The sequence below is a fragment of the Bradyrhizobium sp. Ken51 genome, assembly GCF_055807435.1.
This window is the reverse complement of record NZ_JBVVPB010000044.1, coordinates 1-45707: the sequence shown is the minus strand read 5'-3', so window position 1 is coordinate 45707 and position 45707 is coordinate 1. Positions and strand designations below refer to the sequence as shown.

Genomic DNA, 45707 nt, shown 5'->3' with positions numbered 1-45707 from the left:
CCGTCCAACCATCGCGCAGGGAAGGCCGAGTGATTGGCTACACCTGTATGCTGCTGTGCGGTTTCCTTGCGCTACATTTTCGCGCAGCGGACCGCGGGTGCCAGCCGGCACCCGGCCTTCCCTGTGCCCTCTTGGCTTTGAGGGTGGAGTGACCAGGCAAAGCTCGGGCGAAATGCGCCGCGAGAACGAGAACTCATGTCCACTGTTGGAAAGGTCGCTCTATCATTTGCCACGTGATTCCTTTTGGGAAAGCGGTTCGTTCTGCGGCTCTTGGAGATGGCCGCTTTCGTTCGGCATCCAAGGCTGTCGACCGGGGTCCGAGAATGGAAGCATCGCCATGTGCTTTTGCGATCGCATCCACCAAGCGTTTCCCTCTCCAACTGACCAAGCTGCTGCTGATGGCGCCATACCGCTCGTGGATCGCCCAGCAGCCGGAGACCCCGCCAAAGGCGACGGGGTGGCCAAGCCAGCAAATTTTCAGATCATTAACAATGTTGAATCACAGGCCGGAGCGGTTGCCCTACCGTGAACCTTTCCGCTGGGGCTTTCCATGATCGATACCGCGACCAAGGCGTTGTTGCGCACCGTTCTCGACGAGGTGTGTGAAGGTGTTCCACGCTGTGAGATTGGCGCCCGGACCCGCGTCGCATCGAAGCTTCTGGAGACTGCAAGCAGGGGTGACATCTGTGCGGATCGCCTCAAACAGGCGGCCCGCAATGCCCTCTCTGAAATCCCGACGATGTGACGATGGTCATGTGGGGGCGGGGGTGAATTTCCACGTGACGGTCCTCAAGATCCTGGTGAGCTACCCGGATGGGTTCGCCGCAATGGAGGATCTCAAGCGGGATATGGCCATTCTGGCGACCAGCGGTCGCGACTGGACGGAGCGTACCCGGCGGCTGGGCGCGCGGGTGCCCGGCCTGGACATCTTTTCGCAAGGGCTGATCGACCGGACAAATGGCGGGTGGCGCATCACGGCCAAGGGCCGCGCGGTGCTCGATCTGATGGAAGCTCGTCCGGACCAAGCCCCTATTGCGGCCGAACAACGCCACTCAGAGCCGGAGCTTGCCCCGGCAATCTCGCGGCACATTCCGGCGGAGAGGGTCCGAGGACGACTCGCGGCGCGCCGTCGCCGACGCAATGCCCGCAAGCAGGCTTGGGCTTCCTAGCGAGGAACGAGCGTCGCTCCCGAAGCTTGAGCAAACGCCTTGTGATGGAAGACGCTCATGCAAAGTTCCGACGCCACCTTGTCGACCGCCCGTCTGTCGCGCGCGACGGACGATATCTGGGTCGTGGACGACGCCCCGATCAGCGCCGCCGGTCTGAAACTCCCGGTGCGCATGACCGTCATTCGGCTGTCGAACGGCGATCTCGTGCTGCATTCGCCGGTGAGATATTCGCCGGCCCTCCGCGGTGAGCTGGAGCGGCTTGGGACGATAAGGTACTTGCTCGCGCCGAATATCGCGCACTGGATGTTCCTGTCCGACTGGCAGAAGGAGCTGCCACAGGTGACGATTTTCGCGGCGCGGGGCCTTTCGGCGCGCAGGCAAGTTCGAGCAGCACGCATCCGCATCGACCGCGAGCTCGGAGACACGACGCCTGAGGAATGGAGGGCCGACCTCGAAGCCGTCTCGGTGAACGCTCCGATGTTCTCCGAGATCGAGCTGTTCGACAAGCGCAGCCGGACACTGATCCTGACGGATCTCGTGCAAAATCTCGATCCCAATGATCTCAGCGCGCCAAACGAGGCCGCGGCGAACCTCCTCGGCATTTCCAAGCCGAACGGCACGGCGCCGGTCTATCTGCGGCTGCTGCTGCGCCTCGGCGGCCGTTCCGCGCGATCCGCAGCGGAGCGGCTCGTACGGCTATCTCCGGAGCGGGTGATCTTCGCGCATGGCGACTGGTTCGAAACGCATGGGGTCGAGCGCCTCCGGCGATCCCTGCACTGGCTGCTTCCGGCGAGCGGCTCCGGATCTGAGCCGCGGCAAATGACTGGCACGCGCGTCGTCATAACCGGCGCTTCCAGCGGAATCGGGCGTGCTGCGGCGCTGGCCTTCGCGGGCAAGGGCGCAAGCGTGGTCCTGGCGGCACGCCGTGCTGAAGTCCTGACGAGCCTCGCCGCAGAATGCCAGGCGCTCGGAGGCCGCGCGTTGGCGATCGCGACCGATGTCACCGATGCCGAGGCGGTGCAGCGACTGGCCCGGGAGGCCGACGACGCGTTCGGTGGCATCGACGTCTGGATCAACAACGCCGGCACGGGCGTTTTCGGGGCCTATCAGGATGCGGATATCGCGCTTCATCGCCGAACGATCGAGGTCAATCTCCTCGGCACGATGCATGGCGCTTTCGCGGTGCTTCCGATCTTCCTGCGCCAGAACCGCGGTATTCTGATCAACAACATCTCGCTCGGCGGCTGGGCGCCGACGCCCTTTGCTGCGGCCTATACGGCCAGCAAGTTCGGCCTACGCGGCTTCACCGCGAGCCTGCGTCAGGAGCTCAGGGCTCACCGCAACATTCATGTCTGCGGCGTCTTCCCGGCCATGGTCGACACGCCGGGCTTCGTCCACGGCGCCAATATGTCCGGCCGAACGCTCGATCCCGGTCCGCTGCTGTATCAGTCGGAGGACGTTGCCGAGACGTTCGTGAGCCTCGTTCGCGCACCCCGAGACGAGGTCGCCGTGGGCTGGCCGGCTCGTGCCGGCCAGATTGCCTATGCGATGGCTCCGCAGATCACCGAGAACATCGTGGGAGCTGCCTTCCGCTACCTGCTGTCGCGCGCGCACCCCGCAAAGAGCAGCGAGGGCACCATGATCGAAGCTGGTCCGCAGGGCACGTCGATCGACGGCGGTTGGCTGTCGCGCAAGCAACTCCCACCTGCCGGGGTCATCAGTCAGGGGCTCGCGGCGCTGGGACTAGCTGCGGGCGTGGCTCTCCTGGCTTCAGCAGTTGCGCGTCGCGCCGGCAGACCGGGACAAGGCGTGGGCAAGTACAAGCAAGTCCTGCCGAGGCAGATCACGGCAGCGCGTAGGCCCGCACGTAATCGCCGAGTTTAGTTCCGAACGAGCCGTGGCCGCCGTCGACCGTTACAACGTATTGCTTGCCGCCGGCCTCATAGGTCATCGGCGTCGACTGGCCGCCGGTAGGAAGGCGGTCCTGCCAAAGCTGTCGGCCATCGCGAACGTCAAACGCGCGGATGTAGTCGTCCATCGTTCCCGTGATGAAGATAATGCCGCCCGCGGTGACGATCGGACCGCCCAGCATGGGAACGCCGAGCTTGAATGGCAGCGGCAGCGGGGCCTGATCGCGGATCGTGCCGATGCGATGCTGCCAGACCACCTTGTGCGTTTTGAGATCGATCGCTGCGATATTGCCCCATGGCGGGGCAAGGCAGGGGATGCCGAGCGGCGAGAGAAAAATGCCGAGGTCGACGCCGTAGGGCGCGCCGTACATCGGCTGCACGCCGAGCTCGGTTCCCGGCGGATGCGCCGCATTCGGCGCGGCCGGATTGTCCTTCCCGCGCGGCACCAGGCGCGAGACGAAGGGAATCGATTGAGGGTTTGCGATCGCGATCTGGCGCTGCGGATCGACGGCAATGCCGCCCCATTCGAACATGCCGAAGTCTCCGGGAAACACCAGCGTGCCTTGTTCAGACGGCGGAGTGAACGGCCCCTCATAGCGCAGGCGCTTGAACTTGATCCGGCAGGCGAGCTGGTCGAACATCGTGCTGCCCCACATCTGCGCGTCCGTCAGCATGCCGGAGGGGCGGAAACTCAATTCCGAAAAAGGTTGGGTTGGCGACAGCCGGTCTCCCTTCGCGGCGCCCTGAGGCACCGGCTTCTCCGGTGCGGGCACCAACTGACGTCCGTCGCGGCGGTCGAGCACGAAGATGTCGCCGGTCTTTGCCGGGATGTAGATCGCAGGCGTGACGCCGCCGTTGGAGCGCAAATCGACCAGACTGGGCTGCGACGGCATATCCATGTCCCAGAGATCGTGGTGTACGTTCTGGAACGACCAACGCAGTTTTCCGGTCGAGACATCGAGCGCAATCAATGCCGAATCGTAGCGCTCGTTTTCGCGCGAACGGCCGCCGCCCCAGATATCCGGAGAACTCGAGCCGAGCGGCACGTAGACGAGTCCGAGCTTCTCGTCGACCGCCGAAATGCTCCACGAATTGGGTGAGCCGGCCGTGAAATGATGCGAGGCGGAGGGCATTTCGTTCGGATCGGAATTGCCGGCATCGAACGCCCAGATCAACCGTCCCGAATAGATATCGAAGCCGCGGATCACGCCCGACGGGACGCGATCGGAATAGTTGTCGATCACCGCTCCGCCGACGATCAGCACCTTGTCCGTGACCACGGGCGGCGAAGTGCCCTCGTAGAAGCCGAGTGTCTGGATCTCGCTGCCTTGCTTGAGATCGATCTGTCCCTGGTTGCCAAAACTCTGGCAAGGCACACCGCTCTGGGCATCGAGCGCGAACATCCGCCCGTCGTTGGTTGGGACGAAGATGCGTCCCGCACAATCGTTCAGGGCCGGCGCGCCGTTGGCAGTGACCGCGCCGGGCCTGGTCGCGTGATAGGACACGCCGCGGCAGGTCATGTGCTGGAACGCCTTGTTGTGCTGGACCTGCGGATCGAACTTCCAGCGCAGTTTTCCGGTCGCAGCTTCGAGCGCGAACACGATCTGGTGCGGCGAGCAAGTGTAGAGCAGATCACCCACCTTGAGCGGCGTTGCCTGGTTGGTGATCTCGTCGGGATCATCAGGGCCCTTGTGGTCGCCGGTGCGGAATTCCCAGGCGAGCTTGAGGTCCTTGACGTTGTCCTTGGTGATCTGGCTCAGCGACGAGAAGCGCGTACCGAAGCCGCTGCCGCCGTAGGCTGTCCAGTTCTCGCCGGCGTCAGGCCGGGTCGGCTCGGACCAGGCAACAGCGCCTGTCGTTTCGATCTCCGGTATCGTGCCGGCGATATCATGCCGGTCCCTCGCCAGAGAAACGCCGAGCACGACGACGGCTACGATCAGCACGAGGCCGAGCGCCCAACGTGCGGTCCGCATGCGCGGTGCCAGTCGACGCACAATGAAGGGCAACAGCAGCCAGACGCCGAGTGGTGCCAATACGTCGCCCCGCGGGGCGAGCGACCAGAAATCGAATCCGGCTTCCCAGATCGCCCACGCCATCGTCCCGCCCAGCAGCGCCGCATAAATCCAGAGCGCCTCGGCACGACGGCGCGCGAGCAGCCAGCTCGTGAGCAGAAGCATGATGCCCGCGATTAGATAGTAGATGGAGCCACCGAGGGCCGCGAGCCAGGCGCCGCCGGCGAGGAGGCCCAGTCCCATGATAGCGACGACCACGACGGTGACGGCCAGCAATGGCGCCTCACGGAACCAATTCGTCGAACGGTGTGTCGGTGTCATGATGGTCACTTCAGCGTGTAGAGAAACGCCGCGATGTCCCGCGCGTCCTTCTGCGGGATGCCCATTCGCGGCATGGCATTGCCCGGCAACGCCCGCTGTGGATCCTCGATCCAGTCAGCCATGTTGTCCGGCGAATTGTGGATGTAGCCGGCGATGTAGGTCCGCGTGCCGATCCGATGCAAGGGGGGGCCGACGTTACCGTCTGCACCGGCAATGCCGGGAATATCGTGACAGCCGCCGCACTGGTACTGCTTCACGAGGTCGGCGCCACGACGCGCGTCGCCCACGAAGTTGTCCGGGCCCGCAGCGTTGCAGGCGGCGCCTGTCGTAGCCAGCAGCGCGGTGACTAGCAATCTCGTGATCGGATTCACCATTGCTGCTCCGCTCGGCCGATCAGGGCTTCTGGCCGAAATTGAAAGACTTGGTGGCAGACCAGGGATCGGTCGTGGAGACCTGCTCGCTCGGGACCTGCTCGACCTCGGGCGACGGCAGATTGGCCGAAAAGGTGCGGCCCCATTGGTGGCTCGGCTCGTTGCTGATCTTGCCGATATAGGTGACCAGGTCCCAGATCACGCTGTCGGGCAGCACGCCGCCCCAGGCCGGCATTCCGTTTGGCCGCCCCTGGTAGATCGACAGAAAGATGTTCTCGGGCTGCGAGCCGTAAATAAAGATGTTGTTGCTCAGCGCCGGCCCCATGCCGCCACCGCCATTGGGCGCGTGGCAGCCGACGCAGTTGAAGTTGACATAGTAGGTCATCCCACGCTGCTGCGCGTTGGGATCGCCTTGCACTGGATTCTTGATTTGCGGCGGGTCCGGCTGCGCGCCGGGATGGAGGTGACTGACCGGAATCTGCATGAAGACGCCGGGGCTGCCATTGCCAACATTGCCACCGAAATTCGGGCGCGGGGACAGCGTCGGCATCTGCGCCTCCTGCGACTGCGGCAGGGTCTGCTGGGCGATTGCCGCGCCGTTCGGCACGGTCGCCAGCAGCAACGACAGGGCGCTCGCGCGCAGCACTGGAGCAGACATCATTCGTGTCCTCCCGATACCGGAGTCGGTTCGTCCACCAGCGGAACGCCGTAACTGCGCAGCAGTGACGCGATCTCAGTCCCGTGCTCGTCGATGAATGCATTGAGTCGGTCGCGCAAAACGTCGTCGCCTTTGCGCACCCCCATCGCGATGGCGAACCGGAATTGCTGAGATGGAAAGCGTTCGTAATCCCGGATCGGCGTGACCGTCAGGGGGACGGGAGAGCGCTGGGCGAAATATCCGCCGAGCGGCCCCCATGCTGCGGCGACATCGATCTTGCCGCTTTCGACCGCTTCGATCAGGCGTGCCGGCGGATCGGGTTGGCGATAATCACCGTAGATGGAGTAGCCGCGGAGGTTGTCGACGATGCCTTGGTCGCCGAGCGCCTGCGCGGGCGGCGGATTGTTGCCGTCATCGCCGATCAGATGCACGCCGATCACGAGGTGATGCAAGCGCGGGTCGAGCAGGGACGAAAGCTCGAGGTGCTGGTCCTGCCGTGTGACGAACACGTAGCTCGAGCGATAATAGGGCCTGGTCGTCTCGACGAGTTCATAGCCGGACGGCACGCCCATGACGACGTCGCATCTGCCGGCTTTCAGTGTGTTGCGGATGAAGCCGCGGCGCTGCGCCCACCAGGTGTAGGAGACCTGCTGGCCGAAATGCTCAGCCACCATGGCCGCGAGCCTGTTTTCGAATCCTGCTTCGGCACTGTTCGAGAACGGCAGATTGTTGGGATCGGCACAGACGCGAAGCTCACCCTCCGACGCTGCCGCTGCCGTTGTCGCGAGCGCGAAGAGAATGCCAAACGATATGCGGGGACGCCTATTTAGAGGGCGCATGGCTGGTGTCCTCACCATTTGCGCCGCCGAGTTTGAAGACCAGCAGCTCGCTCCCACCGGCGGTGTAGAACGGCAAATCCTGCGTCGCGCCGGTAAAGCCAAGGGCGCCGTTGCGCACCCGCGGATCGACCTCGGCATTGGCGACCACCCCCGGCCAGCCGCCGACGCCCGACAGGATCGCGATGTATTGCTGTCCGTCGGAGCCGCGATAGGAGATCGGCTGGCCGATGAACCCGGATCCAGCGCGGAATTGCCAGAGCACGCGTCCATCCTTGGCATCCACCACTTTGAAGAGCCTATCCATGGTGCCGTAGAACGCGACGTCGCCAGCCGTCACCAGCGCGCCGCTCCAGACCGGCAGCTTCTCGTGAATCTCCCAGACCTTCTTGCGCGCGATCGGATCCCACGCCATGAACTCGCCGCGATAGCCGCCGGGGCCGGCATACATGTCGACGTCTGCGCCGACATAGGGCGTCCCGGCGATGTAGCCGACTTGAGAAGCCTTGAAGCTCATGCAGAGATGCTGATGCGGAACGTAGAGAAGTTTTGTGCGCGGTGACCACGCGCTCGGCTGCCAATCCTTGGCGCCGGGCGCGCTCGGGCAGATGTTCTCGACTGTCTTGCCGACAAGCGGAGTCTTCTCCTCGTTCGGGATGATCTTGCCTGTCTTCAGATCGACGCCCTTGTAGCTGTTAACGAAATCATACGCGTCCGCCGAAATCACTTCACCGGTGGCGCGATCCATCACGTACATGTAGCCGTTGCGGCCGGGGTGGATCAGCACCTTGCGCGGCTGTCCATTCAGTTCGAGGTCGACGAGCACGTTCTCATTGATCTCGTCGTGATCGAACAGATCGTGCGGGTTGACCTGGTAGGCCCATTTCGCCTGGCCTGTGTCTGGATTTCGCGCGAAGATCGACGCGCTCCAGAGATTATCACCGCTGCGCTGGTTCGCGTTCCAGGGACTTGGATTGGCCGTGCCGTAATAGATCAGGTTCAGATCGGGATCGTAAGAGATCCAGCCCCAAACCGTGCCGCCACCGACCTGCCAGCGGTCGGCGGGCCAGCTCTTCACGCCGAGATCCTGGCCTTTGAGATTGTCGTAGAACGGCTTGAAATCGTCGCCGATCAGCACGTCCTTATCGGGCCCTGTTGAATAAGCGCGCCAGGCGATGGCGCCGGTGGTCTCGTCGAGTGCGGTGACCCAGCCGCGCACGCCCAGTTCGCCGCCGCTGTTGCCGACGAGAATTTTGCCTTTCACCACGATGGGAGCCATCGTGATGGTTTCGCCCTTGTTGATCTCGCCGAGCTTCGTGTGCCAAAGCTCTTTGCCGGACTTGGCGTCGATCGCGACGGTGTGGTTATCGAGCGTGTTGAGGAAAACCTTGCCATTGTCGAAGGCCAGTCCGCGATTGACGACGTCGCAGCAGGCAACGCCCGCGGCCGCGGGCTCCGGCTTCGGCGCGTAGGACCATTTCAATTCGCCTGTCGTGGCATCAAGCGCAAATACACGATTGGGGTAGGGTCCTGCATAGGGGCCGACCACATACATGGTGCCGTCCACCACGAGCGGCGCCGCCTCCTGGCCTCGATCGGCGCCCACCGAGAACGTCCATGCAAGCTGGAGGCGCGAAGCGTTGGACGTGTTGATCTGATCAAGGTCGCTATATCTGGTGTTGGCGTAGTCGCGCGCCGCCATCGGCCATTGGCCTGGATCCTTCATGCGGCTGGCCAGATCGGTCTGTGCCGAGGCGGATGACAGCAACGCGCAGGACGCGCACACCACGCTCACCAACTGCGTGAAGCTACGCACTAACATATGTAAAGATCTCCACGGCAGTGACGAGGCCGTGCGCCGTTGCAGGCCGGTTTACGGACGTACAAACGTTCCGCCTTTCCTTGGTTCCAAAATGCGGCGAGCGACGAAGCACTATCTCACGACATTGCCCGAAACGCCGGCGCCGAGATCTACCGCGATCTGATCCTCTTTGCCGTTGCACTTGGGATGACCGAATCCCGACGGGCTTTTGCCGTCAGGTCCGATGTCATAGATGATCGCGTCCTTCATGTTCGGGCTTACTCCGGCGGGCACCCGGTCGAGCCCGAGCTGGTGGCGCACGCGCCAGGCGACGTTGTGATCGGCGCAGGAACTGTCACCGCTCACACCCAGCGCACCGGCCACGCCGTTGCCGTCATAGAGCGCCAGCCCGCCTCCGAACACGATGGTGCCGCCGATCGGCTTGCCCACCATCGGATCCTGGGCCGTGCCGAAGCTGTCCGGAGATCCGGCGTACAAGGCTTCCGGGGACGGCGGGTTGCCGAGCGCCGCGCCGAACAGGAATCCGCCGGGCTGCGCACCGGCATAGAGATTGGCCGTCGCCATGGCCTTGTCCTTCAGGCTGAATGCATTCGCCGTATTGGCCTTCTCGGCTGCGATGGCCCGGCTGCCAAGCCACTGATCATCGGCCTCACTGCCGCTATAGGCGACGGCGCAGACGACACCCTGTCGATTGACGACGGCAGCCCATTCGTTGTTGTCGAGACCTCCGTTGCTCGGGCCGCCGCCCGGCTTGACACTCTTCTTGAGGATATCGGCGAGCTTGTCATGGTCGACCGGGCACGACATCCCTGGCCGGGGTGGGTCCTGCGCGTTCAAGGTTGCAGGCATCAAGAATGCCGCGGTGAAGATAGCCGTTGCCGCCATGACGGATCGTTTTTCCATGTGGCCTCCGTGGAGTGTCGCAGTCGACAGGCGAACGTCCGAACAGAAGTTGCGGTTCCTATGCGGCATCGCTCAGCCCGGATGTTGAAGAGAGCGGCAGGTGGGAATGGCCGCCGTTCGCAGTCAGCCACCGATGAGCGAAAAACAACGCCGCGCCGGTATAGAGTATTCCCATGGGCACCCACATCAGGATGCCGGCGAGCTGCTGATCCTCCAGTGCCGAGAGGCCGAATTCGCCAGCGAGGGCGCCCTGGCCCGGGATCCACAGCCGCGGCGACACCGTCAGCAGAGCCCCGAGCACACCCGAATGTAAAATCGTGATGAAGAGACACGCGACAGCGATGCCGTCACGAATTCGGGTGCTACGGCCCTGACCGCGGCCATGAAGCAGCACCCACCAGAACAACAGCGCGGTCGCGAAAAAGCTGATGTGCTGGAGACGATGGATCGCCGTATTCTCTAGCGCCCATGCATATAGCGGCGGTGCATGCCAGATCCAGAGCGCCGCACCGTGCAGGATGGTCGCGCTCATGGGGTGGCTTACAAAACGCCACGGCCACGCCAATATCGGCAGATTGAGCATGCGACCCGCCGCCGGGCGAAGCCGGGCCGGCAGGCTCCACAGCATCGGCCCATTGATCCGGGCGAACGCCATCAGCGGTGCCGCGACCACCATGAGCAGTTCGTGCTCGACCATGTGCGCGGTGAACAGACGCTCGCCGAGCCAGTGCAGTGGCGAGGTCACCGCGAGCGCGGCCACCAGCCATCCGGTCCAGAATGCCGCCACCTGGCGGAAGCTGACGCCACGGCCGCCGCCCGCATGGTGCCAGAGCCGCTGCGTTCCGACATAGAAGGCGATAGCGACGGCATACAGCGGGGCCATGAGCCAGGGATCGTAGCTCCACAGCGAGCCGGGATCGACCTCCGATAGTCCGTGCGCGGCGGCCGGTGCCGCGAGCAGCGCGAGCAGCAGTGCTGCGAAGCTCAGCGCAGGCATGGGCTGATCATGAGCGAGGCGGCGAACTGGTTCGCAATCACCAACGCAAACAGCACGCCGGAGCCGACGCCGAGCCAGGCCATGAACGTTCGTGGCCCGCCGCCTTGCGCATCCGTCCATTCAGCCCCAGCGCCGCGTTGAACGGCGCGGGCTGAAATGACAGTGCCTGCGAGAGCGACGATAGCTAGAACCGCACTCATGATCGCGCCACTGATCCTGGTCTGTTCGCAGGAGAAGTGCGCGAGCACGTAGACGCCCTGCAAATTGATACCCCAAGCGATGGGTCCGAGCGCAACGCCGGCCCAGTAAAGCAGTCTGGAATGTCGATCGGCTGCGGTCATAGGCGTGGCACCCAATCGAGCAAGACGTAGAGCGGCAGCCAGGCGAGCACGACGAAGTTCCAGTAGAACACGTTGTCGGTCACATCGCTGAACCGGCGCGGTTTCGCATGGCGCGTGAACATCAACACCGCCAGCACGACGGTGTCGCCGAGATCGGTGGCAAGGTGAGTCGTGTGCAGCCCCAGAATGAGCCATACGATCGAGCCGTAGGCTGAATTGTCCCATCGGGTGTTGAGATGCGCGAATTCGAAGCCGCGCAGCACCAGCAGAGCGATGCCGATCAGGGCCATCACGATCAGGCCGATCCGCACCTTCGCGAGATCCTGCCGGTGTGCGGCGCGGTTCGTGAACTCGTTGGGAATGATGCTCAACACATAGATCACCGTCTCGACCGTCCCCGGCCAGAGATCCGGCGGGGAGGCTCCGATCGGCCAGCTCGGGTTGACTGCGTAGAGATAAAGGTAGGCGCCGATGGCAACGGCAAAGCCCATGCCTTCGAGGGCCATGAAACCCATGGCGCCCCACCAGGGGCCACTGCGCGGGCCGTAGCCGTAAGTCGGCAGGTCCGAGACGTCGCGGACGATAGCCTGTCTCACTCCTCGTCCTCCTTGCTGCCGGTCGGCCAGAACCAGCCGATCAAAGTCACGGCCATCGGCGGCGTGCCCCAGAGCACCGCCCAGGGCGTGAAGATCGAGCCGATGAAGAAGATCGTCGTCGCGATCGCCGCGAGCAGTGGCCAGATGCTCGGCTCGGGCGATGCCTCGCGGATCTGCGGCTCCGCTTCCGCCAGCGAGGTCAGCAGGACTTCGCGCCGCTCTGCACTCAGGCCCGCGACCACGGGCAGGCTCTCGCTATCGGCCCACAGCGGATCGCGGTGCTTGACGACCGGAATGCGGTCGAAGTTCTGCGGCGGAGGTGGCGACGAGGTCGCCCATTCCAGCGTCGAGGCATCCCAGGGATTGTCGCCTGCGAGCTCGCCCTTGCGCAGGCTGTAGATCACATTGACCAGAAGCAACGCGAAGCTGAGCGCGAAAATCAGCGCACCGCCGCTGGACAAGAGGTTCAGGTGCGCCCAATCCATGTCGGCCGTGTAGGTGTAGACCCGGCGCGGCATCCCAATCAGCCCGAGGATGTGCATGGGAAAGAACGCGACGTTGAAGCCGATGAAGGCGAGCCAGAAGTTCCAGCGCCCAAGTCTTTCGCTCAGCATGCGGCCCGCGATCTTGGGAAACCAGTAGTAGACCGCGCCGATCAGCGGGAAAACAGCGCCGCCGATAAGGACATAATGGAAGTGGGCCACGACGAAATAAGTGTCGTGCACCTGGGTATCGATCGGGACCGAGGCGACCATGACGCCGGACAATCCGCCGAGCACAAAGATCACGATGAAGCCGATCACGAACAACAGCGGCGTCCGGTAGACCGGACGTCCGTCCCAGAGCGTTGCCAGCCAGCAGAAGATCTGCAGTCCACTCGGCACCGCGATCAGCATGCTGGAGGCGGTGAACAGGGCCGCGCCGAGTTGGGGCAGGCCCGTGACGAACATGTGGTGGACCCAGAGGCCGAACGACAGGAAGCCGGTCGCGATCAGGGAGAGGATCACGACGGGATAGCCGATCACCGGCCGCCGCGCGAACGTCGCGAGGATCGCCGAGACCATCCCCGTGCCCGGGATGAAAATGATGTAGACCTCGGGATGGCCGAAGAACCAGAACAGGTGCTGCCAGAGCAGGGGATGTCCACCCGATGAGGAATCGTAGAAGCGGGTATTGACGAGCCGATCCAGGATCAGTGACGTCGATGCAACCATGATCGATGGCATGGCGAACATCACCAGGAAGGCCGTCACCAGCATGGCCCAGACGAACAGGGGAATGCGGTCGAGCGTCATGCCGGGCGCGCGGAGCTTGAACACGGTGACGACGATCTCGACGGCGACTGCGAGCGCCGCGACCTCGGTAAAGGTGATCATCTGCGCCCAGACGTCGGCGCGCTTCGTCGGTGTGAACTGCAGGCTGGAGAGGGGAACGTAGGAAAACCAGCCGACATCGGGGCCGACATTGAACAGGAAGGAGATCCACAGGAAGCAGCCGCCGAACAGAAACATCCAATAGCTGAAGGCGTTCAGCCGCGGAAAGGCGATGTTCCGCGTGCCGACCATCAAGGGCACCAGATAGACGGCGAACGCCTCCATGACGGGCACAGCGAACAGGAACATCATCGTCGAGCCGTGCATCGTGAAGACCTGATTGTACTTGTCGGCGGAGAGAAACGTCTTCTCCGGCCCGGCAAGCTGAACGCGCATCAGGACCGCAAGGATGCCGCCGAGGAGCAGGAATACGAACGCCGTGACGATGTAACGGCGGCCGACCACCTTGTGGTCGACTGCCATCAGCGCGCCCATCCACCCGGACGGCGTGCGCCACACCCGCTCGAGCTGCGTCGAAAGCTGCAGGCCGTTCAGGACGTCATCCCGCAAATCATTTGGTTCAGCGGCGATGCTCACTTGAGCTGCTCCAGATAATGAATGATCGCGATCAGCTCATCCGATTGCAGCGGCATCTTCGGCATGAGATTGCCGGGCTTGATGTGCTGGGGATCGGCGATCCAGGCGCCGAGCGTCGCGGGAGTATTCGGCAGCGTCCCCGCCGCGATGGTCGTGCGGCTGCCGATATGCGTGAGATCCGGGCCGAGCTGCCCGCCGGCCAGCGTGCCGCTGATGTTGTGGCACAAGGCGCATCCGCGTCCCCGGAACAGAGCCTCGCCCTGTTTGCCGAGCTGATCCGCGGGGCTGTTCGCGCTCTGGTTTTCATGGTCACGCCAGCGGCCGAACTCGTCGGGAGACATCGCGATCACCGCGAACGCCATGTGGGCGTGCTGGATCCCGCAGAACTCGGCGCATTGTCCGCGATAGACGCCGGCATTCTTCGCCGTGAATTGCAGCTCGTTCTTCTGCCCGGGGATCAAGTCCATCTTGCCGGTCAGGCTGGGCACCCAGAAGCTGTGGATCACATCGGCGGATTCAAGCTCGACCTTCACGGGCTGGCCGGTAGGGATCCGGATCTCGTTGGCGGTCACGAAACTCTGGTGCGGACTGTCGGCCTCGTAGCGGACCTCCCACCACCATTGGTGGCCGATGATCTTGAGCGTGTGGGCTTTCTCGTCCTTGACGAAGACGGTGCGCTGACCGGCATAGCTGACAAGGGAGAGGCCGAGCACGATGACGGTGGTTGCAATCCCGAGCGCGAGGATGACGCGCCCGGAGCGTTCCTCAAACGCCTGGTGAAGATCGAGCGGCCGATCGGCCGAACGCTTCCGCCGCAACATTCCGATGCCCAGGACGATCACGACAGCGGTCCAGACCATCGCTGCCACGGCGAGAAAGATGAACAGCGTGTGCAAGATCTGACCGGATTGCGGCCCTTGAGGGTCAAGCGCCGACTGCCGGCCCGCGCACGCAGCAAGCGGCCAGGTCATGCACAACACCAGAACCCTTCGCACCCAGACCCGCATTGACGTTTTGTCGCACTCCGCTTCACAGGCGGAACCGGTCAGGCCTACAAAGGTTCCTATGCGCCAATCGGGGCGATCGGCCCAACAGGGATATGTCCGACATCGATCATCGGGCTAGAATGGCCAGCCCTTCACGGCGATCACGATCGCCGCGTCACCAGCGGCCATCAGCAACAGGACGGCAAGGCTGGCGATGATCGCGCCCGGCTGGGCAAGCACGCGCAACTCTCTGAGCATGTGTCGGCTCCAAAAACGCAGCAATGCCGCGATGACCCTGAGGGTTCCTGCGGACATGCCCGGAGTTGACGTGCGAGCGCCGGAACGAAGGCTTGAGATCGCGCGTTCCTGCGACGAATTTGAGGGTTCACGTGCCGCGCTATCATTTCGATCTGATCGACTCCAAGACCGTTGCAGACGAGGGGGGTGCTGAATTGCCTGACGACATCATGGCGCTGGATGTTGCCGAGGAGATCGCGAGGAGACTTCTTGCGGAGCGTCCCGAACTCAGGAACCGTCACTTTTCGATCCTGGTCACGAACCATGAGGGTGAGGAGATCGGGAAGGTACCCCTTGATGTCCTGCACTGAAGCCCTGGTCTGACATGGCATTGAGGATCGGAGTGATCTCCGACACGCACGGCCTTCTCAGGCCGGAGGCCGAACGCTGTCTTGCGGGAGTGTCGCATATCATCCACGCCGGTGATATCGGCGCGCCGGAGGTTCTGGAGAGGCTTTGCCGAATAGCGCCGGTCACCGCCATCAGGGGAAACGTCGACGTCGGCAGTTGGGCGATGCGCTATCCCGAAACCGAAACGGTGCACCTCGGCGCTCGTTGCTTCTACCTCCTGCACGATCTCAAGACGCTCGCCATCGACCCCGCAGCGCACGGTGTGAACGTGGTGATATCAGGACATTCGCATCGGGTGCAGGTCAACACGAGAAACAGAGTGCTTTTCCTGAATCCCGGGAGCGCCGGTCCAAGGCGCTTCAAGCTGCCGATCACGCTGGCGACGCTCGAACCGGATGAGGGCGGCGACCTGCGCCCCACCATCCATGAGCTCGACGGGTGAACGAAGTACGTGCGTGCCAGCTAGTGGGTATTCGATTTTTGCCACCGCTCCAGATCAATCGGGGGACGCTTTGGGTCGATCTGCTCCTTCTCGGGATTCCCCTGCCAAGGCTGGTCCGTCTGCCGGTGGGTCGGCAAATCGGTCTGCTGTCGCGGATCGTCGACCGGTGTTTCTCTCGGGTCGTTTTCAGGCGCTTTCGCTCTCGGCATAAGTTATCCTCTTTATGGTTCTGTCGATGCGGCGGCACGCGATCAGCGTACGCCAGCGATGATTGCCGCGACGCGGCGCGAATGCTGATCGACAATGACGAGATCCTTCCCAGCGATCAGGTATTGATCGCCCCAGAACCCGTTCAGCACTTGGGTGACTTCGGGCGGCAAGTCGGCCACCTCGGTCTGGCGCGGCACCGAAGTACCGATCATCATCTCGAAATTTGGACGATCCATCGTGGGGCCGTGCGCCGACGAGACGATGGCGCGGAGCTGTTCGCGCTGCTGATCGTTGAGGCCAGCCGGCTGGGCGGTCTGTTTGACGTCCCGCGCACGGGCGCCGGTCGTATCTTCATTGCCAGCCGGGTTTTCCTTCGCCGCTTTGCTGACCGCTTCGCGTTGCGTGGGAACTCCCGTGCCGACGGTTGTGGCAGGGGCACCTTTGTCGGCGCCTGTAGAGGGGCGGCCCAGATAGTCTGTTGTCCCGAACATCTGGGGCACGGCGAACCAGACGATGAAACCTACAAACAGGACGGCTGCCACCGCCGATCCCACCATCATCAGCTTCCGGGTGCCGTCCTTCTCCGCTTCACGCGATAGATCCTTGACCATGAACAAAAAGCCTTCGGTATGAACTGCGGGTCAACCCGCGCGGGAATCGTTCGTTCCTACGGGCATATGCATCAGCATCGATCAGGAACGACCGACGCCGCATCTCATTGCCAGCGCATGAGGTCGCGAGACTGAAACAAGGAGCATGCAATGACCAAAATGCCCCCCGTACCGCCAGAGCAGCGCAGCGACAAGGGACCCGGATCTGATCCAAAGATCGAGACGGACGAAAAGGTGCCCGGCCGCGAGAACTTCGACACGCAGGGACGTCACGGCAACATCAAGCAGAACACGACAAACCAAGGCTACCAGCAGGACCGATGAATGCCACACAAGAACTCAGACACTGAACGCTTCGGTGGTCCGGGCTCCTCGCGGCAGGACCGCAAGCACCCCGAAAAGGGTGGTCGCGAGCATGAGCGCCCTGCGCCGGGAACGCCCACCAACGACCGCAAATCACACGTCTCGGGAGGCGGTGGTGAGCGCGATCAACATCACACGCACAATGATCGTGAGAGGAGCTGAGCAATGCGTAGGACAAGTTCGAGCTTGATACTGATCGCCTTCCTGGCGAGCGCGTCGATAGGGGCCGCCTCGGCGCAGAGTGGCGGCGGCGGCGGTGGCGGTGGTGGTTCGGGCGGAGCAAGCGCGAGCGGCACGAGCGGCGGCGTCGGCGGTGCCTCAAGCCCTGGGTCGGCCGGCGGTGCCTCGAGCCTTGGGTCGGCAAGCCCTGGATCGGCAAGCCCCGGATCGGCAAGCCCTGGGTCGGCAGGCCTTGGCTCTGCAGGAGCTACAAACCAGACGGGGGATGTATCACCCAACCTGGGTAATCCAGCCGACGCGGCCGCGGCTTCGCGCGGCACGACGGCTACCGGCACGAACACCGCTGGAACGGCCCAATCAACCGGTGGCGGTCCGCGAGGATCGACAACCGTCGGGCGGGCCGGCAATCCCGCAGGAGGCACCAGCAGCGGGCGGATTGACGGAACTGCGACACCCGGTCCGTCGATGCCGGGCGACGCCGAAATACGCTCGGAGAACTCTCAGGACTCCCACGTCGATCGAAAGATCAAGAGCATCTGCAAAGGCTGTTAGATCGATGATCAGGACGCCGGGTTTCCCGGCGTCCAATCGAGGTCGTCTTCGCTTCGAGCTTCGGGGTCGGGCGAGCAGGGCTTGATCTGCAGGTCGTCCTCGAGCCTCGGCTGACCTCCGCCGCTTTCGACCAGACCGGCGTCGTCGGCCTTTTTCAGCGTTTCCTCTTTGGTTGAAAACGTCCGGCTGAGTTTTTCGTCGTCCTTGAACAGGGCATACGCCATATCGGCTCCTCGCGGTTTGAATCATCGACGACTTTGACGGCGGCCGTCACGCACGGCCCCGCCGCTCCTTTGTCGCTGGGGTAAAGCTCTAGCCGACTTCCCTGAGATTGCTCAGGATCGCCAAGTGACGCTGAATGATCGGCAGCGACATCTGTGCGACCTGCTGTTCGCCGGGGTTGCCGCCGGATCGCAAATACGACGCGTTGAGCGCGAGCAATTCACGGTGCCCGCGGATCTGCCCCTGCACATACATCCGGTCGAAGGGACCCGATGGTGTGGCCTGAAGGCGCTGAAAGAGGGCGGCATGATTCGGCCGCAGCGGTGCCGATCCCGGCGCTGCTCCGAGCGCGCTCGCGACCTGGACCTGTTCGGCGATCTCTGCATTCGCGAAGTTGACGATGTCGGGATTGCCGGTGCGCGTCAGGGCGAGCTGACTCGTCTGCATCGCAAACGCCCCACCCATCAGGTCGGCCGTTCGAAAATCCCGCTGTGGGGCTGGTTTGGATTGCGCAGCGTAGGTCGACAGTCCGAGTCCGCCCAAAGCAAGCAAGAACGATCTTCTCAGCATGATGAAGTCTCCAATGTTGAATTCACAAGACGCTGGGACCGTTTCGAACGTTCCTATCGTTGGCAGAGCAGCCGAGCGATGCTCCGCAAAGCGTCTTCGACGTCATGAGACGATCATGCAGGTTAACGCAGGTTATTGGCACCGGCAGTGCGTCATGATCATAGGAACGGCAGCGCTGAGGATGGTTTGTCCATCATCCAGATGCCGATCGGCGCACGAGTCAATTCATGCAAGACAACAATTCATCCAGCTTCCCGATTTCCGCGGGTGTCCTTCTCGGGCTTGGTCTGGGCGGATTTTTCGATGGCATCGTGTTTCATCAGCTGCTGCAATGGCATCATATGTTAAGCGGCTGGTACCCGCTCAACTCCATCGACAACATCAAGCTCAATACGACCTGGGACGGTATCTTCCACAGTGCGACCTATCTGCTTGTGCTGCTCGGCCTGTATGTCCTGTGGCAAAGGGCGCGCAGGTCCGACATTCATTTGTCGGGCAGCCGGTGTCTCGGAGCGGTCTTGCTCGGATGGGGCATCTTCAATCTGGTTGAAGGTGTGGTGGACCATGGGATCTTCAAGCTGCATCGGGTGAATGAGACAGTCCCCGACGAACAGCGCATCTTCTGGGATCTCGGCTTCCTGCTATGGGGTGCGGCCATGCTGGTTGTCGGCATCGCCATGACGCGTGCCGGCAAGCAAGGGAGGGTACATGCGGAAAGCAGTCTACAAGCTCGCTAGAGAGACTCCGCCGGCTCTGGTCTATGCCATTTTCATAGTGCTGCTGGCGCTCGCGACAGCACCAGCCTTTCGCATCGTGCTGTTTGGTGTGTCGCTGGATGATCTTCTGCAACTCCGTTGCTTCAATCTCGGCTGATGCGCGGTTCAGCTGCGCAAGTGGAGTTGAACGCCGCGGCCTTTGTCAACGCCTCATGTCCGCCCGGAGGTAACATGGTCGAGTTCAGGCTTCCGAAACACTCCCGCGTGGAAAAGGGAAGGATCTGGCCCAAGCCGGACAGCAAATCGTTGCGCGAATTCCAGGTCTATCGCTGGAATCCCGACGACGGTCGCAATCCCCGGCTCGACACCTACTTCGTCGATATGAGCGATTGCGGGCCCATGGTGCTGGATGGTCTGATCTGGATCAAGAACAACATCGATTCCACGCTGACGTTCAGGCGGTCCTGCCGCGAAGGCGTGTGCGGCTCCTGCTCAATGAATATCGCCGGCCAGAACACGCTCGCCTGCACCAAGTCTATGATCGAGGACGTCCCGCAAGGCGAGCCGCTGCGCGTCCTGCCTTTGCCGCACCAGCCCGTGGTGAAGGACCTCGTTCCGGACCTGACGAATTTCTACGCCCAGCTCGCATTGATCGAGCCTTGGCTGCAAACCGTGTCGCCCACGCCACAGAAGGAATGGCGGCAGAGCCATGAGGATCGGGCCAAGCTCGATGGACTGTACGAGTGCATTCTCTGCGCCTGCTGCTCGACATCTTGTCCAAGCTACTGGTGGAATTCGGAGCGTTTCCTCGGCCCAGCTGCCCTGATCCAGGCGGCCCGCTGGGTCAATGACAGCCGCGACGAAGCGACGGGCGAGCGCCTCGACAAGCTCGAAGACCCCTTCAGGATCTATCGCTGTCACACCATTCTCAACTGCGCGAAGGCGTGTCCCAAAGGCTTGAATCCGGGCGAAGCCATTTCCGGATTGCGCCTCAAGATGGTCGAACGGAAGTTCTGATCGGGGACGGACGCTACTGCGCAGAAGGAACGATGGCTGCGGCGTTGGCTTATCGACCAAACTGGAGGCGCCTGATGGGCAAGAAACAATTCGCCGCGTTGCCGTTCACGCTGAACAATTCCGAATTGCGCGTGATGCTGATTACGACCAGGCGCAAGGGCAGATGGAGTGTCCCGAAGGGATCGCCGATGCGCAAGACGGAGCCGCATCATACGGCTGCGCTCGAGGCGTACGAGGAGGCCGGTCTCGTCGGCGTCACCGCAAAGCGCGCGCTGGGCTCCTTCAAGCATCGTAAACGGAAGGGCGATCGCAAGCGGACCATGAACGTCGCCGTCTTTCCCATGAGAGTCCACGGGCAGGAGCGCTGGTGGCCGGAAAAGGGTGAGCGCGAAGCAATCTGGGTCTCGCCGAAAACGGCGGGCCGTCTGGTGCACAAGGCGCAACTTCGGCGTCTGATCGCCCGGTTCGCGGCGCAGACGGAGAAGACCGCTTCCCTACCGCTGGGCGATGGCCCAGGAACCCGCGTCTTGTCCAGCTATTCAAGGTAGATGAACCAGCAACCGACCGGACTAGCATTCGAGGAGCGACCGCCTCACGAGGTCCTGGCCGCTGCGATCAAGCGGCGCTGCGCCATCCTGTTCGTCGGCGCCGGCGTCTCGATGGCTGTCGGCCTGCCGTCCTGGCAATCTCTGATCGACCATCTGCTGGATGACCTTGGACTTGAGCGCGACGTGATCGATGGAATGCACGGCGGCTACCAGATGCTGGCGGAGTACTACCGGCTGAAGCGCGGCGGAATTGGCCCGCTCCGCAGCTGGCTCGATCGCAACTGGCGCGTCGACCCGGACAGGATCGCGGCCTCGCGCCTCCACAAGCTGATCGTGGAGCTCGATTTTCCGACCATTTACACCACGAACTACGACCGTAACCTCGAGACAGCCTTCGAGGTCCTGAAAAAGCCCTACGCCAAGATCAGCAACGCAAAGGACATTGCAGGCGCCCGTTCCGGCGTCACGCACATCATCAAATTCCATGGCGACTTCGACGACGATGCCTCGCTCGTCCTGACCGAGACCGACTTCCTCAACCGGCTCGCGTTCGATTCGCCGCTCGACATCCGGTTTCGGGCCGATGCTTTGGGAAGCACGTTGCTTTTCATCGGATACAGCATGTCAGATCCCAACATTCGGCTCCTGCTGCACCGTATTTGGCAGAGTTGGGACGAGTCGGGACACCGCCAGGACCGACCGAGGTCCTTCGTTTTCGTCACCCAGCGCAATCCAGTGCAGGAGGCGGTATTGGCGAACTGGGGCATCATCACTGTCGCGCCGCCTGACGGCGTCAGCCCGGATGATGGTGTTACCCGCTTTTTGCTGGACATCCGCGAACGTATCGACCGTAAGAAGTGAGGGCCTCGAACGCGCCGCCATGATACGCGCCAAGACCGAGACCGCCGGCGAACACGACGGCCGTGAGCGTTTGCTCTGATGCCATGGGGCGCTCGGCTCAGCGGCGGGATCGGTCAGAACGGGGGTCGATTGCCAGTCCGCAAGCGGGACTGGTCACCGATATCCTCTATAGCGCCGGGCATAGGCATAGCGCGGATTGACGCCGCAATAGGCGTTCGTTCCCGATGCAGTCGCCATGCACTGAGCGTAACTGGCGAACTGGCAGTTGCCCGGATAACCCCAGACGCGGCCCTGAAGGCAGTAGCGGTCTTGTGCGATGGCGGCCGTCGAGGAGCCGAAGCCCGTCACGAGCGCGAGAGACGCGGCAGCCAGGAGCAATCGATGCTTCATGGAAAATCTCCAATTTCAACATTGAACGTCTCTCGTGAAGCGGGGTTCCAAAGGGCAACGCTCACGGCTCCTTTTCTCCAGTTCGACGCGATCGTTAACCTGTGTGAAGCCGTTCGACGTCGATCGCGATTAAGGTGACCGATGTCCTCGATCGGAAGCGATATGCTTGACCAGTCTCCCAACTTGAGAAACTTCACCATCAACTTCGGTCCCCAGCATCCCGCCGCCCATGGCGTGCTGAGGCTCGTGCTCGAACTGGACGCCGAAATCGTCGCACGCGTCGATCCGCACGTTGGTCTTTTGCATCGGGGCACCGAAAAGCTGATCGAGGCCAAGACCTATCTTCAGGCGATCCCCTATTTCGACCGGCTCGACTATGTCGCTGTCGAGGCTCCGAAGGGCGAGTTCGGTGTGTTCCTCATCGCGGACGGCACGAACCGTCCCTACAAGTGCAAGATCAGGTCGCCGGGGTTCGCCCATTAGCAAGCGATGGACTTTCTCTGCAGGGGGCATTTGCTCGCGGACGTCTCCGCGATTCTTGGGTCGCTCGACATTGTCTTCGGCGACGTTGATCGCTGACTGGAAAACCGCACTGGAGGATCAGCATGGATATCAAAGAAAGCTCCGCCATGACCGAAGCGTCCGGTCTAGTGGACGATCAGTTCACTGCGCAGAGCGGCTCGCACGCGCCGCACGGTAATACAACGACAGGACTCGATGCGCCTTCCCAGGCGCCCTCGGCGCGATTGGCCGACCAACTGCGGAGGATGACCAGAGCAGCGCCACTGCAAGCGGTCTTTGCGGCGTTTCTGTTGGGCGTTCTGGTGGCTCGGCGTCGCCAGACGTCGGCCGGGGCCGTTCCTTTCGTCGGACGACCCCGGCCGTTACACGAGAATCAGGCCAACGCGTTCGTCACCGGCGGCTCGTTCATCTGCTCGACCTGTGCGCCGCTATCCGGCCGCGCCGGTCCGAGCACAGGCTCCTCGCCCAAAGGCTCGAACCCGGCGCGGAAGCTGAATGACCCCTGGCCGTCGAGCGAAGGGCCCTCGCAGTAGCGCCCCGGCTGCAGCGGTGCCGCATTGCGTTCGGTGCCCATGAACATGTAGCTGAATTCGGTCGCCTCCTTGCTGCGGTCGAAGCTGTTCGGAATGGGCAGGGCGGCATCCGCGCCCATTTCCTCGATCACCGCGAGCCATTGCTGTTGATGCATGGTGTCGCGCGCAATCAGGTAGCTCAGCATGTCCTGCATGCCGGGATCGCTGGTGGAATTGAAGAGACGCACGGCGAGGGTCCGGCCGGTGGATTCAGCCGCGACGTTGCAATACATGTCGGCGGCCAGATTGCCGCTGGCATAGACATGCGAACAATCGAACGGGACGCCGTCGCAATTGGCAGGGAAGGCGGCCATGCCGGTCGAGAGCAGATGCCGGTGCAGCATGCCCTCGATCACATGCCGCGGCCGCTCGCCGCCGTTCATCACCGCGCCGACGACCGGGTTGGCCTGCAGGCTGGTCTCCTGCATCGTTGCCGGCGCATTCTCCAGGTTCAACGCGACCGCGGTCGCGAGCATCTCGATGTGGCTGATCTCTTCGGTCGCGGTATTGAGCAGGACATCGCGATATTTGGCCGGCCCCCGCGCGCCCCAAGCCTGGAAGAAATACTGAAGGCAGACGCGGATCTCGCCTTCGACGCCGCCGATGGCTTGTTGCAGTTGGCGAGCGAAGATCGGATCGGGCTTCTCGACCCTGACCGGATATTGCAGTCGTTTGTCGAAATAGTACATGCGCAGCTCCTTTTGTGTTCACGCTATTGCGCAATGAGTGCTGCCGGGTTGCATTCCTATGGAGTTTCTAGCGACTATTTTGAAAGCCTTTAAGTTGAGACGTGAACGCGATGCGGCCCCGGCGAGGAGAGGGATCTCGCCGGGGCCGCTCTCATGCGCGCAACAGCAAGGAGCGTGCTTTAGAAAATTGCGAACCGTGAACCGCTAGCGGCGCGGCATGGTGCCGTTGGACGGAGGGGTCGTCTCGTTGCGCATGCCGGAAGGACTGGAGGCACCTTGTCCGCCCCGCTCGACATGCGTGATGCCGCCGCCACCCGATCCGCCGGCTCCGCCCGAGCCGGCTCCTGCACCGCCAGCTCCAGCACCGCCGGCACCTGCGCCGCCGGCACCAGCGCCCGCGCCGCCTCCGGCGCCACCCGCGCCAGCACCGGCGCCGCCGCCTGCGCCACCACCAGCGCCGCCGCCAGCACCTTGCGCGTATGCTGCGCCCACTGAAGCGCCTGCAAGCATCGCGGCCGTGAAGATCGTCAGGATTGTCTTACGCATGTTATTTCTCCTTGAGGTTTCGATGTCGGACAATCACGTGAAGCATCGACCGTTCCTAGCCGTGCCGTGTGATTAAGCTCCACGTCGATATTGCGAAGGCACGGCAACTTCGTCGAACCGTTGGGCGAGAGCATCGAGAGCCGCGCGCATCTGCGGCCCCTGCATGGCCGCGCCGTGCCCGGTGACGACGATCTCCGGGGCGAGCGCGGCAAGTGCGCGCACCGATCTCTTCGCGCTTTCCCAATCGGGCGTGAAATACATCGGGGGCCCGTGCATCTCCGGCGTTTGGGTCACTGCGGCGTAAGCGGATTCCTGCCGCGTCGTGATGAAGGCGTCGCCGGCGATCAGCACGCGATCGCCTTTGCGCCAGAGCGAGATATGTCCTGGGGTATGGCCGGGCGTATGGATCCACTGCCATTCCGGCATGAAGGGTACGCTGTGATCACAGGGAAGATCATAGAGGCGCGATGCGACGTTGACCGGCTTGGTCGGGAATAGCGGAGAGAGCCGAGCGAGCAGCCCGCCACCGACGCTGGGATCGGCCGACGGGTAGGATTGGCTTCCGTCAAGATAGGGATGCTCGGCCGCATGGGCATAAACCGGCACCTCCCACTCACTCGCCAGCGTTTCGAGCACGCCGACGTGATCGAAATGCCCATGCGTCATGATGATGCAGGCGGGCCGGCCGTTTCCTCCAAATCTGGCTTTCGCGGCGGAGCGGATGGCGCCAGCCGATCCGGGAATGCCGGCGTCCACAAGCACCCAATTGCCGTCGCCGGCGTTCTCGAAACCCACGAAAATGACGTTGACGATCGCAAGCTGACGATAGGCGACGTCAGCGACGATCTGCCGCGTGTTGTCGTTGCGGTCGAGGTCGGATTGCGGATGCTCCGCGTCGGCGGAAGAGGGAAGCGAGATCTGCGTCATGTCCATTCGGGTCCGATTTGGTCAGCTCACTAGCGCTCGATCGTGCCGATGCGCCGGATCTTCTTCTGAAGCAGCATCACGCCGTACAGCAGCGCCTCCGCGGTCGGCGGGCAGCCGGGCACGTAGATGTCGACCGGCACGACGCGGTCGCAGCCGCGCACGACCGAATAGGAATAGTGATAATAGCCGCCGCCGTTGGCGCACGACCCCATCGAGATCACGTAGCGCGGCTCAGGCATCTGATCGTAGATTTTGCGGAACGCCGGCGCCATCTTGTTGGTCAGCGTGCCCGCGACGATGATCACGTCGGATTGGCGTGGCGATGCGCGCGGAGCGAATCCGAACCGTTCGGCGTCGTAGCGCGGCATCGACATCTGCATCATCTCGACCGCGCAGCAGGCGAGCCCGAACGTCATCCACATCAGCGATCCGGTCCGCGCCCAGGTGATCAGCTCCTCCGCGGTCGCCGTGAAGAAGCCCTTGTCCGCAAGATCGTCGCGGATACTCATGAAGAACGGATCGGAAGTGTTGTCCGGTCGTCCCTCACCCGGCCGGCCAAGTCCAGGCCTGCCAAGCGAAGGGCCTGAGTTGCTGGCATGCGGAAAGCTGCCTGTCATTCTGGTCCCTGAACGCTGCGGTCGTTTGGAGATGCGACCACATGCTTCGGGAAACAGTCATTTGCATGCCGCGTTCCTGCGGCGGTAGGTGGATTTGTGTTCTGTTATCGCAGGTTAGCTTCGGGTCCGGCGGCCGGAACCCAGCGTTCGCGTCACGGATCACCCTAGGAACGATCCACCAAAACTGCGGTTGGCGGCAACAAGGCCCGTGAAATGGAGAACATGAGATGACGAACGCAGCCCGCGATACATTCGTGGTTGGACTACGCAATGCGCATGCGATGGAAGTGCAGGCGCGAGAGTTGATGGAACGTCAGTCGGAACGACTGGACGGATATCCTGAGGTCAAGGCCAAGGTCGCCGCCCACCTTCAGGAGACCAACGAGCAGCTGAAGCGATTGGAGAGATGCCTGGAAGCCTGCGGCGAGAGTACCTCCAGCCTCAAGGATACGACGCAATCCATGATGGCGAACATGCAAGCCATGGCACACTCGGTGGCCGGCGACGAGATTCTCAAGAATACGTTCGCCAACAATGCCTTCGAGAATTTCGAGATCGCTGCCTACAAGTCTCTGCTCGCCCTCTGCGGCGCCGCTGGGCTTGCGGAGGCCAAGGAGCCGCTCGAGACGTCCCTGAAGGAGGAGCAGCGCATGGCCGCCTGGATCGACTCGAACGTCGAGAAGGTGACGATGGAATATCTGGCGCATCAGCGCCAGGCGGCCTGATCGCACTCCATCCCCACCACGGCGAGATCGCCGGTCCCGCCGGTGCGAGACCGGCGGGTTCGGCCGCTGAGCCTGCCTGCGCTCTCATATGGGCCCGCAGGACCGAAACCCTCTCATCCGCGTTTTGCTGTCATGGCGCACATCATCTTCAGCGACTACCGCAGTCCTGCTGCCGAACAGGCCTATGAGATCGCATGGGACTTTCTGGCCCGCAGCGGGGCGATCCACGATGAGTTCGATGCGTGCGTATTTCTGGCTCAACGCATCACCATGATGGTCGAGGAAGGCCAGGCAAACCGGATCCGGATGGCCAACCGGGCGATCTCCGAATACCAGTACCATCTCGAAAACCTCTGCAAGCCGGCCCGTGGCGCGGCCGCTTCGCGGGCTTGAGGGCTCGCCCGGATTCCGCGGGCTCGTGGGCTCTTTCTGCCGTTTACTGCCGGTCGGCGATCGTCAGCTGGCCGCGTGCCCCGGTACGTCCGTTCCTGCGCGGTGCAATGGCCGGAACGAGTGCCGGCGCTTCCCCGGCCATGCGCATGGCAAAATAGGCGATGGTCGCGCGAAGACCGTCCTTGAGCGCCACGCGCGGGCGCCACCCCAACGCCTTCACGGCCGTGTCAATGACGGGCTTGCGGCGCTTCGGATCGTCTTTCGGCAGTTCCTCGAACCGGAGCGGGGAGGCCGATTCCGTATACGCCAGCACGTCGCGCGCGATCGCCTCGATGGTAACCTCGTGCGGATTACCCAGATTGCAGGGTCCGGTGACCGACGATGGACTCTCCATGAGCAGCTGAAGGCCGCGCACGAGATCGTCGACGAAGCAGAAGCTCCTGGTCTGCGTACCACCTCCATAGATCGTGATCGGCTCGCCGCGAAGCGCCTGCACGATGAAGTTGGAGACCACGCGCCCGTCGTTCTCCAGCATCCGGGGTCCGTAGGTGTTGAAGATGCGCGCGACCTTGATTTCGACCCCGTACATGCGATGATAATCGAACATCAGCGTTTCCGCGGCCCGCTTGCCCTCGTCGTAACAGGCCCGGGGCCCGATCGGATTGACGTTGCCGAGATAGGATTCCGGCTGGGGATGGACCTCCGGATCGCCGTAGACCTCGCTGGTCGATGCCTGCAGCACCCGGGCGCCTTTCCGTTGCGCGAGCTCCAGCATGTTGATGGTGCCGAGCACGCAGGTCTTCATCGTGCCGACCGGATCCTTCTGATAATGACGCGGCGACGCCGGGCAGGCGAGGCTGTAGATCCGGTCGATGTCGCCCTCGATCTCGACGGGATCGCGCACGTCGTGTTCGATGAAGCGAAAATTCGGATGATTGAGCAGCGGCCTGATGTTGTCGGTCGTTCCCGTAAACAGGTTGTCGAGGCAGATCACGGTGTGGCCGCGTTGCAAAAGCGCGTCGCAGAGGTGCGATCCGATGAAGCCGGCGCCGCCGGCCACCAGAACGGTGGGAGAGCGGCGGGACGCGTTGATGCGGGTCTGAACTGTCATGGTGCTGCCTTTCAGATTTGAGCGACCTGCATGGGACGCGAGGCGGGAAGTTGCGGGGCTTTCCGGCGGCGACGGACCGATGCCTCGGCGTAGTAGGTCTCCACTTGCCGAGCGCGATGGTCGGAGGTGTGGTCGGCCAGAACGCGGCGCCGTGCGTTTTCCGCGATCGTGCGCCTTCGCTCCTCGGGCATGTCGCGCAGGATCTCCACGACGTCGCGGGGGCTCGATGCGAGCAGGATCTCCCGGGAAGGTTCGAAGACGGTCTCGATTCCAGGCCACCGGTCCGAGATGACGGGCGTGCCGCACGCGGCCGCTTCGAACAGCCGAACGCTGGGCGAGAAGCCGAGCGCGCGCATGTCGGCACGGGTGGCGTTCAGCGTAAAGCGTTGCTCTGCGTAAAATCCCGGATGATGTTTGGGCGTAAGGTGCTCGATCCGGGCGACATTGGCCGGCCAGACCACCTCATCGGGATATTGCGCGCCGGCGACGACGAATTGCTCGCGCGACAGAGTGCGAGCGGGGGCGAGCAGCAACTGCTCCAGAACCGGCTGCCGGTCCTCGCTGTAGGTTCCGAGATAGCCCAGTGCCCACTTCTTCTCCGCGCGTTGCGGCGCATAGGTGTCGGTGTCGGCACTGCAATACAGCACCCGAGCCAGCGGACTGCCATAGTTCTCCTCGATCATGCCGGGCACCGGGCCACCGGCGAAGGACAAATAAAGGTCGAAGCGCGGGATCATCGCCGCGGAAAGATAGTCCAGGCCCTGCTCGAGCTTCGCAAGCGTGACCGGCGTGTCAATGTCGTAGAAGGCGGTAATCCCCCGGGCGTGGGTCGTGATCCATTCGGAGATCGCGATGCCGTCGGGCACGTAGGAGCCGATGACCACCAGATCGGCATCGCGGATCATCTTTCCAAAACGCTGCGGGATGTCCTTCAAGGATTGATAAAGCTCGACGGTCCAAGCGGAAGGCTTGGCAAGATCACGATGCTCGCGATACCAGGGAACGTCGCGTTCCAGAAACGTGACGTGGTGACCTCGTCGTGCCAGGGCTTCGATCAGGGCGCGATAGGTCGTGGCATGACCGTTGCCCCAGGACGAAGTGACCGAAAGACCGACGACGACGATGGTGAGGTTCATTCTGCTGCCTCGATTCGCGAACTGCTTGCGGCAAAGAGATCGTTGAACTGGCGCGCGCGCTGCCGGTAGGTGTGATGGCTCAGAACGCGCGCACGAGCGCGCGCTGCGATCGCCTGAGCCCGGTCGGGGCGCAGTGCAGCAAGATGCTCTGCGACCTCCGCTCCGGTCGCGGCCACCAGCACCTCGCGATCTGGCTCGAGAAAATGATCGATGCCGTCCCACTGGTCGGTGATCAGGCAGGCTCCGGCACCAATGGCTTCGAACACGCGTGTTGGCGGCGAGAAGCCGTAGCGCGCCATGCTGTCGCGATTGACATTCAGCGTAGCCAGACCGGAGCCGAAGAACGCGTTGTGGTCGCCGGTCCCGACATGCCCGACCTTGTGCAGATTGGCTGGCGTGTCTTTGGAGTCCCACCCCGATCCGCCGAGCACGAACGTCTTGTCCGGCAATTGGCGTGCGACGTCGAGAAAGAACCGCTCGACGCGCTGCTCGCGATCGGGGAGGCGGTTTGCCAGCAGGCTCAGGTCGCACGTGAAGTGCGCATTGGGCGGCGCAGGAAAGTGCGTGGCGGGGGCGAGCGCATTGTAGATCGGCACGCAGTCGCGCGCGCCGATGCCGCGATAGGCGGATACGACGGCATCGCCGCCGCCATAGGTCAAAACCATGTCGTAGGACCGGATCGCATGGCGTAGATGATGGTCTGGATTGTCCGCCACCGATTCCAGCGTCGCGGGGGCATCGACGTCCCAGTAGATGCGCATCGCATTCGACGGAATTTCGGCGACTGCGTTCTCCAGCTCCTGATCGAAGACGCCGACGCCGCTGGCCTTGACCAGCATGTCGGCCGAGCGGGCGGCTTCCTCAAGCGAGCTTCGCCACCCCTCGGGCGTCGCGGCGTAGACCACCACCTTCGCCCAGTCGGGATCGTCGATGTCGCGATGGGCCTGGCGCTCGAAAGCATCGGGCTCGAAGAATGTGACGTCGTGGCCGAGGGCCGCAATCTCCTTCAGCATGCCGCGGTAATAGGTGGCGGCACCGTTCCAGTAGGATGAGACGAGGCTGGACCCGAAGAAGCAGATCTTCATGCGGAGGCTCCGATGTATCGCTTGGGCTGTGTGGAGTGGCCTGTGGCCCGGAGGTCCTGCGCGATGCCGACAAGCTGCTCCGCCCGATGACGGCAGGTGTGACGCTCCTTGATCGTGCGGAGCCCGGTCTCCACCGTGGCGGACCACAACTCTCGGTCATCGAGCAGCGCACGAAGCGCCCGCTTCATTTCGGTGCCGTCGGAAGCGCTGAGATAGGCACCTTTCGGGAACAGGCCTTCCGCATCTGACCAGGGGGCCGAGACCAGTGGAATGCCGCACGCCATCGCTTCGAAGACCCGAATGGTCGGAATGCCCGGGAGCAAGCGGACATAGGGGCCGCGGGGAACGTGAACAGTCGCGCGTGCGCCGGCGAAAGCAATGGGAGCCCAGTGTGCGGGCAGCCAGCCGCCATACCGAATGCCTGCCGCCTGAATGGTCGCGAGCGCCGCATCTGAATAGCGGACGCCATAGACCCCCGCGCTCAGCTTCAGCTCGGCCACGGGTTCGACCAGAAATTCGTTGAGCTCGGCGCTGCGTTCGCCGTCGCCCCAATTGCCGATCCAGACGACATCGTCGGTGCGCTCGATATCTGGCAGCTGATGGTACAGGGCGATGTCGGCTGCCTCGTGCCAGGTGAAGGCCCGGTCGGCCCAGCCGAGCTTCAGATAGATTTGACGAAGGACCTCGCCGAAGGCGAGTACACCGTCGAAGCCGTCGAGGTCGAACTGCGCAAGCTCGTCCGGCGCGCTGACGGCGCGATGATGGGTGTCGTGGAACAGCAGCGTGAACGGACCGCCGTGAGCCCGTCTCGATCCGATGTCTGCGATCAGATCAGGCGAATTCCATTCGTGGACGACGACGAGATCGGCGCCGTGCAAGGCTTCATCGAGATCAAGGAAGGCGTCGTAGCGGCGGATGCCGATGCCGGGAAACAGCGTTGGAATATCCTCCATTGTCTGACTGCCACCCTCGCGGATCGCATTCAATCGGCTCCAGCCGTCGATCGGCTCGAACACCACGACCTCATGACCGAGCGCGTGAAGTTCGCGGGCGTAGCCGCGTAGGAAATGGGCATTGCCGTTGTTCCAGCAGGAGGTGAACGCATGGTAGAACAGAACGCATTTCATGCGCGTACCTCCATGGGGGCGGGCGCGCGATGGACGGCAAGCAGCTCCTCGTAGAGGCTGAGATAGGCGCTCGTGGTTCGGGTCAGCGAGTAGGTCAGGGAATGCTCAAAGGCGGCTCGTTGCAGCCGCACCCGCTCGCGATCGTCGGTGCACAGACCTCCGAGTGCCCGATGCAGCGCCTTGCTGTCGGTAGCGTCGACGAACACCGCAGCCCCGCTCCATAATTCCCAGAAGGTCGAAATGTCGGACAGGACGAGGGCGCATCCTGCCGCCGCGGCTTCCAGAACGGAGAGGCCGAACGGCTCATAGAGCGCGGGGCTGGCGAAGATGGCCGCGTGCTGCAAGTGCGCGCGCATGGCTTCGTGAGGCAAATGCCCAAGCCAGGTGACGGAAGCCGAAGGGCACTCATCCGCCGGCCCGGCGACCTGAACGGGCCAGTCCAGCCCAGGCGCCGCGGCCGCCAAGACCTCGATGTTCTTGGCGCGGTCCCAGAGCCGGCCCGCCGCAAAGATCATGTCTTGCTTCCGGCCCGCAAAGCCCTGAGGGCCAATTCCATTCCAGATCACGATGCCGCGCGAGCGAGGCCGATAGATTTCCGCAATGTCATCGTGGAAGGACTGGCTGGGACAAACCCAGGCCTGTGCCGTGTCGAGTGCGGCCGTCACCCGTTGGGTGTAGCCGCGCCATTTTGGTTCGCCGAGCCAGCTCGTATCGCGGCAGGCGAGCCCCCAGGAGTTGACGCAGGAATGCGCGACGACGACCACTGGAGCGCGCCAGGCGAAGGTCGCCTCGCGAAAACTATTGAGGTGAACGACGTCCGGCCTGATTCCGGCTTCGAGCTTCGCAAGGACGCGCCTGGCCTGGGACAGATCTTGTCCTTCCGGATCCTGCCACTCGAGTGCAAGGTCCGTTTCGATCAGGTGCACCCGCGAGCCACGCAGCCTCTCAAGCTGGCCGGCCCGCGCGCGGGGGCCCATCGTCACCAGGGTGACGTCGGCCCCCTGTGCAGCAAGGGACGAAGCAAGTGAGGACGAGTAGGTCCAGACGCCTCCGACGGTATCGGTCGTCATCAGGATCCTGAGCTGCGAGCTGCGGCTCATGATGCCACCTGCAGTTCGAGAGCCTCGAGCGGCACCGGACGATCGTTCTGCACGTCGCTGAACTGATCGAACATCGCGAGATAGTGCCGGTGTGCGCGCTCCCAGGCGTAATCGTCGGGCTCGCCCCACAGCTTCCGATAATCCGGCGAGCCCGGATAGGGATATAGCGGGACCGGATCGTTGGCCCAGATGCCGGCATCCTGCATGGTGCGGCGCCAGCGCTGCACGATGGGGTCATCGTCCTCTGGGACTTCGATCAAATTGGCCTGCACGAAAGGAACGTGACGGCGCGCCTCGACCAGCCGTTCGGCAAGCTGGTCGGTCGTCATCTTGCAGTTCTTGGCGAGCGCGGCGCGGCCCTCGACCGTGAGGCTCTCGATGCCGGCTTCAATCGAGACGCAGCCGGCGCGGCCAAGCAGATCCAGCATGTCCGGCTTCCAGAGGTCGATGCGGGTCTGCACCCCGAACTTCAGCCCGCGTGTGGTCAGCCCTTCCAGCAGTTCCGCGTTGGGAAGGAAAATCTCGTCGATGAAATAGACATATTCGATGCCCTGATGACGCAGGCCGTCGATCTCTTCGAGAACGATGGAGGCAGGCCGCTTGCGGTAGGCGTTGCGGAAGTTTTCCTTGGCGCAGAACGTGCAATTGTACGGACATCCCCTGGACGATTCGACCTCGGCGCCAGGTGCCTGTGGCTCGGCTTCGAAACGATGGTGGTGATGGTGATGCCGCCGGATCATCTCCTCCGGCCAGTCAAGCGGCGGCTGATCCTTGAATGCGACCGCCTGCGGGCCGCCATTGACGCGGAGCGATGCGCCATCGGCGAAGCACAGACCCGGAAAGTCCCGTTCGCCATTGGCAAGACGCAACAAGGAGGCCTCGCACTCGCCCATCACGATGAAGTCGGTGCCGAGCTTTCGAAGCGCGGCCCTTGGCACAGTCGAGCCATGGGGACCCACCGCGATGAGGATCGGAGCCAAGTCGCGCACCGCCATCGCAAGCTCTTGGGGAACGCGGAGCTCGGGAGGGGCGCAGCGCCAGAACAGATAGGTCGGTGCCGTCGTGATGACGATCTGATCGGGGCCAAACGCGCGCAGCTCGGCTTCGACATCGGCGAGAGAGAGGTCGAACATGTGGGCATCGAGCAGCAGCGTCTTGTGCCCGGCCGCTTTCAGGTAATGCTCGGAGATCCCGAGTTCGAGCGGAAGGTGAGGGGATCGGCAGCCGAAATAGATGCTGCCGCCAAAATCCCAGTTTGGGTTGATGAGGGCAACACGCGTCATGCCAGCGCCTCGCGGTTGCCTTGCGACGATCCGAACCGGCCGTCCAGCCAGCTGTGAAGGGATCGGAGGCCGTCTGCGAACGAAACCTGAGGGGCCCAGCCGAGCGCGCTGGAGAGCGCGCGCGTGTCGGTCACGTACCACGGCTGATCGCCGGGCCTCCAATCGGCAAAGCGATAGGCCACCTTGCGGCCGGTCAGATCGGTGATGCGGTCGATCAATTCCAGCAGACTGATCGCGTTGGCCGGACCGCCGCCGAGGTTGAATACGCGTCCACGGGCGAGCGCGATGCCATCGAGCACGGCGAGCCAGGCCGAGGCCGCGTCGGAGACGTGAAGCGCATCGCGGACCTGATGGCCGTCGCCATAAATCGTCAGCTCTTTGCTGCGGATGGCGCTCAGCAGGAAATGCGCGATCCAGCCCTGATCCTCGGTGCCGAATTGACGGGGCCCATAGATGCAGCTCATTCGCATCACCACGGTCTGGAGGCCGTAGACCCGCGCATAGTCGTGGACGTATTGATCGGCCGTTCCCTTGGAGCATCCATAGGGGCTGTAGAAGTCGAGCGGCGCATTTTCCGAGATGCCGGCGGCGAGCAGGCCGCTTGTCGGCGTGTAGCGGCGGCCGGTGAGCGCGATGTCGCCATCGTCGATCAGGCGTCCGTAGACCTTGTTGGTCGAGGCGAACACGATCGGCGCGGCGTTGTTGTGGAGACGCACCGCTTCGAGCACGTTCAATGTGCCCCGCGCGTTGATCTCGAAATCGGCGGCCGGATCGCTCACGCTGTCGGTGACGGCGACCTGGGCCGCCAAGTGCAGCACGGCGCGGGCTTCGCGGACGGCGTCGATCACCGGGATCGGCTCGCGAATGTCGGCCACGGTGATTGTGACCCGGTCGCCATGCCGGGACTTCAGCCACTGCGCATTCTCCCGCACGCCGGCGCGGGCGAGATTATCCAGGATCAGCACCGGCTCGCCGCGCTCCGCCAGCCGGTCGGCCAGGTTGCACCCGATAAACCCGCAGCCGCCGGTGATCAGGACGGGTCTGTTGTCTCGTTCACTCATCACGCGACCAATCCTCGTTGCTGCAGCTCCTTGGTGGCTCGCTCCGCCTGATCGTCAGCGATCTGGTCGGCGAGATATTCCGCCAGCTCTTCGAGCCCATCCCTGAATGCGACGCGCGGCTCGAAGCCGAGCACGTCGCGGGATTTTCCCATGTCGGCGAAGCAGTGCCGGATATCCCCGGCGCGATATTTCCGCGTCAGCTCGGGCGCAATGTCGCGGCGCCCCATGACTTCGGCCAGATCCTCCGCGACCGACAGAATGGTGCGACTCTGGCCCGAGCCGACGTTGAAGACATCGTGCGCGTGCTCCGCCTCCAGCGCCATCCGGCAGGCGCGGGCGACGTCATGCACATGGACGAAATCGCGGCGCTGCCGTCCGTCCTCGAAGACGAGGGGAGGGCGGCCGTTGAGCAGCCGGGCGGCAAAGATGGCCAGCACGCCGGTATACGGATTGGACAGGGCCTGACGTGGCCCGAACGCATTGAAGAAGCGTAGCGCCACGGTCGGGATGCCATACGCCTTGCCTGTGATCAGGCACATGCGCTCCTGCGCATATTTGTTGAGCGCATAGATCGAGCTCAGCGAAGGCTGCTTTGTCTCCGGCGTGGGAACGGGATCGAGCGGGTTGCCGGCGGCATCGCGCAGCTCCCAATCGCCGCGGCGAAGCTGCTCGACCCCCCGCTCCTCGCAGGCGACCACGCTCTGATCGGCGCTCCGGTAAAGGCCCTCGCCGTAAATACTCATGGACGACGCCACCACGAGCCGCGCGACCGGGCGCTTGGACAGTGTCTGCAACAGCACGGCGGTGCCGAGCTCGTTGGTCCTGACATAGGGTTCGATGTCGTACATGCTCTGGCCGACGCCGACTGCTGATGCGAGATGCAGGACCATGTCGGTGCCGCGCAACGCATGATCGACCGCGAGAGCGTCGGTGACGTCACCGACGACGAGCTCCGCGTCTTTGGCAAGATAGGCGGGACGCTGGCGGTTGCCTCCGTGGACCTGCGGCGAGAGATTGTCGAGCAGGCGGACTTCATAGCCGGCCGCCAGCAGCGCGTCGGCCGCATGCGATCCGATGAATCCCGCACCTCCAGTGATCAATACTCGCGTCATTCACCGCTCCGTGCCGCCGTGAGATCGATCCTGCGGGATCAATCCGTGATGAGAATGAAAGCGCGCTGCTGTTCTGGTCGGGCGACCGGCGCGCCAGTCACATTTGAAATTAGAAGCGATGCAAGGAATGTTCGTTCCTGCGAAACCTACAAACGAATATTTCTCTAACCTGGATCAATAACCCAGGTGAATCTGCCGAGTGCAGCGGAGCTAAAAATACACGCCGTGAACCGGCGCCTGCAGTTCGAGATGGCTCGCGACCGTCGCGCCAATGTCCGCAAATCCGGCGCGCTTGCCGATCGGAGAAGTTGACCGCGCGCTCCACGCCAAGATCGGCACCTGTTCCCGCGTATGATCGGTGCCGCTCCATGTCGGGTCGCAACCGTGATCGGCCGTGACGATCAGGAGATCATCGTCGCGCAGGCGGTTCAGCAGATCCGGAACGCGCGCGTCGAAGTTTTCGAGCGCCGCTGCATAGCCCGCCACGTCGCGCCGGTGGCCATACAGCGTGTCGAAATCGATGAAATTGGCGAACAACATTCCGCCCTCTGCGAGCGTGGCCAACCCATCGAGCGTGGCGTCGAACAGCGCTCGGTTGCCATCGCCGCGCAGGTTCCTCCCGGTCCCGCGATGGGCGAAGATGTCGTCGATCTTGCCGATCGTGACGATGTCACGGCCTGCGCTTTCCGCGAGATCGAGGATCGTCCGCTCCGGCGGCGGAACGGAAAAGTCCTTTCTGTGCGATGTCCGCTTGAAGTCGCCTGCCGACGTGCCGATGAAGGGACGTGCGATGACGCGCCCGATGTTGAGGGGATCGACCAGTCGGCGGGCAATGCGGCAGACCTCATAGAGGCGTTCGAGTCCGAACGTCTCCTCGTGCGCTGCGATCTGGAACACGCTGTCGGCCGATGTATAGCAGATCGGTTCGCCCGTTCTGATGTGACGCTCGCCGCATTCGGCGATGATCTCGGTGCCGGAGGCGTGACAGTTCCCGAGGATGCCTGGCAATCGAGCCTGTTCGCACAGGCTCTCCATCAGATCGCGCGGGAAGCACGGCTTGGCTCTTGGAAAATAGCCCCAGTCGAACGGCACCGGCACGCCGGCGATCTCCCAATGACCGGATGGCGTGTCCTTGCCTTTGGAGATCTCGCTCGCGCAGCCAAAGCGCGCATGCTCAGGCCGGCCATCCAGGCCCGGCGGCACGCGCCCGGTGGCAAGATGGCAAGCCTGGCCAAGTCCGAGCGCAACCAGATTGGGAAGTCGAAGCGGCCCCGCCCGGCGTGGTCCGTCGGCATTACCGGCCATGCACATTTCGGCAATATGGCCGACGGTGTCGGCGCCCTCGTCGCCGTAATTGATGGCATCGGGCGCGGCGCCGATCCCGACGGAGTCCATCACCAGGATCAGGGCACGCATGTCGGCTCCGAGATGGCCGGGCGCGAAGACGCTGCGGACGGCGCGAGCCCGGTTTTCGCGCAATAGCGTTCGACCATCTGTGCGCAGAAATCCGCGAACTCGTTCACGTCGAGCGGCGGGCTGGTGTGATGAGGCTCGATGCCCCGATGTTCCGGGGTGAAGCAGAAGGTCACCGTGACCTGAAACTCGGCCAGCGCGTCCATCTGCCGATCGAACCAGGCGAGCGCATTGGGACGGAAACTGTCGGCCCAGGACAGGCCGGTCCTGAGATGCTGCACGCCGAGCCGGCGCATCCAGCGCACGGCTTCATCGAGGCGGTGGTCCTCGAAATGAAACCACTGGCACAGGCCCATCGCAGCTGCATATTGGCTGAACAGGCCCGCGGCAGCTTTCGGCGTGCCGTCCTCGCGCAGCAGCCCCATGTGGAAGTGCCGGTAGTAGGAGGAGCCTTCAGCTTCCTTGTGCCGCGTGGTCGCCTCCCAACTCGAAGGAAGATCGTAGAGGCTGTACCAGTGAATCCGCGGCGCGCGGCCAGTCAACAGCTCGGCGGTCCGCGTCAGTCCCCAGGCCTGCACCTCCTCGGCACCGAAGGACGAGACTCCCACCTCCGTGACCCAGACCGGCAGCGAGGTGACCGCCTTGATCTCGTCGAGCTTGGCCGGCCATTCCGCGATCTGCCACAAGTTCCAGTCGAGCGGAAAGCCGTGCACGGCCACGGCATCGACATGATCGAGCACGCCGCGCGCCTGCATGTTGCGTATGAAGGACGGATCGATCGGCGATATGCCGCCAAGCACACGCGGGAGTGTGGGATGCGCGCTGCGGATCGCCTTTCCCGCAGCGAGCGCCAGGCTCGCGAACATGGTCCAATCCGGATCGATCAGGATGTCCCAGTGCGACTTGTTGTTGGGCTCGTTCCAGATCTTGGCGGCTTCGATCATCGGCCGGTCTCCCGCGACGGATAGACCGGACCTTCCGCCTGCGGCCTTGCCACCCGCTTGCAGAGATAGACTTCCTCTTCCGGATGCGCCGCGATCGCAAAGCCGGCGCTGCGCAGCATGGCTTCGGCGCAGGCGCGGTTCGGTACCCACCAATTGGTGGGGTCGTCGGCATATTTGTTCTCGATGAAGTGCAGCTTTGGATAGCCCGGCGAATCGAACTGATCGGTGGTCCAGAAGTCGTAGTTCTTGTCGAGGGAATCCACGCGGCTGTCGCCGCGCTGCATCGACTGGAACAGCAGGAGATCGCCGGCGACGTGCTCGTGGATCAGGTCGAGGGCCAGCAAAGGGTGCCGCAGGTGGTAGAGCACGCCCATGAAGATCACGAGATCGAACTTTTCGCGCAGCTGTCCGACATCATAGGCTGACATCTTGCGGAATTCGATCCTGAGACCGTTCACTTCGGCCGCGAAGCGGGCTTGCGCGAGATATTCGTCGTCGGTGTCCAGGCCGAGCACGCGCTCGGCGCCGCGCCGCTTCATCTCCATGGCGTAGAAACCGGCATTGCAGCCGATATCGAGCACGGTCTTGCCTTCGAGGCGGTCCGGAATGATCCCGGAAAAGCGGCGCCATTTCACGTTGGGATAGTCGCCGAGAAAATGTGAAGGCGCTGTCGGTACGCCGTTCAGGTCCAGATTGTGAAACCATGGCCCGAGCGCATCGACGCGCTGGCGGATTTCCTCGCGCGAGAGGGCGCCTCTGCTCATGCGGTCACTCCATTGTTCATTGCGTGGGCCGGGCGGGCTGCCTCCGGCGAACCGCCGGCCAGCAGTCGAGAGCGTCCGTTCCCGACGGAGCTTTCCGCGAGCAACGCCATTGCCGTCCGGTAGCCGTCGATGGTGCCGACGTCGACATAGGATTCGCCGGCCTTGACGCCGAGACCCTGGCCGCCGGCTGCGATGTAGGCATTGACCAGCGTCCCGAAATATTCATCCCGGCGCTCGCGCTTCGTCCACAGTGACTGGAGCTCGCGAAATCCGTTGCCGGACATCTTGAAGGCGCCCCATATCCATTTCGACGCCGCATCCGGCTGCTTGACCTGGATCTCCGTGACGCGGTCACCGTCGAGCACGACGGCATCGAAGAACTCGGGATGTTCGACCGGAAACAGCAGAAACGACAGGTCAGCGGCCGGCAGTGCCTGCAGGGCCGCCTTGGGGAACCAGACGGTATCCGGAAGTCCGACCAGGATGTCTTCGTCATGGCCAACGACCGTGCCCGCCCTGAACACGGCATCGCACAGCCCCGACGCATCGGGCTGCACGACATAGGCGAGCTGGGCGCTGCCATAATGATCGCCGAAATATTCGAGGATGTCCGATTTGCCGGGGGAGATCACGAAGCAGATCTTGTCGGCACCCCCAAGGATCAACCGCTCCAGCAGATATTCGGAGACGGCGCACGGACGGTCGATGCCGTCGTCCCGTTGGCTTCCGACCGGAAGCAACTCCTTGGAGAAGGCGAGCGGCTGGATGCGGCTGCCGCGGCCCGCGGCCGGAACGATGCCCCACATGATCAGGCCTCCTCGGGTTGCTGTCGGCGCGCGCCGAGGGATGCCGTCTGCTCGAGCAGCGAAATCAGTTCGGCCGCGCGCTTGTCGGATGTGTGCTGATCCATGGTCCGTTCATAGGCGCGTCCGGCGATGTGCTGAAGCTCGGCGTCGGCCATCGTCAACGCAGCAAGCGTGTCTTTCGCATCGCGTGCGATCAGGATCTCCTGTCCGGGTGCAAAGAATTGATCGATTCCCGGCCAGTCGTCGCTGAGCAGCGGGGCCTTGCAGGCGGCAGCTTCGAACAGGCGGCCGGAGGGGCACCAGCCCATCTCCGCCATGGCACGGCGCGTGACGTTGAGTGTCAGCCGGGACGACGCAAAGAACGCCGCGTGCTCCGAGGGCGGCAAGTGCTGCACGAAGTAGATGTTTGGCGACCAGGGAAAATCTTCCGGGTACTGTGCACCCCCGATCAGGAAGCGCCGATCCTGCCTGCTACGTGCGGGTTCGACGAACAGAGCCTCGAGCGCGCGCTGGCGATCCTGCGAATATGTGCCGAGATAGGACAGATCCGCACGGTAATGCGGCTGCGACGGCACGGGCCGATGGATGTCCGTATCGACATGGCCGTAGAGCGGACGGACATTGCAGGCGCCGAGCCTGTCGCGAAATTCGTTGCAGATGCGGGGACCGCCGGTGAAGCTCAGCACCAGCGCGAAATCCCGCAGGCCGCGCGGCCCGATATAGGGAACGGCCTCGCCGGCCATCAGCTTCGCCAGCGTGACCGGCGTGTCGAGGTCGTAGAACGCGGGCACCGCGCGACCCTCGGACAGGACAAGCTCCGTCGCGGCGATCGCGTCGGGACAATAAGAGGTCACGATCGCGACATCGGCATCTCGAATGTCGCTGCGCGCCAAAGGAAGCACATCGTCCCAGTTCGAGAACAGTCGCAGTTGGCCGCCGGGCAGTTCGTGCAAATCCCGCGCGCCGGCGTAGTAGGGCACGTCGCGCTCGAAAAAGACGACGCTGTGGCCGGCTTGCGCGAGATGCTTGCAAAGCCCTCGCCACAAGGTGGCGTGACCGTTGCCCCAGGACGAGGAAATTGTCAGGCCGAAAATGACGATCTTCACGCTGGCACCCGCTGATTGATCCCGGTGATCTTGATTCCGCGATTGTCCACGCTGAGGGTGCTGACGCTGCCGGGGTCGATCTCGATCGAGAGGAAGTCGTCGAGCTCTTTCCGGGAATAGTGCAGCAGCGCCGCGCGGATCGGTTCGGCATGGCTGACGGCGACAACGACGGTGCCGCTACCATGATCATTGCGCACCTGTTCCAGATGGGCGACGACGCGCTTCTGGAGCGACCGCATGCTTTCGCCGCCCGGCGGGCGGTTCGTTCCGCGTTGTTCGTTCCAGCGTGACCATCGGGGGTCCCGGGCGAGCGCTTCGAACGACAGTCCGGTCCATTCGCCGTAGTCGAGTTCGTCGAGTGCCGGCACGATCTCGACCGGCAAGCCGAACCGTGCCGCCAGGATGCAGGCCGACTGCATGCAGCGCCGCTGCGGGCTCGACTGAACCATGCTCGGTGGCGGCGTGAAGGTATCGGCGCATCGCGCGATTTCCTCACAGCCGAGATCATCGAGTTCTACGCCCTTCATCCGGCCACAGAGCGTGCGGCCGAGCAGGGCATGATGCCCGTGGCGGATCAGATGAATGATCTTCGCCATCAGGTGTACGCCTTGTCGTCAATGAAGGCGCGCGTTCGCCGTCCGGCTTCCTCGTCGGTGAACTGCTGAGGCGGCGACTTCATGAAATAGCTCGAAGGGCCCGTCAGCGCGCCGGCCTGCCCGCGGTCCATGGCAAGCTTGGCGCAGCGGACCGCGTCGATCACGACGCCCGCCGAGTTCGGGGAGTCCCAGACCTCGAGCTTGACTTCCGCGCTCAAGGGAACACCGCCGAACGTCGTGCCCTCCAGGCGGATAAAGGCCAGCTTGCGGTCGGTCAGCCACGGCACATGGTCGCTCGGGCCGACATGGATATTGTCGGCATCCATCGGCACGTCGAACTGGCTAGTCACGGCTTGCGTCTTGGAGATCTTCTTTGACGTCAGCCGCTCGCGCTCGAGCATGTTCTTGAAATCGGTGTTGCCGCCGACATTGAGCTGGTAGGTTCTGTCCAGCCGCACGCCGCGTTCGCGGAAAAGGTTGGCGAGCACACGGTGCAGAATGGTGGCGCCGACCTGGCTCTTGATGTCGTCGCCGACGATCGGCAGGCCTGCATCCTCGAAGCGCCGCCGCCAGTCGGGATTCGAGGCAATGAAGACCGGGATGCAATTGACATAGCCGCAGCCGGCCTCGATCGCGCGCGCGGCGTAAAATTCGCTCGCGCGCTGCGAGCCCACGGGAAGATAGGACACAAGTACGTCCGTGCGCGATGTCGCGAGCACTTCGGAGACGTCGGCTTCCGGAACATCCGCAATCGGAACGTCGTCCTTGAGATATTGGCCGACGCCGTCCATGACGGGGCCGCGTTGGACCATGACGCCGGTGGGCGCGACCTCGGAGAAGCGGTGCGTGTTGTTCGGTGCTGCGAAGATCGCCTCGGTCACGTCGCGTCCGACCTTGCCGGCATGGACGTCGAAGGCCGACGCGACCTGAATGTCGCTAATGTGGTAGCCGCCGAGATCGGCGTTCATCAACCCAGGCACCGGCTCATTCGATTTGGCGTCCCGGTAATAGGAGAGCCCCTGAACGAACGAGCTCGCACAATTGCCGACACCGACGATGCCGACGCGCACGCGCCGCCTGTCCTGAAGACGAGAATGCATGGATCTAGGCCCTCCGGAAGACGTGCAGCGTTAAGGCATGCAGTGTTGAAGGATATGCAGTGTTGAAGACTTGCAGTGTTGACGTAAGTACGTCGGCGAACGTGAGGAACGTATGTTCGTTCCTGAACTCACGGCACTATGTCCGCCTCACGTCAGATTCCGGCCAAAAAAATTTCGCGCCCTTAACCTGGGATAGAATCCCGGGCAGTTTGGCGGGAACGAAAAGCTTCCATGATGAAGATGAAGAAGATGATGCTCCGAGAGAGCCGACACCGCGAAAGAACAAATCCTTCCGTCCGGCGTTCACGGCGAACAGTCTGACGCGACGACCTATTCGTCGCTCGCTCTTTGTCAGCAGTCGAGGTGTCACATGTCAACCAAATCACAAACCAGCGAAGCCCAGCAGACCACCAGCCATAACGTCATCCGGAAATGGGCGGAGGAGCGCGGTGGAAAGCCCGCGACGGTCAAGACTACGGAGGAGGACGGACACGCCGGCATCCTGCGCATCGATTTCGATCCGCCCGACGAAGGTCTCGACCGGATCAGTTGGGACGAATTCTTCGCGAAGTTCGACGAGACCGGCATTGCGTTCCTTCACCAGGACCGCACCAAGGACGGCCAAGTGAGTCGCTTTCACAAATTCGTGCGGCGTTGATCGGATCGCCGCCCATGTCGGGCGGTTGGACGGAGGCGATGCGGGCAGGCGACTTCGAACGCGCCTGGGCGATCAGCGACCGCGATCTGATAATGCTTGCCTATCCACCAAAGCACACCGGGCCGCGTCACCTCCAGCGGATCTGGCGCGGCGAGGCCCTGGTGGGCAAGCATGTGCTCGTCCGTTGCTACCATGGGCTTGGCGATACCATCCAGTTCCTGCGCTTCATGCGACCGCTCCGTGATCTCGCGCGCAGCGTCACTGTGTGGTGCCAAGGCGAACTTCTGCCGCTGGTGGAGCGTGTGGCGGGCGTCGATCGTGCGTTTTCGATCCATGATGGTACGCCTGAGATCGACTTCGAGGTCGATATCGAGATTATGGAGGTGCCGCATGCTATAAGGGCGAAACGGGAGCAGGTCGAGATGCGTGCACCTTACGTATCGCTGCCGCCGGTGCTCGAGCTACCACTGCCACAAGGTCTTGCCGTCGGCCTGGTTTGGGAAGTCGGCAATTGGGACAAGCGAAGGACCATCCCGCCGTCCCTGCTAGGGCATCTTGCCGTTCCCGGCGTGACGCTCTGCTCGCTGCAACGAGGGGCCCGAACGTGCGAACTGGCCGAGATCGGCGCGAGGGACGTCAGCACGCCTGACATTACGGTTCTCGGTCATCTGCTTCAGCGGCTCGATCTGCTCATTTGCGTCGACACCATGGTGGCTCATCTTGCGGGCGCACTCGGCTGTGACGCGTGGGTCTTGTTGCATGCGGATTGCGACTGGCGCTGGCCGTCATGCGAGTCCCATTCCCCTTGGTATCCGAGCCTGCGCCTGTTTCATCAGAGGGCACCAGGCAATTGGGATGATGTCATTGGAGAGGCGCGGGAGGCCCTGATTGCACGCTCCGCAAATCTCCAAGGTGTCGTCGGAAACGGGCTCAAGCGAGCGCAAGATCCGCCGCGAGTGGTCTGAGACGCGAGGACGACGACTCGTCGCGGCTGGACGGAATGCCCAGGTAGGTCGGATCGAATCTTGCGAGCCGCACGAGTCCCGGCCAGTCCGTGATCGTTACCGTCTTACCCTGCCATCGCAGGAGGTTGCATCGTCGCAGTTCCTGAATTGTTCGGTTGGCGTGGACTGGGGAAATGCTGCACGCTGCAGCAAGGTCCGATTGGGTGAAGGGTGATGGCAGCCTGAGATCTCTCGCCAAGCCGACGCTTTGCAGGCGGGTGGTGATCTCGCACAGCAGATGCGCAACACGCGTCAAGGCATCGCGGCTACCCAGGTTCACTGTCCAGTTGCGCTGAATGGCGTGGCTGGTGAGCAGCATCAGCAGCAATGCGCGAGACATGGCGGGCGAACGCGCGGACAAATCGTGAAAGAAGCGGTGTGGCACGAGTGCGACGATGGCAGGGCCGAGCGCGATCAGGTTGCCGTCAACGCGAGGACGATACAGCGTGTGTAGATCGGCGATGTCACCGGGAACATGGAGCGACGTGATCTGCCCGTCCACGCTCTCGGCATCCTGCCAGGACAGATATCCCTGAAGCAGGAGACAGCAGTGGGTGGCATCGTCGCCATGCCGCAAAACGGCCTGACGCGAACTGAGATGCGCGATTGTGCTTGCCATGTCCGCAAGCAGGTGGAGATCGTCGGCCGTTACGGGAGTGAGGCTCGCCAACCGGTCGGCGAGCTTGGAGAACGCAAATCCTGCCTGCATTGGTCGCCTAATAACTCAGAGCCCGTCCCCAATCTGATCGATGAGAACGACCGAACGCATTAAACTTTGATACTTTCGCTCCACGCAGATCGTTGTCGGTCTCGGACGATCCGGGAACCGGAAGCGCGAGAGGCGCTCGAGTGGGCGAACGGCCTACCATCTGCGCCGAACCAAGATTTAGTATACTTACTTTCATATACTTAACTCTCGAGCCATCGCGTTTGTTCTGACTCCAAGGCTTTGACGGATGTGATGGCTGCCTGTCGGGCAACACACCCGCAATCCCGTCAACCCCTCCTCACAAAAATATTCCGCTTTACCGAAATTCGGTTATGGCGTATGTGTCGGCCGTCCCGGCTCAATCTTGAGGGGCGATCTTGTGGTCGTCACGTTCGCGAGCCGGGCTTGCGGTGGACGCGGCAGCGTTCGGGTGCGAGAG

General features: G+C 63.1%; 51 protein-coding genes and 1 pseudogene. 16 read left to right on the top strand and 36 right to left on the bottom strand.

All coding sequences use genetic code 11. The features are described from left to right. Positions 1 to 550: 550 nt before the first annotated feature. From AC0L27_RS37360 to AC0L27_RS37350, 3 genes are read left to right on the top strand one after another with little or no spacing between them, the layout of a single operon-like run. Positions 551 to 745 (top strand): hypothetical protein, encoded by a 195-nt coding sequence (locus AC0L27_RS37360; RefSeq protein ID WP_275169475.1) that lies wholly within the window; start codon positions 551 to 553, stop codon positions 743 to 745. A gap of 22 nt (positions 746 to 767) precedes the next feature. Beyond that, positions 768 to 1169 (top strand): hypothetical protein, encoded by a 402-nt coding sequence (locus AC0L27_RS37355; protein ID WP_473322740.1) that lies wholly within the window; start codon positions 768 to 770, stop codon positions 1167 to 1169. Between the two features lie 57 nt (positions 1170 to 1226). After that, on the top strand, positions 1227 to 3053 hold the full coding sequence (locus tag AC0L27_RS37350) for an SDR family oxidoreductase (RefSeq protein WP_354204858.1): 1827 nt from the start codon (positions 1227 to 1229) through the stop codon (positions 3051 to 3053). Here AC0L27_RS37350 and AC0L27_RS37345 read toward each other — a convergent pair. The 12 genes from AC0L27_RS37345 to AC0L27_RS37290 form a co-directional block, all read right to left on the bottom strand. Further along, positions 3013 to 5412, bottom strand: coding sequence for a glucose/quinate/shikimate family membrane-bound PQQ-dependent dehydrogenase (locus AC0L27_RS37345; RefSeq protein ID WP_473322736.1), 2400 nt, complete (start codon positions 5410 to 5412; stop codon positions 3013 to 3015). The two genes, AC0L27_RS37350 and AC0L27_RS37345, sit on opposite strands and share 41 nt — an antisense overlap. Positions 5413 to 5417: 5 nt before the next feature. Beyond that, positions 5418 to 5786 (bottom strand): c-type cytochrome, encoded by a 369-nt coding sequence (locus AC0L27_RS37340; protein WP_354204862.1) that lies wholly within the window; start codon positions 5784 to 5786, stop codon positions 5418 to 5420. Positions 5787 to 5805: 19 nt separating this feature from the next. Then, entirely contained in the window at positions 5806 to 6441 is a 636-nt protein-coding gene (locus tag AC0L27_RS37335) for a c-type cytochrome (RefSeq protein WP_354205509.1), read from the bottom strand. Continuing rightward, a complete protein-coding gene (locus tag AC0L27_RS37330; protein ID WP_275169470.1) occupies positions 6441 to 7280 on the bottom strand; it encodes a substrate-binding domain-containing protein in 840 nt (279 codons plus the stop codon). Before AC0L27_RS37330 ends, AC0L27_RS37335 begins: the two co-directional genes overlap by 1 nt. Next, complete coding sequence (locus AC0L27_RS37325; RefSeq protein WP_275169469.1) at positions 7264 to 9099, bottom strand: methanol/ethanol family PQQ-dependent dehydrogenase; 1836 nt, start codon at positions 9097 to 9099, stop codon at positions 7264 to 7266. Before AC0L27_RS37325 ends, AC0L27_RS37330 begins: the two co-directional genes overlap by 17 nt. 111 nt (positions 9100 to 9210) lie before the next feature. Continuing rightward, the gene (locus AC0L27_RS37320) at positions 9211 to 10002 is read right to left on the bottom strand and encodes a GlcG/HbpS family heme-binding protein (RefSeq protein WP_275169468.1); all 792 of its coding nucleotides are present in this window, start codon (positions 10000 to 10002) and stop codon (positions 9211 to 9213) included. A gap of 58 nt (positions 10003 to 10060) precedes the next feature. Next, on the bottom strand, positions 10061 to 10999 hold the full coding sequence (locus tag AC0L27_RS37315; protein WP_354204867.1) for a cytochrome c oxidase assembly protein: 939 nt from the start codon (positions 10997 to 10999) through the stop codon (positions 10061 to 10063). Continuing rightward, entirely contained in the window at positions 10987 to 11340 is a 354-nt protein-coding gene (locus AC0L27_RS37310) for a hypothetical protein (RefSeq protein WP_354059975.1), read from the bottom strand. The genes AC0L27_RS37315 and AC0L27_RS37310 overlap by 13 nt, the downstream gene beginning before the upstream one ends. Beyond that, the gene (locus AC0L27_RS37305; protein WP_354204869.1) at positions 11337 to 11936 is read right to left on the bottom strand and encodes a cytochrome c oxidase subunit 3; all 600 of its coding nucleotides are present in this window, start codon (positions 11934 to 11936) and stop codon (positions 11337 to 11339) included. The genes AC0L27_RS37310 and AC0L27_RS37305 overlap by 4 nt, the downstream gene beginning before the upstream one ends. Beyond that, positions 11933 to 13846 carry a cytochrome c oxidase subunit I gene (ctaD, locus tag AC0L27_RS37300; protein ID WP_275169464.1) on the bottom strand — a complete coding sequence of 638 codons (1914 nt, stop codon included), beginning with the start codon at positions 13844 to 13846 and terminating at the stop codon, positions 11933 to 11935. The genes AC0L27_RS37305 and ctaD overlap by 4 nt, the downstream gene beginning before the upstream one ends. After that, positions 13843 to 14817: a cytochrome c oxidase subunit II gene (coxB, locus tag AC0L27_RS37295; protein ID WP_275169463.1), complete on the bottom strand. Its 975-nt coding sequence runs from the start codon at positions 14815 to 14817 to the stop codon at positions 13843 to 13845. Before coxB ends, ctaD begins: the two co-directional genes overlap by 4 nt. 150 nt (positions 14818 to 14967) lie before the next feature. Further along, positions 14968 to 15090, bottom strand: coding sequence for a hypothetical protein (locus AC0L27_RS37290; protein ID WP_275169462.1), 123 nt, complete (start codon positions 15088 to 15090; stop codon positions 14968 to 14970). A 131-nt stretch (positions 15091 to 15221) separates the two neighbouring features. Between AC0L27_RS37290 and AC0L27_RS37285 the strand changes: the two genes are divergently transcribed. Together AC0L27_RS37285 and AC0L27_RS37280 are read left to right on the top strand one after the other, a co-directional pair. Next, on the top strand, positions 15222 to 15440 hold the full coding sequence (locus AC0L27_RS37285; RefSeq protein WP_354059982.1) for a DUF6894 family protein: 219 nt from the start codon (positions 15222 to 15224) through the stop codon (positions 15438 to 15440). Positions 15441 to 15454: 14 nt separating this feature from the next. After that, on the top strand, positions 15455 to 15922 hold the full coding sequence (locus tag AC0L27_RS37280) for a metallophosphoesterase family protein (protein WP_473322729.1): 468 nt from the start codon (positions 15455 to 15457) through the stop codon (positions 15920 to 15922). 251 nt (positions 15923 to 16173) lie between these two features. On the opposite strand, the gene AC0L27_RS37275 is transcribed toward AC0L27_RS37280, so the two are convergent. Beyond that, positions 16174 to 16743: a DUF1236 domain-containing protein gene (locus AC0L27_RS37275; RefSeq protein ID WP_354204875.1), complete on the bottom strand. Its 570-nt coding sequence runs from the start codon at positions 16741 to 16743 to the stop codon at positions 16174 to 16176. A gap of 150 nt (positions 16744 to 16893) precedes the next feature. On the opposite strand from AC0L27_RS37275, the gene AC0L27_RS37270 reads away from it, so the two are divergent. After that, positions 16894 to 17067: a hypothetical protein gene (locus tag AC0L27_RS37270; RefSeq protein ID WP_354059987.1), complete on the top strand. Its 174-nt coding sequence runs from the start codon at positions 16894 to 16896 to the stop codon at positions 17065 to 17067. Positions 17068 to 17846: 779 nt separating this feature from the next. Here the strand turns inward: AC0L27_RS37270 and AC0L27_RS37265 are convergent. Both AC0L27_RS37265 and AC0L27_RS37260 read right to left on the bottom strand, forming a co-directional pair. Then, complete coding sequence (locus AC0L27_RS37265) at positions 17847 to 18062, bottom strand: hypothetical protein (protein ID WP_354204879.1); 216 nt, start codon at positions 18060 to 18062, stop codon at positions 17847 to 17849. 88 nt (positions 18063 to 18150) lie between these two features. Then, entirely contained in the window at positions 18151 to 18630 is a 480-nt protein-coding gene (locus AC0L27_RS37260) for a DUF4142 domain-containing protein (RefSeq protein ID WP_354204881.1), read from the bottom strand. A gap of 227 nt (positions 18631 to 18857) precedes the next feature. Here AC0L27_RS37260 and AC0L27_RS37255 point away from each other — a divergent pair, with 227 nt between their 5' ends. The 5 genes from AC0L27_RS37255 to AC0L27_RS37235 all read left to right on the top strand — a co-directional run bounded on the left by AC0L27_RS37255 (position 18858) and on the right by AC0L27_RS37235 (position 21772). Beyond that, a complete protein-coding gene (locus AC0L27_RS37255; RefSeq protein ID WP_354059993.1) occupies positions 18858 to 19367 on the top strand; it encodes a DUF2243 domain-containing protein in 510 nt (169 codons plus the stop codon). Then, a complete protein-coding gene (locus AC0L27_RS37250; RefSeq protein WP_275169454.1) occupies positions 19339 to 19503 on the top strand; it encodes a hypothetical protein in 165 nt (54 codons plus the stop codon). The genes AC0L27_RS37255 and AC0L27_RS37250 overlap by 29 nt, the downstream gene beginning before the upstream one ends. Before the next feature lie 74 nt (positions 19504 to 19577). Next, positions 19578 to 20363: a succinate dehydrogenase iron-sulfur subunit gene (locus AC0L27_RS37245; RefSeq protein WP_354059995.1), complete on the top strand. Its 786-nt coding sequence runs from the start codon at positions 19578 to 19580 to the stop codon at positions 20361 to 20363. A gap of 74 nt (positions 20364 to 20437) precedes the next feature. After that, positions 20438 to 20911 carry an NUDIX hydrolase gene (locus AC0L27_RS37240; RefSeq protein ID WP_354204884.1) on the top strand — a complete coding sequence of 158 codons (474 nt, stop codon included), beginning with the start codon at positions 20438 to 20440 and terminating at the stop codon, positions 20909 to 20911. Then, positions 20912 to 21772, top strand: coding sequence for an SIR2 family NAD-dependent protein deacylase (locus AC0L27_RS37235; RefSeq protein ID WP_354204886.1), 861 nt, complete (start codon positions 20912 to 20914; stop codon positions 21770 to 21772). Between the two features lie 153 nt (positions 21773 to 21925). Here AC0L27_RS37235 and AC0L27_RS37230 read toward each other — a convergent pair whose 3' ends face one another. Next, positions 21926 to 22162, bottom strand: a complete 237-nt coding sequence (locus tag AC0L27_RS37230; protein ID WP_354059999.1) for a DUF3551 domain-containing protein — start codon at positions 22160 to 22162, stop codon at positions 21926 to 21928. A 162-nt stretch (positions 22163 to 22324) separates the two neighbouring features. Here AC0L27_RS37230 and AC0L27_RS37225 point away from each other — a divergent pair. Continuing rightward, positions 22325 to 22741: pseudogene (locus AC0L27_RS37225) on the top strand (NADH-quinone oxidoreductase subunit D-related protein). 316 nt (positions 22742 to 23057) lie between these two features. Here the strand turns inward: AC0L27_RS37225 and AC0L27_RS37220 are convergent. The 4 genes from AC0L27_RS37220 to AC0L27_RS37205 form a co-directional block, all read right to left on the bottom strand. Beyond that, positions 23058 to 23945, bottom strand: a complete 888-nt coding sequence (locus AC0L27_RS37220) for a manganese catalase family protein (protein ID WP_027566451.1) — start codon at positions 23943 to 23945, stop codon at positions 23058 to 23060. A 204-nt stretch (positions 23946 to 24149) separates the two neighbouring features. Beyond that, entirely contained in the window at positions 24150 to 24491 is a 342-nt protein-coding gene (locus AC0L27_RS37215) for a hypothetical protein (RefSeq protein ID WP_354060001.1), read from the bottom strand. Positions 24492 to 24563: 72 nt separating this feature from the next. Next, entirely contained in the window at positions 24564 to 25418 is an 855-nt protein-coding gene (locus AC0L27_RS37210) for an MBL fold metallo-hydrolase (protein ID WP_354060003.1), read from the bottom strand. A gap of 29 nt (positions 25419 to 25447) precedes the next feature. Beyond that, complete coding sequence (locus AC0L27_RS37205; protein ID WP_354060005.1) at positions 25448 to 26035, bottom strand: NuoB/complex I 20 kDa subunit family protein; 588 nt, start codon at positions 26033 to 26035, stop codon at positions 25448 to 25450. A 227-nt stretch (positions 26036 to 26262) separates the two neighbouring features. Between AC0L27_RS37205 and AC0L27_RS37200 the strand changes: the two genes are divergently transcribed. Both AC0L27_RS37200 and AC0L27_RS37195 read left to right on the top strand, forming a co-directional pair. After that, a complete protein-coding gene (locus AC0L27_RS37200; protein WP_354204891.1) occupies positions 26263 to 26760 on the top strand; it encodes a ferritin-like domain-containing protein in 498 nt (165 codons plus the stop codon). 132 nt (positions 26761 to 26892) lie between these two features. Further along, complete coding sequence (locus AC0L27_RS37195; RefSeq protein ID WP_275169442.1) at positions 26893 to 27153, top strand: hypothetical protein; 261 nt, start codon at positions 26893 to 26895, stop codon at positions 27151 to 27153. A 43-nt stretch (positions 27154 to 27196) separates the two neighbouring features. Here AC0L27_RS37195 and AC0L27_RS37190 read toward each other — a convergent pair whose 3' ends face one another. The 15 genes from AC0L27_RS37190 to AC0L27_RS37120 all read right to left on the bottom strand — a co-directional run bounded on the left by AC0L27_RS37190 (position 27197) and on the right by AC0L27_RS37120 (position 42897). Next, entirely contained in the window at positions 27197 to 28264 is a 1068-nt protein-coding gene (locus AC0L27_RS37190; RefSeq protein ID WP_275169441.1) for a UDP-glucuronic acid decarboxylase family protein, read from the bottom strand. 11 nt (positions 28265 to 28275) lie between these two features. Then, positions 28276 to 29400, bottom strand: a complete 1125-nt coding sequence (locus AC0L27_RS37185) for a CgeB family protein (protein ID WP_354204894.1) — start codon at positions 29398 to 29400, stop codon at positions 28276 to 28278. Beyond that, positions 29397 to 30485 carry a CgeB family protein gene (locus AC0L27_RS37180; RefSeq protein WP_354204897.1) on the bottom strand — a complete coding sequence of 363 codons (1089 nt, stop codon included), beginning with the start codon at positions 30483 to 30485 and terminating at the stop codon, positions 29397 to 29399. Before AC0L27_RS37180 ends, AC0L27_RS37185 begins: the two co-directional genes overlap by 4 nt. Continuing rightward, the gene (locus tag AC0L27_RS37175) at positions 30482 to 31612 is read right to left on the bottom strand and encodes a CgeB family protein (RefSeq protein WP_354204899.1); all 1131 of its coding nucleotides are present in this window, start codon (positions 31610 to 31612) and stop codon (positions 30482 to 30484) included. The genes AC0L27_RS37180 and AC0L27_RS37175 overlap by 4 nt, the downstream gene beginning before the upstream one ends. After that, on the bottom strand, positions 31609 to 32712 hold the full coding sequence (locus AC0L27_RS37170; protein ID WP_473322718.1) for a glycosyltransferase family 4 protein: 1104 nt from the start codon (positions 32710 to 32712) through the stop codon (positions 31609 to 31611). Before AC0L27_RS37170 ends, AC0L27_RS37175 begins: the two co-directional genes overlap by 4 nt. Further along, positions 32709 to 33995 (bottom strand): TIGR04295 family B12-binding domain-containing radical SAM protein, encoded by a 1287-nt coding sequence (locus AC0L27_RS37165; RefSeq protein WP_354204903.1) that lies wholly within the window; start codon positions 33993 to 33995, stop codon positions 32709 to 32711. Before AC0L27_RS37165 ends, AC0L27_RS37170 begins: the two co-directional genes overlap by 4 nt. Beyond that, complete coding sequence (locus AC0L27_RS37160; RefSeq protein ID WP_354204905.1) at positions 33992 to 35056, bottom strand: GDP-mannose 4,6-dehydratase; 1065 nt, start codon at positions 35054 to 35056, stop codon at positions 33992 to 33994. Before AC0L27_RS37160 ends, AC0L27_RS37165 begins: the two co-directional genes overlap by 4 nt. Then, on the bottom strand, positions 35056 to 36168 hold the full coding sequence (locus tag AC0L27_RS37155; protein ID WP_354204907.1) for an NAD-dependent epimerase/dehydratase family protein: 1113 nt from the start codon (positions 36166 to 36168) through the stop codon (positions 35056 to 35058). Before AC0L27_RS37155 ends, AC0L27_RS37160 begins: the two co-directional genes overlap by 1 nt. Positions 36169 to 36378: 210 nt before the next feature. Beyond that, complete coding sequence (locus AC0L27_RS37150) at positions 36379 to 37584, bottom strand: phosphopentomutase (RefSeq protein ID WP_354204909.1); 1206 nt, start codon at positions 37582 to 37584, stop codon at positions 36379 to 36381. Further along, a complete protein-coding gene (locus AC0L27_RS37145; protein ID WP_354204911.1) occupies positions 37572 to 38525 on the bottom strand; it encodes a glycoside hydrolase 5 family protein in 954 nt (317 codons plus the stop codon). Before AC0L27_RS37145 ends, AC0L27_RS37150 begins: the two co-directional genes overlap by 13 nt. After that, positions 38522 to 39289 (bottom strand): TIGR04290 family methyltransferase, encoded by a 768-nt coding sequence (locus tag AC0L27_RS37140; protein ID WP_275169432.1) that lies wholly within the window; start codon positions 39287 to 39289, stop codon positions 38522 to 38524. Before AC0L27_RS37140 ends, AC0L27_RS37145 begins: the two co-directional genes overlap by 4 nt. Next, positions 39286 to 40095, bottom strand: a complete 810-nt coding sequence (locus AC0L27_RS37135; RefSeq protein ID WP_354204913.1) for a nucleotidyltransferase family protein — start codon at positions 40093 to 40095, stop codon at positions 39286 to 39288. The genes AC0L27_RS37140 and AC0L27_RS37135 overlap by 4 nt, the downstream gene beginning before the upstream one ends. A gap of 2 nt (positions 40096 to 40097) precedes the next feature. Further along, positions 40098 to 41201: a CgeB family protein gene (locus AC0L27_RS37130; protein WP_275169430.1), complete on the bottom strand. Its 1104-nt coding sequence runs from the start codon at positions 41199 to 41201 to the stop codon at positions 40098 to 40100. Next, entirely contained in the window at positions 41198 to 41797 is a 600-nt protein-coding gene (locus AC0L27_RS37125) for a histidine phosphatase family protein (RefSeq protein ID WP_275169429.1), read from the bottom strand. The genes AC0L27_RS37130 and AC0L27_RS37125 overlap by 4 nt, the downstream gene beginning before the upstream one ends. Next, positions 41797 to 42897: an inositol-3-phosphate synthase gene (locus tag AC0L27_RS37120; protein ID WP_275169428.1), complete on the bottom strand. Its 1101-nt coding sequence runs from the start codon at positions 42895 to 42897 to the stop codon at positions 41797 to 41799. Before AC0L27_RS37120 ends, AC0L27_RS37125 begins: the two co-directional genes overlap by 1 nt. Positions 42898 to 43267: 370 nt before the next feature. Between AC0L27_RS37120 and AC0L27_RS37115 the strand changes: the two genes are divergently transcribed. Then, positions 43268 to 43555, top strand: a complete 288-nt coding sequence (locus tag AC0L27_RS37115) for a hypothetical protein (protein WP_354204916.1) — start codon at positions 43268 to 43270, stop codon at positions 43553 to 43555. A 14-nt stretch (positions 43556 to 43569) separates the two neighbouring features. Further along, positions 43570 to 44520: a glycosyltransferase family protein gene (locus tag AC0L27_RS37110; protein ID WP_275169426.1), complete on the top strand. Its 951-nt coding sequence runs from the start codon at positions 43570 to 43572 to the stop codon at positions 44518 to 44520. Here the strand turns inward: AC0L27_RS37110 and AC0L27_RS37105 are convergent. Beyond that, positions 44486 to 45268, bottom strand: a complete 783-nt coding sequence (locus tag AC0L27_RS37105; protein WP_275169425.1) for a Crp/Fnr family transcriptional regulator — start codon at positions 45266 to 45268, stop codon at positions 44486 to 44488. The genes AC0L27_RS37110 and AC0L27_RS37105 overlap by 35 nt on opposite strands. Between the last annotated feature and the right edge of the window lie 439 nt (positions 45269 to 45707).

Bases quoted from the DNA above. Each gene is read 5' to 3' on its own strand.
- AC0L27_RS37200 (WP_354204891.1), top strand. From the start codon at position 26,263: ATGACGAACGCAGCCCGCGATACATTCGTGGTTGGACTACGCAATGCG.
- AC0L27_RS37175 (WP_354204899.1), bottom strand. From the start codon at position 31,612: ATGAAATGCGTTCTGTTCTACCATGCGTTCACCTCCTGCTGGAACAAC.
- AC0L27_RS37330 (WP_275169470.1), bottom strand. From the start codon at position 7,280: ATGCGCCCTCTAAATAGGCGTCCCCGCATATCGTTTGGCATTCTCTTC.
- AC0L27_RS37255 (WP_354059993.1), top strand. From the start codon at position 18,858: ATGCAAGACAACAATTCATCCAGCTTCCCGATTTCCGCGGGTGTCCTT.
- AC0L27_RS37205 (WP_354060005.1), bottom strand. From the start codon at position 26,035: ATGACAGGCAGCTTTCCGCATGCCAGCAACTCAGGCCCTTCGCTTGGC.
- AC0L27_RS37210 (WP_354060003.1), bottom strand. From the start codon at position 25,418: ATGACGCAGATCTCGCTTCCCTCTTCCGCCGACGCGGAGCATCCGCAA.
- AC0L27_RS37245 (WP_354059995.1), top strand. From the start codon at position 19,578: ATGGTCGAGTTCAGGCTTCCGAAACACTCCCGCGTGGAAAAGGGAAGG.
- AC0L27_RS37180 (WP_354204897.1), bottom strand. From the start codon at position 30,485: ATGAAGATCTGCTTCTTCGGGTCCAGCCTCGTCTCATCCTACTGGAAC.
- AC0L27_RS37360 (WP_275169475.1), top strand. From the start codon at position 551: ATGATCGATACCGCGACCAAGGCGTTGTTGCGCACCGTTCTCGACGAG.
- AC0L27_RS37150 (WP_354204909.1), bottom strand. From the start codon at position 37,584: ATGCGTGCCCTGATCCTGGTGATGGACTCCGTCGGGATCGGCGCCGCG.
- AC0L27_RS37290 (WP_275169462.1), bottom strand. From the start codon at position 15,090: ATGCTCAGAGAGTTGCGCGTGCTTGCCCAGCCGGGCGCGATCATCGCC.
- AC0L27_RS37220 (WP_027566451.1), bottom strand. From the start codon at position 23,945: ATGTACTATTTCGACAAACGACTGCAATATCCGGTCAGGGTCGAGAAG.
- AC0L27_RS37345 (WP_473322736.1), bottom strand. From the start codon at position 5,412: ATGACACCGACACACCGTTCGACGAATTGGTTCCGTGAGGCGCCATTG.
- AC0L27_RS37230 (WP_354059999.1), bottom strand. From the start codon at position 22,162: ATGAAGCATCGATTGCTCCTGGCTGCCGCGTCTCTCGCGCTCGTGACG.
- AC0L27_RS37240 (WP_354204884.1), top strand. From the start codon at position 20,438: ATGGGCAAGAAACAATTCGCCGCGTTGCCGTTCACGCTGAACAATTCC.
- AC0L27_RS37165 (WP_354204903.1), bottom strand. From the start codon at position 33,995: ATGACGCGTGTTGCCCTCATCAACCCAAACTGGGATTTTGGCGGCAGC.
- AC0L27_RS37350 (WP_354204858.1), top strand. From the start codon at position 1,227: ATGCAAAGTTCCGACGCCACCTTGTCGACCGCCCGTCTGTCGCGCGCG.
- AC0L27_RS37155 (WP_354204907.1), bottom strand. From the start codon at position 36,168: ATGACGCGAGTATTGATCACTGGAGGTGCGGGATTCATCGGATCGCAT.
- AC0L27_RS37280 (WP_473322729.1), top strand. From the start codon at position 15,455: ATGGCATTGAGGATCGGAGTGATCTCCGACACGCACGGCCTTCTCAGG.
- AC0L27_RS37170 (WP_473322718.1), bottom strand. From the start codon at position 32,712: ATGAGCCGCAGCTCGCAGCTCAGGATCCTGATGACGACCGATACCGTC.
- AC0L27_RS37135 (WP_354204913.1), bottom strand. From the start codon at position 40,095: ATGTGGGGCATCGTTCCGGCCGCGGGCCGCGGCAGCCGCATCCAGCCG.
- AC0L27_RS37160 (WP_354204905.1), bottom strand. From the start codon at position 35,056: ATGAGTGAACGAGACAACAGACCCGTCCTGATCACCGGCGGCTGCGGG.
- AC0L27_RS37185 (WP_354204894.1), bottom strand. From the start codon at position 29,400: ATGAACCTCACCATCGTCGTCGTCGGTCTTTCGGTCACTTCGTCCTGG.
- AC0L27_RS37270 (WP_354059987.1), top strand. From the start codon at position 16,894: ATGACCAAAATGCCCCCCGTACCGCCAGAGCAGCGCAGCGACAAGGGA.
- AC0L27_RS37335 (WP_354205509.1), bottom strand. From the start codon at position 6,441: ATGTCTGCTCCAGTGCTGCGCGCGAGCGCCCTGTCGTTGCTGCTGGCG.
- AC0L27_RS37140 (WP_275169432.1), bottom strand. From the start codon at position 39,289: ATGAGCAGAGGCGCCCTCTCGCGCGAGGAAATCCGCCAGCGCGTCGAT.
- AC0L27_RS37110 (WP_275169426.1), top strand. From the start codon at position 43,570: ATGTCGGGCGGTTGGACGGAGGCGATGCGGGCAGGCGACTTCGAACGC.
- AC0L27_RS37265 (WP_354204879.1), bottom strand. From the start codon at position 18,062: ATGGCGTATGCCCTGTTCAAGGACGACGAAAAACTCAGCCGGACGTTT.
- AC0L27_RS37215 (WP_354060001.1), bottom strand. From the start codon at position 24,491: ATGCGTAAGACAATCCTGACGATCTTCACGGCCGCGATGCTTGCAGGC.
- AC0L27_RS37190 (WP_275169441.1), bottom strand. From the start codon at position 28,264: ATGACAGTTCAGACCCGCATCAACGCGTCCCGCCGCTCTCCCACCGTT.
- AC0L27_RS37145 (WP_354204911.1), bottom strand. From the start codon at position 38,525: ATGATCGAAGCCGCCAAGATCTGGAACGAGCCCAACAACAAGTCGCAC.
- AC0L27_RS37325 (WP_275169469.1), bottom strand. From the start codon at position 9,099: ATGTTAGTGCGTAGCTTCACGCAGTTGGTGAGCGTGGTGTGCGCGTCC.
- AC0L27_RS37250 (WP_275169454.1), top strand. From the start codon at position 19,339: ATGCGGAAAGCAGTCTACAAGCTCGCTAGAGAGACTCCGCCGGCTCTG.
- AC0L27_RS37120 (WP_275169428.1), bottom strand. From the start codon at position 42,897: ATGCATTCTCGTCTTCAGGACAGGCGGCGCGTGCGCGTCGGCATCGTC.
- coxB (WP_275169463.1), bottom strand. From the start codon at position 14,817: ATGACCTGGCCGCTTGCTGCGTGCGCGGGCCGGCAGTCGGCGCTTGAC.
- AC0L27_RS37125 (WP_275169429.1), bottom strand. From the start codon at position 41,797: ATGGCGAAGATCATTCATCTGATCCGCCACGGGCATCATGCCCTGCTC.
- AC0L27_RS37115 (WP_354204916.1), top strand. From the start codon at position 43,268: ATGTCAACCAAATCACAAACCAGCGAAGCCCAGCAGACCACCAGCCAT.
- AC0L27_RS37260 (WP_354204881.1), bottom strand. From the start codon at position 18,630: ATGCTGAGAAGATCGTTCTTGCTTGCTTTGGGCGGACTCGGACTGTCG.
- AC0L27_RS37275 (WP_354204875.1), bottom strand. From the start codon at position 16,743: ATGGTCAAGGATCTATCGCGTGAAGCGGAGAAGGACGGCACCCGGAAG.
- AC0L27_RS37315 (WP_354204867.1), bottom strand. From the start codon at position 10,999: ATGCCTGCGCTGAGCTTCGCAGCACTGCTGCTCGCGCTGCTCGCGGCA.
- AC0L27_RS37340 (WP_354204862.1), bottom strand. From the start codon at position 5,786: ATGGTGAATCCGATCACGAGATTGCTAGTCACCGCGCTGCTGGCTACG.
- AC0L27_RS37195 (WP_275169442.1), top strand. From the start codon at position 26,893: ATGGCGCACATCATCTTCAGCGACTACCGCAGTCCTGCTGCCGAACAG.
- AC0L27_RS37310 (WP_354059975.1), bottom strand. From the start codon at position 11,340: ATGACCGCAGCCGATCGACATTCCAGACTGCTTTACTGGGCCGGCGTT.
- AC0L27_RS37105 (WP_275169425.1), bottom strand. From the start codon at position 45,268: ATGCAGGCAGGATTTGCGTTCTCCAAGCTCGCCGACCGGTTGGCGAGC.
- AC0L27_RS37235 (WP_354204886.1), top strand. From the start codon at position 20,912: ATGAACCAGCAACCGACCGGACTAGCATTCGAGGAGCGACCGCCTCAC.
- AC0L27_RS37320 (WP_275169468.1), bottom strand. From the start codon at position 10,002: ATGGAAAAACGATCCGTCATGGCGGCAACGGCTATCTTCACCGCGGCA.